The 56284-nt window shown below is 63.8% G+C and carries 50 protein-coding genes, 1 tRNA gene and 1 other RNA gene (2 of these 52 cut by a window edge); 24 read left to right on the forward strand and 28 right to left on the reverse strand.

Annotated features, from left to right (window positions below; all coding sequences use genetic code 11):
• Positions 1–1973, forward strand: the 3' portion of a protein-coding gene (locus tag HUI96_RS04235; protein WP_188253402.1) for an AAA family ATPase. Its footprint begins 652 nt before the window's first position; the window shows 1973 of its 2625 coding nt (coding positions 653–2625); its start codon lies beyond the left edge, outside the window; its stop codon occupies positions 1971–1973.
• A 248-nt stretch (positions 1974–2221) separates the two neighbouring features.
• Here the strand turns inward: HUI96_RS04235 and HUI96_RS04240 are convergent.
• A tRNA-Arg gene (locus tag HUI96_RS04240) sits at positions 2222–2298 on the reverse strand.
• Positions 2299–2500: 202 nt separating this feature from the next.
• Positions 2501–3991: a sensor histidine kinase gene (locus HUI96_RS04245; RefSeq protein WP_188253403.1), complete on the reverse strand. Its 1491-nt coding sequence runs from the start codon at positions 3989–3991 to the stop codon at positions 2501–2503.
• Between the two features lie 304 nt (positions 3992–4295).
• Here HUI96_RS04245 and rpmH point away from each other — a divergent pair, with 304 nt between their 5' ends.
• From rpmH to yihA, 5 genes are all read left to right on the forward strand, one after another.
• Positions 4296–4430, forward strand: coding sequence for a 50S ribosomal protein L34 (rpmH, locus tag HUI96_RS04250; protein ID WP_011579721.1), 135 nt, complete (start codon positions 4296–4298; stop codon positions 4428–4430).
• 13 nt (positions 4431–4443) lie between these two features.
• The gene (gene rnpA, locus HUI96_RS04255) at positions 4444–4821 is read left to right on the forward strand and encodes a ribonuclease P protein component (RefSeq protein ID WP_188253726.1); all 378 of its coding nucleotides are present in this window, start codon (positions 4444–4446) and stop codon (positions 4819–4821) included.
• A complete protein-coding gene (yidC, locus tag HUI96_RS04260) occupies positions 4811–6616 on the forward strand; it encodes a membrane protein insertase YidC (RefSeq protein ID WP_188253404.1) in 1806 nt (601 codons plus the stop codon). The genes rnpA and yidC overlap by 11 nt, the downstream gene beginning before the upstream one ends.
• Before the next feature lie 168 nt (positions 6617–6784).
• A complete protein-coding gene (locus HUI96_RS04265; RefSeq protein ID WP_188253405.1) occupies positions 6785–7423 on the forward strand; it encodes a CatB-related O-acetyltransferase in 639 nt (212 codons plus the stop codon).
• Entirely contained in the window at positions 7420–8076 is a 657-nt protein-coding gene (gene yihA / locus HUI96_RS04270; protein WP_188253406.1) for a ribosome biogenesis GTP-binding protein YihA/YsxC, read from the forward strand. Before HUI96_RS04265 ends, yihA begins: the two co-directional genes overlap by 4 nt.
• Before the next feature lie 73 nt (positions 8077–8149).
• On the opposite strand, the gene HUI96_RS04275 is transcribed toward yihA, so the two are convergent.
• From HUI96_RS04275 to HUI96_RS04285, 3 genes are all read right to left on the reverse strand, one after another.
• Entirely contained in the window at positions 8150–8665 is a 516-nt protein-coding gene (locus HUI96_RS04275) for a DUF1465 family protein (RefSeq protein WP_188253407.1), read from the reverse strand.
• Between the two features lie 303 nt (positions 8666–8968).
• On the reverse strand, positions 8969–9418 hold the full coding sequence (locus tag HUI96_RS04280) for a hypothetical protein (protein ID WP_237683949.1): 450 nt from the start codon (positions 9416–9418) through the stop codon (positions 8969–8971).
• A 204-nt stretch (positions 9419–9622) separates the two neighbouring features.
• Entirely contained in the window at positions 9623–10336 is a 714-nt protein-coding gene (locus HUI96_RS04285; protein ID WP_188253408.1) for a L,D-transpeptidase, read from the reverse strand.
• 536 nt (positions 10337–10872) lie between these two features.
• Here HUI96_RS04285 and HUI96_RS04290 point away from each other — a divergent pair.
• From HUI96_RS04290 to xylA, 3 genes are all read left to right on the forward strand, one after another.
• On the forward strand, positions 10873–11496 hold the full coding sequence (locus HUI96_RS04290) for a LysE family translocator (protein ID WP_188253409.1): 624 nt from the start codon (positions 10873–10875) through the stop codon (positions 11494–11496).
• Between the two features lie 206 nt (positions 11497–11702).
• Positions 11703–13154: a xylulokinase gene (gene xylB, locus HUI96_RS04295; protein ID WP_188253410.1), complete on the forward strand. Its 1452-nt coding sequence runs from the start codon at positions 11703–11705 to the stop codon at positions 13152–13154.
• Between the two features lie 63 nt (positions 13155–13217).
• Positions 13218–14528, forward strand: coding sequence for a xylose isomerase (xylA, locus tag HUI96_RS04300; protein ID WP_188253411.1), 1311 nt, complete (start codon positions 13218–13220; stop codon positions 14526–14528).
• 117 nt (positions 14529–14645) lie between these two features.
• Here the strand turns inward: xylA and HUI96_RS04305 are convergent, their stop codons facing one another.
• From HUI96_RS04305 to HUI96_RS04330, 6 genes are all read right to left on the reverse strand, one after another.
• Complete coding sequence (locus HUI96_RS04305) at positions 14646–14795, reverse strand: DUF3096 domain-containing protein (protein WP_188253412.1); 150 nt, start codon at positions 14793–14795, stop codon at positions 14646–14648.
• A gap of 180 nt (positions 14796–14975) precedes the next feature.
• Entirely contained in the window at positions 14976–15749 is a 774-nt protein-coding gene (locus HUI96_RS04310; RefSeq protein ID WP_237683950.1) for an N-acyl amino acid synthase FeeM domain-containing protein, read from the reverse strand.
• 185 nt (positions 15750–15934) lie between these two features.
• On the reverse strand, positions 15935–18250 hold the full coding sequence (locus HUI96_RS04315; RefSeq protein WP_188253413.1) for an EAL domain-containing protein: 2316 nt from the start codon (positions 18248–18250) through the stop codon (positions 15935–15937).
• Between the two features lie 132 nt (positions 18251–18382).
• Positions 18383–21853 carry an indolepyruvate ferredoxin oxidoreductase family protein gene (locus tag HUI96_RS04320; RefSeq protein WP_188253414.1) on the reverse strand — a complete coding sequence of 1157 codons (3471 nt, stop codon included), beginning with the start codon at positions 21851–21853 and terminating at the stop codon, positions 18383–18385.
• Between the two features lie 115 nt (positions 21854–21968).
• Positions 21969–22505, reverse strand: a complete 537-nt coding sequence (locus HUI96_RS04325) for a hypothetical protein (protein WP_188253415.1) — start codon at positions 22503–22505, stop codon at positions 21969–21971.
• Positions 22498–23100, reverse strand: coding sequence for a CGNR zinc finger domain-containing protein (locus HUI96_RS04330; protein WP_188253416.1), 603 nt, complete (start codon positions 23098–23100; stop codon positions 22498–22500). Before HUI96_RS04330 ends, HUI96_RS04325 begins: the two co-directional genes overlap by 8 nt.
• An 89-nt stretch (positions 23101–23189) precedes the next feature.
• On the opposite strand from HUI96_RS04330, the gene HUI96_RS04335 reads away from it, so the two are divergent.
• From HUI96_RS04335 to HUI96_RS04355, 5 genes are all read left to right on the forward strand, one after another.
• Positions 23190–24101: a branched-chain amino acid ABC transporter permease gene (locus tag HUI96_RS04335; protein WP_188253417.1), complete on the forward strand. Its 912-nt coding sequence runs from the start codon at positions 23190–23192 to the stop codon at positions 24099–24101.
• Positions 24102–24275: 174 nt separating this feature from the next.
• Positions 24276–24860: a TRAP transporter small permease subunit gene (locus HUI96_RS04340; RefSeq protein WP_188253418.1), complete on the forward strand. Its 585-nt coding sequence runs from the start codon at positions 24276–24278 to the stop codon at positions 24858–24860.
• Positions 24857–26707: a TRAP transporter large permease gene (locus HUI96_RS04345; RefSeq protein ID WP_188253419.1), complete on the forward strand. Its 1851-nt coding sequence runs from the start codon at positions 24857–24859 to the stop codon at positions 26705–26707. The genes HUI96_RS04340 and HUI96_RS04345 overlap by 4 nt, the downstream gene beginning before the upstream one ends.
• 13 nt (positions 26708–26720) lie before the next feature.
• Positions 26721–27740: a zinc-dependent alcohol dehydrogenase family protein gene (locus HUI96_RS04350; RefSeq protein ID WP_188253420.1), complete on the forward strand. Its 1020-nt coding sequence runs from the start codon at positions 26721–26723 to the stop codon at positions 27738–27740.
• A gap of 133 nt (positions 27741–27873) precedes the next feature.
• A complete protein-coding gene (locus HUI96_RS04355; protein WP_188253421.1) occupies positions 27874–29391 on the forward strand; it encodes an FAD-dependent monooxygenase in 1518 nt (505 codons plus the stop codon).
• Between the two features lie 78 nt (positions 29392–29469).
• On the opposite strand, the gene HUI96_RS04360 is transcribed toward HUI96_RS04355, so the two are convergent.
• The gene (locus tag HUI96_RS04360) at positions 29470–30579 is read right to left on the reverse strand and encodes a TRAP transporter substrate-binding protein (RefSeq protein ID WP_188253422.1); all 1110 of its coding nucleotides are present in this window, start codon (positions 30577–30579) and stop codon (positions 29470–29472) included.
• Between the two features lie 251 nt (positions 30580–30830).
• Here HUI96_RS04360 and HUI96_RS04365 point away from each other — a divergent pair, with 251 nt between their 5' ends.
• Entirely contained in the window at positions 30831–31604 is a 774-nt protein-coding gene (locus HUI96_RS04365) for a gamma-glutamyl-gamma-aminobutyrate hydrolase family protein (protein WP_188253423.1), read from the forward strand.
• Between the two features lie 256 nt (positions 31605–31860).
• Here HUI96_RS04365 and HUI96_RS04370 read toward each other — a convergent pair whose 3' ends face one another.
• The 5 genes from HUI96_RS04370 to ssrS form a co-directional block, all read right to left on the reverse strand.
• Positions 31861–32628: a TerC family protein gene (locus HUI96_RS04370; protein ID WP_188253424.1), complete on the reverse strand. Its 768-nt coding sequence runs from the start codon at positions 32626–32628 to the stop codon at positions 31861–31863.
• Positions 32629–32703: 75 nt separating this feature from the next.
• A complete protein-coding gene (locus HUI96_RS04375) occupies positions 32704–33534 on the reverse strand; it encodes a TIGR00282 family metallophosphoesterase (RefSeq protein ID WP_188253425.1) in 831 nt (276 codons plus the stop codon).
• Positions 33531–33872 carry a helix-turn-helix domain-containing protein gene (locus HUI96_RS04380; protein ID WP_188253426.1) on the reverse strand — a complete coding sequence of 114 codons (342 nt, stop codon included), beginning with the start codon at positions 33870–33872 and terminating at the stop codon, positions 33531–33533. Before HUI96_RS04380 ends, HUI96_RS04375 begins: the two co-directional genes overlap by 4 nt.
• A 96-nt stretch (positions 33873–33968) precedes the next feature.
• Positions 33969–34553: a 5-formyltetrahydrofolate cyclo-ligase gene (locus HUI96_RS04385; RefSeq protein ID WP_237683951.1), complete on the reverse strand. Its 585-nt coding sequence runs from the start codon at positions 34551–34553 to the stop codon at positions 33969–33971.
• Positions 34554–34621: 68 nt separating this feature from the next.
• Positions 34622–34778: non-coding RNA, 6S RNA (gene ssrS / locus HUI96_RS04390), on the reverse strand.
• A gap of 234 nt (positions 34779–35012) precedes the next feature.
• Here ssrS and HUI96_RS04395 point away from each other — a divergent pair.
• Positions 35013–35363 carry a GNAT family N-acetyltransferase gene (locus tag HUI96_RS04395; protein WP_188253428.1) on the forward strand — a complete coding sequence of 117 codons (351 nt, stop codon included), beginning with the start codon at positions 35013–35015 and terminating at the stop codon, positions 35361–35363.
• Positions 35364–35713: 350 nt separating this feature from the next.
• Positions 35714–36748: an aspartate-semialdehyde dehydrogenase gene (locus tag HUI96_RS04400; protein ID WP_188253429.1), complete on the forward strand. Its 1035-nt coding sequence runs from the start codon at positions 35714–35716 to the stop codon at positions 36746–36748.
• A gap of 180 nt (positions 36749–36928) precedes the next feature.
• Here HUI96_RS04400 and HUI96_RS04405 read toward each other — a convergent pair whose 3' ends face one another.
• Entirely contained in the window at positions 36929–37201 is a 273-nt protein-coding gene (locus tag HUI96_RS04405) for an usg protein (RefSeq protein WP_188253430.1), read from the reverse strand.
• 299 nt (positions 37202–37500) lie between these two features.
• Between HUI96_RS04405 and acs the strand changes: the two genes are divergently transcribed.
• From acs to HUI96_RS04425, 4 genes are all read left to right on the forward strand, one after another.
• Positions 37501–39456, forward strand: coding sequence for an acetate--CoA ligase (acs, locus tag HUI96_RS04410; RefSeq protein ID WP_188253431.1), 1956 nt, complete (start codon positions 37501–37503; stop codon positions 39454–39456).
• Positions 39457–39499: 43 nt separating this feature from the next.
• A complete protein-coding gene (locus tag HUI96_RS04415; protein ID WP_188253432.1) occupies positions 39500–40738 on the forward strand; it encodes a ubiquinone biosynthesis hydroxylase in 1239 nt (412 codons plus the stop codon).
• 308 nt (positions 40739–41046) lie between these two features.
• Entirely contained in the window at positions 41047–41529 is a 483-nt protein-coding gene (locus HUI96_RS04420; protein ID WP_188253433.1) for a YbaK/EbsC family protein, read from the forward strand.
• Positions 41530–41701: 172 nt separating this feature from the next.
• Positions 41702–42127: an OsmC family protein gene (locus HUI96_RS04425; RefSeq protein WP_188253434.1), complete on the forward strand. Its 426-nt coding sequence runs from the start codon at positions 41702–41704 to the stop codon at positions 42125–42127.
• Positions 42128–42151: 24 nt separating this feature from the next.
• Here HUI96_RS04425 and HUI96_RS04430 read toward each other — a convergent pair whose 3' ends face one another.
• The 6 genes from HUI96_RS04430 to sdhC form a co-directional block, all read right to left on the reverse strand.
• Positions 42152–42790: a YceH family protein gene (locus HUI96_RS04430; protein WP_188253435.1), complete on the reverse strand. Its 639-nt coding sequence runs from the start codon at positions 42788–42790 to the stop codon at positions 42152–42154.
• A gap of 258 nt (positions 42791–43048) precedes the next feature.
• The gene (locus HUI96_RS04435) at positions 43049–43828 is read right to left on the reverse strand and encodes a succinate dehydrogenase iron-sulfur subunit (protein ID WP_188253436.1); all 780 of its coding nucleotides are present in this window, start codon (positions 43826–43828) and stop codon (positions 43049–43051) included.
• A 171-nt stretch (positions 43829–43999) separates the two neighbouring features.
• The gene (locus HUI96_RS04440) at positions 44000–44746 is read right to left on the reverse strand and encodes a sulfotransferase family 2 domain-containing protein (RefSeq protein ID WP_188253437.1); all 747 of its coding nucleotides are present in this window, start codon (positions 44744–44746) and stop codon (positions 44000–44002) included.
• An 18-nt stretch (positions 44747–44764) separates the two neighbouring features.
• On the reverse strand, positions 44765–46597 hold the full coding sequence (gene sdhA / locus HUI96_RS04445; RefSeq protein WP_188253438.1) for a succinate dehydrogenase flavoprotein subunit: 1833 nt from the start codon (positions 46595–46597) through the stop codon (positions 44765–44767).
• Between the two features lie 2 nt (positions 46598–46599).
• Complete coding sequence (sdhD, locus tag HUI96_RS04450) at positions 46600–46983, reverse strand: succinate dehydrogenase, hydrophobic membrane anchor protein (RefSeq protein WP_188253439.1); 384 nt, start codon at positions 46981–46983, stop codon at positions 46600–46602.
• 5 nt (positions 46984–46988) lie between these two features.
• Entirely contained in the window at positions 46989–47399 is a 411-nt protein-coding gene (sdhC, locus tag HUI96_RS04455) for a succinate dehydrogenase, cytochrome b556 subunit (protein WP_188253440.1), read from the reverse strand.
• A 412-nt stretch (positions 47400–47811) separates the two neighbouring features.
• On the opposite strand from sdhC, the gene HUI96_RS04460 reads away from it, so the two are divergent.
• The 3 genes from HUI96_RS04460 to HUI96_RS04470 all read left to right on the forward strand — a co-directional run bounded on the left by HUI96_RS04460 (position 47812) and on the right by HUI96_RS04470 (position 50474).
• The gene (locus tag HUI96_RS04460) at positions 47812–48159 is read left to right on the forward strand and encodes a hypothetical protein (RefSeq protein ID WP_188253441.1); all 348 of its coding nucleotides are present in this window, start codon (positions 47812–47814) and stop codon (positions 48157–48159) included.
• 105 nt (positions 48160–48264) lie between these two features.
• Complete coding sequence (locus HUI96_RS04465) at positions 48265–49614, forward strand: hypothetical protein (protein WP_188253442.1); 1350 nt, start codon at positions 48265–48267, stop codon at positions 49612–49614.
• 65 nt (positions 49615–49679) lie between these two features.
• Positions 49680–50474, forward strand: a complete 795-nt coding sequence (locus HUI96_RS04470) for a hypothetical protein (RefSeq protein WP_337917942.1) — start codon at positions 49680–49682, stop codon at positions 50472–50474.
• On the opposite strand, the gene HUI96_RS04475 is transcribed toward HUI96_RS04470, so the two are convergent.
• From HUI96_RS04475 to purH, 4 genes are all read right to left on the reverse strand, one after another.
• Positions 50471–51676, reverse strand: a complete 1206-nt coding sequence (locus HUI96_RS04475) for a GGDEF domain-containing protein (RefSeq protein WP_188253444.1) — start codon at positions 51674–51676, stop codon at positions 50471–50473. The genes HUI96_RS04470 and HUI96_RS04475 overlap by 4 nt on opposite strands.
• A gap of 162 nt (positions 51677–51838) precedes the next feature.
• Positions 51839–53032: a GGDEF domain-containing protein gene (locus HUI96_RS04480; protein ID WP_188253445.1), complete on the reverse strand. Its 1194-nt coding sequence runs from the start codon at positions 53030–53032 to the stop codon at positions 51839–51841.
• 136 nt (positions 53033–53168) lie between these two features.
• A complete protein-coding gene (leuC, locus tag HUI96_RS04485) occupies positions 53169–54578 on the reverse strand; it encodes a 3-isopropylmalate dehydratase large subunit (protein ID WP_188253446.1) in 1410 nt (469 codons plus the stop codon).
• A 246-nt stretch (positions 54579–54824) separates the two neighbouring features.
• On the reverse strand, positions 54825–56284 hold the 3' portion of the coding sequence (gene purH, locus HUI96_RS04490; protein WP_188253447.1) for a bifunctional phosphoribosylaminoimidazolecarboxamide formyltransferase/IMP cyclohydrolase. It continues 157 nt past the right edge of the window; only the last 1460 of its 1617 coding nucleotides appear in the window; its start codon lies beyond the right edge, outside the window; it ends in the stop codon at positions 54825–54827.

The following is a 56284-nucleotide window of genomic DNA, read 5'->3' on the forward strand; positions in this document are numbered from 1 at the left end:
AGCGGCGGCTCGATAGCGAGGTCATGGCGCTGCGCGGAGCGCTGGACAAGCGAGCATCATCTGCCAAGCGGCTTGCCGAAATCGATCGCGCTGAGGACCGCGACGAGCGGAGAAAAGAGATCGAGGCCGCGCAGGCGGCCTTCGATGCTGCCAAGAGCCAGGCCGAGGCGTTGCGTGCCGCGGAAGCGGAACTCAGGCTTGCCCGCGAGCAGCGCGACAGCGCCGACCGCGATCTCAAATCGTTTCGGGATGCGCTCCAGAAGGCGGAAGTCCTCCGGGGCAGACTTGCCGAGGCCGAGCGCCTGAGCGCGCAGGCGCTCGCCCGACGCGACGCAGCAGCGACGGCGGCTGCAAAGGCATTCGCAGACAGCGAAGCCGCGGAAACGGAGGAACAGGAAGCACGGGCTCTCCTCGCCCGCCTCGACGCTGCACTGAAGGCGCGCGAAGCCGCCGAGCGGCTGGCGGAACTGCAGCAGAGGCTGGAAGCGGCCGAGGTTGCACGCAAGGAATTGGAGGAAGGACAGGCCTCGCTCGCCCTGCTGAGGCTTCCCGAAGGCGCCGTGGCAGAGCTGGAAGCGCTCGATGTCGACATCGCCAAGCTGCGGGCAGTCGCGGAAGCCGGCCGGCCTTCCGTCGCCATCGCCTACGAGCCGCAGGCTCCGGCCGTTCGCCTCGACGGTACCCCGCTGAAGGATGGCGAACCACGCGGCTACGATGGACACGCGCAACTTTCTATCCCAGGCATAGGTATCGTTACGCTGCGATCGAACCGCTCGGCCGGGAACGACGACCGGCTAAGGCAAGCCGAGGAGCGCCGCCGCATCCAGCTTGCCTCCATGGGTGTCGAGGATCTTGCCGCCGCGCGCAAGCGCGAGGTGGAGGCGCAGCGCAAGGAAAGCGATCTGCGAGAACTCAAGGCGCGCCTGTCGTTGCTCGCGCCCGACGGGCTGCCGAAGCTGCGGGAGGAAGCGGCCGCACGGCGCGAGGCAGCCGGAGATGTTCTGGAACTGAAGGAGGATCCGGCGCAGGTCCGTAAAGCGCACGAGCAGACGGAGGCACGGCGCCAGGCGGCGCGGCAGGCCACGCGCGAAGCCGAGCCGATCCAGGCGGGCGCCGCCGATGCGGTCGTGGCTGCGCAGATCGCACTTGCCAAGCTCGAGGCCGAGCGGACGCAGATGGAGGCCGTCCTCGGGCCGGAGAATACGCGGACCGAGCGAGAACGGCAGTTGGCGGACAGGCTGGCGGGGCTGGATACCCGGCTGGCGGAGCAGCAGGCTGCCGTCGAAGGCTTTCGGGGCGAGGCCGCCGATCTCGCCTCCGCCGAGGCTACGGTGCGGCGCGTCAAATCTGTCGCGGAAGCGGCGGAGAAGGAGATCGGCAGATTGCGGGAGGAGATCGCTGGATTGACAGCCGAAATTCGCGCCCGCTCAGAGGATGCGGTCGAGGAGAAGTGGCGCGAGACTGTCGACGCGCTCACAGCGGCGAAGGCGCGGGCGGCGGCTTATGAGAAGGAGGTCGCGGTGCTGCAGCGGCTCCGCACCGCGCTGGAAACGGCACGCAGCCATGCGCGCGAAATCTATCTCCTGCCCGTGATGACCGAGCTACGGCCGCTGCTCGGGCTCCTCTTCGAGGACGTGTCGATCACCTTCGACGAGAAGACGCTGCTGCCGCACAAGATCATGCGAAACGGCCAGGAGGAAGAGGTAGAGCGACTCAGCGGCGGCATGCGCGAGCAGTTGTCCGTCCTGACGCGGCTGGCGTTTGCGCGGCTGCTGGCAAAGGACGGGAGGCCGGCGCCGGTGATCCTCGATGATGCGCTGGTCTATTCCGACGACGACCGGATCGAGAAGATGTTCGACGCCCTGCATCGTCAGGCGCGCGAGCAGCAGATAATCGTGTTCTCCTGTCGGCAGCGGGCCTTCCAGAGGCTGGGGGGAAATGTACTTCAACTGGCAGAGTGGGTCCCAGGCTGAGCCGATTGCCATACTCGCCAACACTTTCAGCATAGGTGAAGATGGCCCCTGGGTCTGATCACGATGATAGTTTGCCCGCGATGTCATCCGGCAGGGCGAAGCGAAATTCGAAGCGATTGGCGCGGCGCTGAACGTGTTTCATACGGCCCATCAACTGTCGTCCTTGTAGCACGCGAGTGTAGCAAACGCGAACCCGAAGCCGCAGTTAACTCAAGGCCTTCAGCAGTTCCAAAGAGTTAGGCTGTAAGTGGCGCGCCCGAAAGGATTCGAACCTCTGACCCCCAGATTCGTAGTCTGGTGCTCTATCCAGCTGAGCTACGGGCGCGCAGTGGCCTCAGAGAGGCCTTCGATGCGCCGGTCGGCAAGACCGGCCGCAAGCGAGACAGTTCCCTAACGAGGGAGTTTGAGAATTGCAAGCGCCGCAATGCAAAGTTTTTGATGACCAACAGGCAGCGAGCGCAACTCACACTTAGCGGGAAAAACGAGAGAACCGGCCCTCGGGCTCGGCTGGATTCCCGGAACCCTACTCAAGCCCGCCGCTTCAGGCCGCTGCGTGCGTCGTCCAGCCGCACCGGCTGATCGGGAATGGTGATCGCAAAGACGGTTCGTCCGCCACGGCTCTCGACCAACTCGAGCGAACCACCATGCGCCCGCACGAGTTCGTAGGCGATTGCCAGCCCCAGCCCGGTGCCGCCGAGACGTGCCGAGCCGCGGAATGCGGCGAACAGGTTCTCGCGAGCCTTCTTCGGCAATCCGGGTCCGGTATCGGTGACCAGGATGCGGCTGACGCTGCCCTGCCGCTCGGCGCCGATGCTGAGGCGGTTGACCGCGGCGGGTTCGCTGTCGGCGGTCATCGCCTGCACCGCGTTGCGCGCCAAATTGGAGAGGATGCGGAACAGTTGCTCAGGGTCGGCGTCGATCTCGAAGGTTGGGTCGACGGCATTGACGAACTCGACCCCAGTCTCCGGTTCGATGCCGAGCAGGCTCTGCACCTCCTCGACAACTTGCCAAAGCCGCAGCCGACGCCGTGCGGGCGGCGGTTCCTGGGTGCGGCCGTAGGCGAGCACGCCTTCGGAATAGGAGACGGCGCGGTCGAGCGCACGCACGAGCCGTGGCGCCATCGCCTGCACGGTGGGATCCTTCACTGTCCTCAGCCTGTCCGACACAAGCTGGGCAGAGGCGAGTATGTTGCGCATGTCGTGGTTGATCTTGGAGACCGCTAGGCCGAGATCGGCGAGGTGCTTCTGTTCGCCGATGGTGCGCTGCAGGCGCGTCTGCATCTCGGCCAACTCGCGCTCGGCTACGCCGATCTCGTCGCTGCGGTATTCGGGCGTGATCACCTTGCCGGGGTCGTCGGGATGTCCCGAAAAATCCAGCATGGAGCGGGTCATCGCCCGGATCGGGCGGATCATGATGCGGTCGATGGTATAGAAGACGAGGGTCGCGGTGATGAGCGAGATCAGCAGCGACAGCAGCGCGACGGTGCCGGAATAGTCCAGCATCGCCGTTCGCAGCCGTCTGTCCGGAATGATGATCTCGAATTCCTTGGTGCTGTCGCCGACCTGGCCGTAGACGCGCAGCATGCGATCGCCGCCGTGGATCAGCGTGTCCAGCGCGTCCGCCATCGCGGAGAGACGCCCTGTATTGCGAACGTCGATGTGCTCGTCCACCTGAGGCGGCATCTCGGAAGCGATGAGCAACCGCGAAACGCCCTCGTCGCGGACGGCTATGGCCTTGGCGCCGATCGCCATCAGCACCTCGTCCTGCACCTGACGCGGCAGCATCGAGGCATCCTCGGCGACCAGCACGATCGACAGCGTCGCCGCCGTGTCCAGCCGCTCGCGCAGCCAGTTCAGCCGGAAGTTTGCGATCGAGGGGAGGAAGATGAGGATCTCGGCGAGAAGCACGAAGCACACGGTGAGCACGAGCAGCTTCGCCGACAGGCCGCGGGTGAGCGGGACGGTCCTGGTGGGAAGGGCCGTTGCCTCACCGATCTCACTGCCTGCCCGGTCGCTCATGCGGCCGTCGCTCCTTGCCTGCACGCGCAGGCGGTCCGACACGCATTCCCGCGTGCACCGCAGCATGATATTCGACCGCAGCCGGTTTGCCAATTTGGCCGGAAGGACAGTGTCGGCAAGCGGGGCGGACAGAGGATGCATCGTTCCTGCCCGCCGTTGACTCGCGCTTTCCCTCAACCTATAAGCCCGCGCACGCTCGGGCCTGTCGTCCGGCGCACGGTTTTGTGCGTCCCGTTTGCCCGGCCAACGCTCCTGTTACTCGTAACAGAATGAAGAAGGGCCGCACGCCGCGGTATCAAAATAAATGAAGCGCACCTATCAACCCTCCAAGCTCGTCCGCAAGCGCCGCCATGGTTTTCGCGCACGCATGGCCACCAAGGGTGGCCGCGGTGTCATCGCCGCGCGTCGCAATCGTGGCCGCAAGCGTCTGTCCGCCTAAGCGGACGCCCGCCTTGCGGGTTGCGGGCGCCTCGCGCAGCACAGCGCCCGCTCGACTCCTCAAGCGGGAAGACTATCTTGCCGTCCGGCGCGGTGAAAAGCGCCGCGGGCGGCTTTTCCTCGTTGAGGTGCTCGATCGTGGCGACCGGGCGCCTCCGCGCGTCGGCTATACGGTGACGCGCAAAGTCGGCAATGCCGTCGTTCGCAATCGTGTGAGGCGGCGCCTTAAAGAAGCGGTGCGCGTCCATGCCGCTACTGACATGGCGGCAGGCCACGACTATGTCATCGTCGGGCGCGAGGACGTTCTGACCGCCCCTTTCGCACAGCTGGCCGAAGAATTGGGCCGCCGCATCCGCGTAAAGCGCCGAGATCCAGGTTCCGATGCAAAATAACCGCAACTTCCTTATCACCATCGCCCTGTCGGTGGTGATCCTGACGCTCTGGCAGGTGTTCTACATGAACCCCCGCATCGAGGCGCAGCGCGAGGCCACCCAGATCGAGGCGCAACGTGCCGAGGCCGAGCGCCAGGCGGCACATCCGCAGGGCGGGCAGCAGTCCGGCGCGCCGCAGGGCGCCGTCCCTGGGGTGCCCGGCACCGATGGTGCAACGGAAGCCAATCGCGAGCGGGCGCTCGCCGCCACCCAGCGCGTGACAATCGAATCGCCGCGTCTTTCCGGCTCGATCAATCTCACCGGCGCGCGCCTGGACGACCTTCGGCTCAACAACTATCACCTGACCGTCGATCCGAACTCGCCGACGATCGAGCTTCTCAATCCGCAGTCACTGCCCAACGGCTATTTCGCCGAGATCGGTTTCGTCGGCGGCGCGGATGCCGGCGCGCTGCCGAAATCCGATACGGTCTGGACGGTCGAGGGCGGGAATGTGCTCACCCCTGCGACGCCGGTGACGCTCGCCTGGACCAACGAGAAAGGGCTGACCTTCAGGCGCACCTTCAGCGTCGACGCCGACTACATGTTCACGATCTCGGATACGGTCAGCAATGGCGGCCAGGCACCGATCAGCCTGTCCAATTATGGCCTGGTCCGGCGCTTCGACAAGCCGTCGACCGCCAGCGTCTACGTGCTGCATGAAGGCCTGATCGGCGTGACTGGGGAGGAAGGTCTTCAGGAGATCAAGTACTCCAAGATCGAGGACGAGAAGCAGGTCACGCCGGGCAAGTCCACCGACGGCTGGCTCGGCATCACGGACAAGTACTGGGCGGTGACGCTGGTGCCGCCGGGCAAGCAGCCGTTCCAGCCGCGCTTCGCCTTCTTTGACGACGGCCGCCATCGCTACCAGGCCGACTTCCTGAGCGACGCCTTCACGGTCGCTCCCGGGCAGTCCGTCACCACCGAGACCATGGTGTTCGCCGGCGCCAAGGAAGTGGCCGTCGTGGACGCCTATGAGAAGGACCGCAACATCAGGCAGTTCGAACTCCTGATCGACTGGGGCTGGTTCTACTTCATCACCAAGCCGATGTTCTGGTTGATAGACAACCTGTACAAGTTGCTCGGCAATTTCGGTCTCGCCATCCTCGCCACCACCGTGCTGGTCAAGGCGGTCTTCTTCCCGCTCGCCAACAAGTCCTACAAGTCGATGGCGAACATGAAGAAGGTGCAGCCGAAGCTGCTCGAGATCCGCGAAAAATATGCGGACGACAAGCTGAAGCAGCAGCAGGCGATGATGGAGCTCTACAAAACGGAGAAGATCAATCCGATCGCCGGCTGCTGGCCGGTGCTGATCCAGATCCCGGTGTTCTTCGCGCTCTACAAGGTGCTCTACATCACCATCGAGATGCGGCATGCGCCGTTCTTCGGCTGGATCAGGGACCTTGCGGCGCCTGATCCGACGTCGCTCTTCAACCTCTTCGGCCTGCTGCCGTTCGTGGTTCCGGAGTTCCTGCATATCGGCATCTGGCCGATCATCATGGGCATCACGATGTTCCTGCAGATGCGGATGAACCCGACGCCGCCGGACCCGACCCAGCAGATGATCTTCAACTGGATGCCGCTGATCTTCACCTTCATGCTGGCCTCGTTCCCGGCCGGGCTGGTGATCTACTGGGCGTGGAACAACACGCTGTCGATTATCCAGCAGGGCGTCATCATGAAGCGGCAGGGCGCCAAGATCGAGCTGTGGGACAATCTGGCCGGCATGTTCAAACGAAAACCAACGCCCGCCGAATAGCGGTTGTCTGCGGAAGGGGAGCGATGCTCCCCTTCATCGCTTCTGGGGGACGAGATACCCGGAAGCGATCTCTCTGAAGGCCAGGCGGACCCTGGGGCGGTCTCGGGCGCAAGGAACATGCGAGCGGCCTGCCCATTGTGCGGGTATGCTCTGGAGGAGGAAGCGGGGATGAGCGGGCCCAATCCGAACATAAAGCACCCGATGCCGATGCATCCGCGCGTCGGTTTCTTGAAGCCGCTGGTCGAGGCCGAGAACGTCGAGATCGGCGAGTTCACCTATTACGACGACCCGAACGGTCCGGAGCATTTCGTCGAGAAATGCGTGCTCTACCACTATCCGTTCATAGGGGACCGGCTGGTGATCGGCCGCTTCTGCGCGCTGGGGCAGGGTGTGCAGTTCATAATGAACGGCGCCAACCACGCAATGTCCGGCTTTTCGACCTACCCGTTCAACATTTTCGGCCATGGCTGGGAAGAGGGCTTCGATCCGCAGACCTGGGCACGCGAGGTCCGTGGCGACACGATCGTAGGCCATGATGTCTGGATGGGCATGGAGACCCTTGTCATGCCGGGCGTGCGGATCGGCAGTGGCGCGATCACCGCTGCCCGCTCGGTGGTGACGCAGAACGTCCCGCCCTACGCCGTGGTGGCCGGCAATCCGGCTCGCGTGGTCAAGACGCGCGTCGATAGCGACACGGTAGCGCGATTGCTATCGATCGCCTGGTGGGATTGGCCGGCGGACAGGATCACGCGAAATCTCGATGCGATCAGGGGCGCCGATATATCCGCGCTGGAAAGGGCAGCATGATCACCGCCGACTTGGAAGCAAACGGAAAGGAACTGTTCGCTCGCCCCTGGATATTCATCCGCAGCGTACCTTCCATGGAACTGCTGCCGCCCCAGGGGCCGGTCGAGATCGCTTTTGCCGGCCGCTCCAATGTGGGCAAGTCGTCCCTGATCAATGGGCTGGTCGGCAAGAAGGGGCTCGCCCGCACCTCGAACACGCCGGGGCGAACGCAGGAACTCAACTACTTCGTGCCCGAGGGCTATTCGGGAGAGGGCGGGGACCTGCCACCGCTCGCTTTGGTCGATATGCCTGGCTACGGCTACGCCAAGGCGCCGAAGACCGAGGTTGAGCGCTGGACCAAGCTGGTGATGGACTATCTGCGCGGGCGGGTCACGCTGAAGCGCGTCTATGTGCTGATCGATGCCCGCCACGGCATCAAGAAGGTGGATGAAGAGGTGCTGACCCTGCTCGACAAGGCAGCGGTGTCCTACCAGATCGTGCTGACCAAGATCGACAAGATCAAGCCCGCGGGCGTCCCGCGGCTGATCGCAGAGACGCTGGAGAAGACGAAGAAGCGTCCCGCAGCCTTCCCGGAGATCATCGCCACGTCATCGGAAAAGGCGCTCGGGATCGACGATCTGCGCGATGCGATTGCGCTGGTCGCTTCGGAGTAGCCGCCGGAGGCGTCCGGGGCTCGGGACGAGGGTCCCGTCGGCGATGCCGCTAAGACGCCACTTAGCCTGGATTTCAGCCCCGCGCGAAAGCCGTGTTCAGGAGGCTGATCTGGTCGTTAACCGGGTTGCTGCGGTGGGAAGCGATGGCCGTGTGGATGCTGCCGGCACCGTAGATCTCCTCGTCCATCCGCCGGACGAGCTTCTGCAGGCTGAGCGAGCGATGGACGAGGGAGAGGAACGCCTCCGGGAGTTCGTCCCAGCCGGCGACACTCTCGGGGGCGGAGGCTGTGTCTAGCCGCACCTTCGCCTTCTCCACCGCCACCTGGTCACGGGTCATCTCGCCCGAATTGGCGGCGCGCTGCAGGAGCAGCCACGAGGCGATCTGCATGAGCCGGGTCGTCAGCCGCATCGACTCAGCCGCATAAAGCGTTGCCGCCATGCGCGACAGGCCGCGCGCATCTGCCCGGCCGGGACCGTCGAGATATTCCGCCGCCTGTTCGACCAGCCTCATCCCCTCATTGTAGAGAGGCTTGAAGGAATCGGAGAAAATCCGGCGTTCGGCCAGTTTGATTGTCTTGCTGCGTTCCATAGAGCGTGCCTGTCATCCCCCCGGCGAGAGAATCCCACAAGTGCGATCGCCCCCCTCCGGCACGCCGCCTTGTCGCCGATTCCTTTCCGGCTGGGAAGAAGATGCGTCGCCGCAGTTCCCGTTGCAAGCGTATGTTTAATGAAGGGTTAATAGTCGACCGAAGCAGTGGATAAAAAAAGAGCCGCTGGAAAGCGGCTCTCGAGAGTCTAACAGGGAGGCGTCAAACGAAGTGGCTCCAACCACTCAGTAAGAATCCAGATGTCTGGATGCCCCCAATTAACACCCGTAAGGCTTAATGCAGGGTTAACGGGCCGGCATATTTTTTAGCGTCGAGGCCACAGGTGTGCCATCCGGATACAGTCCGGCGCTCGAACCGGCCGGTTTGCGAATTGCCGGGATTGCGATGAAGGCGAACATCAACATGCCCGCATAGAAGCCGAGCGATCCGATGGCGACGACGGGCTCCACCGCCTCGTTTCCGCCGAGCAGGAAAAAGAGCCCGACCAGGAGCAGGATTCCGCTGACCGTCGTAAGCCAGAAATGAATCGGAGCCAGCCGCGAAGCCCGAGCGGCGGGAACCAGGTGGTAGAAGAACGCGAACACGGCCGACATCAGCCAGCCCGCAACCATCGTGTGTGCGTGGGTCGGCATCTGACCATGATCATGGGTGATCGACATATGGAGCCCGATCGCCATGCCGCAGAGGGAGTAGACGATGGCAAGGATGAAGAAATTGCGTGCAACGCCTTGCATTGCGAAGTCCCCTTCATGTTTCGATGGCCAGACACGCCGCACCGGACCGTCCGCGCGGCCTCAACCATGAGGCGGCTTTAGCCGAGGCAGCGTTTCGGGCGCATGTCGCCGGGCGCGTAACAGGAAACGGACGGTTACAGGCCAGAGCCTACCCGTTGTCGTCTCCGGGAAACTTGGCCACTGGGACGCAAGCCGGGCGCCATCTCACGCAACCACCACGATCGGCGTCTTGCCCTTGCCCGAGACGCGGTCGTAGAGGTCGATCACATCCTGGTTGATCATGCGCACGCAGCCGGAAGAGGCGGCCCTGCCGATGGAGCGCCATTCCGGCGTGCCGTGGATGCGGTAGAGCGTGTCCACCCCGTCCTTGTAGATGTAGAGCGCCCGCGCCCCCAGCGGGTTGTCCAGCCCACCGGGCTGGCCGGTGCGATACTTGGCGAGTTCAGGCCTGCGCTCGATCATTTCGGCAGGCGGCGTCCACGTCGGCCACTTCCTTGCATACTGGACCACTGCGCGGCCGGACCAGGCGAAGCCTTCCTTGCCGATGCTGACACCGTAGCGGATGGCATCGCCGTTCTCCTGGACGAGATAGAGGTGCCGCTCCTTGAGGTGGACGACGATGGTGCCTGGTTTTTCGCCAGTCGGATCGACCACGAGCCGGCGCAGATGCTTCTGCTTCAGTTCCTTCGCGGGAATGGCCGGCAGGGCGACGCCATTGTCGCTCAATGAGGCATACATGAGTTCCGGCCGGCCGAGATAGCCATAGCTCTCGGCCTCCGACCTCAGATCCGATGTGGCGGGCCGTGCGGGAGGGGAGGTGCTTGGCACTCCAGTGGCGGGCGGGCCACTTGCAACGGTGCGGCTGCACCCGCCAAGCGCCAAGGCGCCCAGGCCAACCAGCATGGAGCGCCGGGACATCGTTTGCCCGCCCAGGGTCGGAGCGGAGTTGTTCAGGGGGATAAGGGAAGCGTCTGACACGGGCGGGAAGCTACACCAGGAAAGTTTCTGGCGAGACCTCGTTCACGCCCGCTTTTCCAATCTTCATCAATCGTGGTTTATGAAAAGTGAATGGATTAACCCTTTGTTATAGATCGATTTTCGTGAAAATAGCTGATCCAAAGCGGGTGGTCGTCTTGCTGCCCGTCCGTCAACCACAGCTTTGCCTCCCGTTGGTCACAATCTCGTCCGGAGCCGCTCCTAGCTCTCCCGTGCCTTGAGCTAGGGATTCGGCCATGAAGGTTATTAGAAGAGAGCTTGGATTTTTCGGAACTGTCCTGTTCGCCATCGCCCCACTGCTGGCGGCGAGCCTCGCCCTCGGCCTTCTCGTCACCTGAGGAGGCGGATATGGACCGTCGTGAACGACCGAGCGGCACGGCTGCTTCGCAGACATCTGGCCCCTTTACATCGCCCCGCTGGCAGGGATTTATCCTTTCCTTTGAGGAAAGGAGACATCCATGTCGTTCGAAGCCTGGGCGGCCTTTGCCGCGGCATCAGCGGTTCTTCTGATCATTCCGGGGCCGACCATTTTGTTGGTCGTCTCCTACGCACTGGGCCAGGGCTGGCGCACGGCCCTGCCCATGGCCATCGGGGTGGCGCTGGGCGACTTCACGGCTATGACGCTCTCGATGCTGGGCATCGGTGCGCTGCTCGCCGCCTCGGCCAGCGTCTTCACCATCCTCAAGTGGATCGGCGCGGCCTATCTGGTCTATCTCGGCATAATGCTCTTCCGGGCCGGCGGGACGCTGACAGCCGAGCCGCGTAGCGATCCCGTATCAGGCGCAAAGATGTTGGCGCATGCCTGGCTGGTCACCGCGCTCAATCCCAAGAGCATCACCTTCTTCGTGGCCTTCCTGCCGCAGTTCCTCAGCCGCGATGTGGATTTCGTGACCCAGATGGTGGTCTTCGAATCGACCTTCCTCATCCTCGCCTTCGCCAATGCCTTCGGATACGCGCTGATCGCGGCGCGCGCCCGCGATCTCTTCCGCAGCCCCAGGGCGATTCGCGCATTCAACCGCACCGGCGGCACTCTTCTGGTCGGCGCCGGCATCGCTACCGTCGCGGTCCGCTCCGGCAACTGAGGCGAGGAGATAATGGCTTCGCGTCCTCCACGGTCGCGTCGCTAGCCCTCGATATTTATAGCGGGATTCGGAAGAACTATGGGAGGGGGCGTCCCGGCGGTTTCCATGCCGCCGTTTTTTGCTAGAATCTCCGGCCAGGAAGGACCACGGTCCGGAAGATCATAGACCGCCGGCTTGGAACCGCGCAGCGCTTGGGAGGACCGGCGATGTATCTCGGAATCGATCTCGGCACGTCCGGCGTCAAGGCGCTGCTGATCGACGACCGGCAGGAGGTCGTCGGTTCGGCGAGCGGCCACCTGGATGTCTCGCGGCCCCAGCCCGGTTGGTCGGAACAGAAGCCCTCCGACTGGATACGCGCGACCGAAGAGGCCATCGCCGGCCTGAAAGCAAAGCACGGCTCGCAGTTCGCGGCCATCAAGGGCATCGGCCTGTCGGGCCAGATGCATGGCGCCACTTTGCTGGACGGCAGCGACGAGGTGCTTCGGCCCTGCATCCTCTGGAATGACACCCGCAGCCATGCCGAAGCGGCGAAGCTCGATGCGGACCCGCGCTTTCGCGAGATCAGCGGCAACATCGTCTTCCCCGGCTTCACGGCGCCCAAGATCGACTGGGTGCGCAACAACGAGCCAGAGATTTTCGAGCGGCTGCGCAAGGTGCTCCTGCCCAAGGACTATCTGCGGCTTTGGCTGACCGGCGAGCACATTTCGGAAATGTCCGACTCCGCCGGCACGTCCTGGCTCGACGTCGGCGCGCGCAAATGGTCGGCGGAGCTTCTTGAAGCGACGCATCTCGATGAATCCCAGATGCCGTCCCTCGTCGAGGGCACTGAGCCCGCGGGCACGTTGCGCGCCGATCTGGCCGCTCGCTGGGGGCTTTCGGGCAAGGTAGTGGTGGCGGGTGGTGCCGGCGACAATGCCGCGTCGGCCTGCGGCATGGGCACCGTGCGGTCGGGCCAGGCCTTCGTGTCGCTCGGCACGTCCGGCGTGCTGTTTGCCGCCAACGCTGCCTATCGGCCCAATCCGCAGAGCGCGGTGCATACCTTCTGCCATGCCCTGCCGAGAGCCTGGCACCAGATGGGCGTCATCCTTTCGGCGACCGATTCGCTCAACTGGCTGTCCTCGATCACCGGGAAGAGCGCCGCCGACCTCACGATCCACTTGGGAGAGGGCCTGCGCAAGCCGACGGGCGTAATCTTCCTCCCGTATCTCTCGGGCGAGCGCACGCCGCATAACGACGCGGTGATCCGCGGCTCGTTCACGGGGCTCGGACACGAATCGGATGCTGCGGCGCTTACTCAGGCCGTGCTGGAGGGCGTGGCCTTCGCCTTCCGCGACAGCCTCAATGCGCTGACCGCCGCCGGCACGATGCTGACGCGCGTGACGGCGGTCGGAGGCGGCTCGCGCTCTCGCTATTGGCTGAAGGCGATCGCGACCGCCTTGGGCCTGCCGGTCGACATCCCGGAAGACGGCGATTTCGGCGCCGCATTCGGTGCCGCGCGGCTAGGTCTCATCGCTGCCGAAGGGGCCGATCCGCACAAGGCGCTTACCCAGCCGACCACAGCGGAGACGATCGAACCGGTCGCCGATTTGACTGCCGCCTACGAGGATGCCTACCGCCGCTACCGCGCGCTTTACCCGGCGATCCGGAGGACGATGTAAACCTGGAGGGGCGGGTTCCTCGATGCGCGGGATGCTTCAGTCACCTATGGGAGGAGTTTCACCGTGAGCACTGGATTCTTCGGCGACATCAAGCCCGTAAAGTATGAGGGACCGGATTCCGACAATCCGCCTGCCTATCGCTTCTACAATCCCGACGAGGTGGTGATGGGCAAGCGGATGGAAGACCATCTGCGCTTCTCCGTCGCCTATTGGCATTCCTTCGCCTGGCCGGGAGGCGATCCGTTTGGCGGGCAGACCTTTGAGCGCCCCTGGTTTGGCGACTCGATGGAGCATGCGCGGCTGAAGGCTGATGTCGCCTTCGAGATGTTCACGCTGCTCGGCGTGCCGTTCTACTGCTTCCATGATGCGGACGTGCGCCCGGAAGACGCGACGTTCGCCGAGAGCGCGGCGCGGCTCGACGAGATTGCCGAGGTCTTCGCCGCCAAGCAGCGCGAGACCGGCGTGAAGCTTCTTTGGGGCACGGCCAACCTGTTCTCGCATCGCCGCTTCATGGCCGGCGCCGCGACCAATCCCGATCCGGATGTCTTCGCCTATGCCGCCGCCACGGTGAAGAAGTGCATCGACGTCACCAAGACGCTGGGCGGGCAGAACTACGTGCTGTGGGGTGGCCGCGAGGGCTACGAAACGCTCCTCAATACCGATCTTAAGCACGAGCAGGAGCAGGCCGGCCGCTTCTTGTCGATGGTGGTGGACTACAAGCACCGGATCGGCTTTGACGGCACGATCCTGATCGAGCCGAAGCCGCAGGAGCCGACCAAGCACCAATACGACTACGACGTCGCGACCGTGTACGGGTTCCTGAAGAAGTTCGGTCTGGAGAAGGAGGTCAAGGTCAACATCGAGCAAGGCCACGCGATCCTGGCCGGCCACTCCTTCGAACACGAACTGGCGCTCGCCGCCGCACTCGACATTTTTGGCTCCATCGACATGAACCGCAACGACTACCAGTCCGGCTGGGACACCGACCAGTTCCCCAACAATGTTCCGGAAATGGCGCTCGCCTACTACCAGGTCCTGCAGGCGGGCGGCTTCACAACGGGCGGCACCAATTTCGACGCCAAGCTCCGCCGGCAGTCGCTCGATCCGCAGGACCTGCTGATCGCCCATGTCGGCGGCATGGATTGCTGCGCCAGAGGGCTGAAGGCGGCGGCAAAGATGATCGAGGACAAGGCGCTGTCTGGTCCGCTCGAGGAACGCTATGCCGGCTGGAACTCAGCCGAAGCGCAGGCGATGCTGAAGAGTGAGCGCACGCTGGAGCAGATCGCCGAACGCGTGGTGAAGGAGGGTATCGAGCCGAAGCCGCGCTCGGGCCGTCAGGAGTATCTGGAGAATATCGTCAACCGGTATGTTTGAGGCAGAGCTTCGGCTCGCGTACCTTCCCCGAGGCGCTCGTGCACAAGCCCTCTCACCCGGCCTCGCTTCGCTTGGCCGGGTGAGAGGGGGGCGGACCTAGCTCGGACTGTTCACGCTTTACGCAGCTATGTTCGGAAACAGCCCCAGCAGTCCGACGATGATGAGATAGATCGCCACGATGAAATTGAGCAGCCGCGGCACGATGAGGATCAGGATGCCGGCGATCAGCGAAACGAGCGGCGTGAGGGCGATGTTGGTGAGGTCCATGCGTTTTCCTCTCAGCGGGTCAGACCGAGATAGAAGTAGATCGCGGCCGGCTTGTTCCTGACGATGGAATCGTCATTCTAGATTCGTCATCGCGGACGAACGTCCACCAGGCGAATTCGCCACCCGTAAGGCCACAGGCGCGTTCCGGAAAAGAATTCCGGCACGCCCTCCCTTGGCAGATCACGCCGCGTCGCTGATGTAGCGCGCCGTCGGAAGTACCGTCAGGGGCGGCAGTTCGCCACGGGCAGGGCGGGCGAACAGCATCCGCTGCTCCATCTTGGTTGACTGGAAGAATGGGTAGCGCTTGAACGACCGTTCCTTGATGGCGTTGACCGAAGCGCGGTAGAGCACGACCGGATAGTTCAGCCCTGGATAGCTGCGCAGTTCGCCAACCTGCTGGGAGTGGTAGATGCGCTTGTAGAAGCCGACGTGTTCTTCCTTGACCATCGACAGGCAGTAGGGCGCATTGAAGTAGATGCAGGCCATACCGGCGAGGCGCAGCGTGAGATAGGGGATCTGAGGATAGATCTTCGACCATTCCGGATCTGCTGCGAAACGGCTGGGATCGATAAACGAATCACCGGCCTCGATCATCGGCCTCAGCACGTCGCCGTACACCATCACTGAAGGCGAGATGGGCGTGGTAGAGGTCACGTGATGGAGGCGAAGCGTGCTGACTAGCTTACCGTCGATGTAGATTCCGAACTTGTAGCAGTTGGGAACCTCGTCGAAATGGTCATGGATCGCCATTTCGGGAATGTCGGAGACCATGTCCGACAGCCGGTAGGACTTGTAGCGCAGGCGGTAAATGTCCTCGAGGTCCTCGCCCTTGTCGCAGCGCCGGTATTCCGTCCTGTCCAGCAACTCGGTGATGCCCTTGGCAAACTGAGACATTTCGGGCGCAAACGTTCTCGTCTCGCCAGCAGTACTGCTGGCAGCAGTCCTATCCGTCATGGTGTGGCCTCGTGGTTCCGCAATTTGAGGGTGAACCGCACTCGCTGCTCTGTAAAGCGCAAAACTCAATGCGTCAGGTTTACCTTTCGTTAAGGTTAAAATGCGGACGCGAGATTTGTTCCACCCAGGCGGGCTGTGCCACTGAATCGCTTCGATGAAAATAAGGTGTGCTGCGGCGCTTACGCTCAGGCCTGCGAGCGGCGCTTTGGCTCGCTCTGATCGCTGACGAATGGCCAAACAGTCGTCGACATGGTCTCGATCCCGGCGGCCGAGAGGGCGGAGCCGAACAGGAAACCCTGCAGCAGGTCAGGCTTCACTTCGCTGGCAAGGATCTTCAACTGATCGAAGGTCTCGACGCCTTCGACCGTGACCTGCAAGCCGAGTGGCCGCGAGAGATTGACGATGCCCTTGAGCAACTCGAGCGAGCGGGGGCTGCGGGTCACGTCCAGCAGGAAGCTGCGGTCAATCTTGATCTTGTCCAGCGGCAGCGTGTGAAGGTAGCTCAGGCTAGAATAGCCGGTTCCGAAGTCGTCGAGCGCAATGCGAACGCCGATCTGGCGCATCTCCTCGATGAAGTTGCGCGTCAGCGCCTTGTCGTCGAGCAGGGCGGTTTCGGTGACTTCGATCTCCAGGCGATTCGGAGCGAGCTTCGAAGTGGCCAGAGCTTCACGCACGCGCTCGACGATGTCGCGGCTGCGGAAGTCGCGCGCCGAGAGGTTTACGGAGACACCGATCGGCTCAGGCCACTTCGCGCACTCGTGGCAGGCGGAATCCAGCATGAATGCGCTGATTTCCGAAATGATCCCCATCTCCTCCGCCAAGGGAATAAAGATGCCGGGCGAGATCGGGCCGAGGTCGGGGTGGTCCCAGCGGCAGAGCGCCTCGCAGTTGGCGATCTGCATCGTGCTCATGGAGATGATCGGTTGGTAGACGACGCGCAGCGACCGCGCCTCGATCGCGGCCCTGAGGTCCGCTTTCATAAGCTGACGGTTGCGGAAGGCCGCGTCCATGGCCGTCTCGAACAGCCGCCAGTCGTTCCTGCCGAGTTCCTTTGCCTTGTAGAGCGCGAGATCGGCCTTGACGATCATCGCGTCGACATCCGCGTCCTTGATCCTGCAGAGAACGGCGCCGCCGCTCAGCTGGACGCGCAGGGCGTGGCCGGCCACGTCCACTTCACCTTGAAGCCCGGCGAAGACGCGATCCATCTGGGCCGTCAGGTGGCTTTCGTCCTCGATGTGATCGAAGAGGATCATGAACTCGTCGCCGCCAAAGCGGCTGATCTTTACCGTCTCGCTAGCGAATACCGAGAGCTTCTCCGCCACGGCATAGATCAGTCCGTCGCCGATGGGATGGCCCAGCGTGTCGTTCACGCTCTTGAAGTCATCGAGGTCGAGCACTGCGATAGCGCAGAGCCGGTCCTTGTCGCCGCCGGCTAACGCCTCGTTCGCGAGTTCCTGAAAATAGGCGCGGTTCGGCAGGCCGGTAAGGCTGTCATAACGCGCCATCGAGCGGATCTTCTCCTCGGCCTCTACACGCGCGGTGACGTCCTCGAAGGTGATCACGCCGAGTTCCTGGCTGCCCTCGCGGGCCGAGAACTCATAGTGCTGGCCGTTCGTGAAGGAAACGAGCACCTTACGGCTACGGCCCTCTCTGAGGGCACGGGTAAGTTGCGCCTCGATGAAATGGAAATCCTTGGCGTCCAGCATGCCGCCCGCCACGCCTCGCATGAGCAGCGAGCGGATGGAACGGCCGAGGAGATCCTGCGGCGACTTCATGGACATCAGGTGGGCCGCTTCGGCATTGGCTACGACCACCTTGCCATCGGGACCCAGCATCACCAGCCCGTGCGACATTGTGTTCAGCGCCCGGTTGAAGCGCTGGGCCAGTCTGTTGGCCTTCTTTTCCTCCGAAAGCGCCGTGAACAGCACGTCGCGCACGAGGTCGGCGAAACGCTTGATCGCAAAGAGGAACGGGATCGAGAGCAGCCCGAGCAGGAAGTGGTAGATGTCGCCGCGCAGCATGAGGCCGAGGGAAATCGGCCAGGTCAGCGTCAGGATGAAGATCATCACCATGCGCGGCGAGCCGTAATTGCGCCCGGAAATGGAGGTCGCGGAGGCGAGCGTCACGCAGATCGAAGCAATCTCCGCGAAAGGATCATGGGCAAGATAGAGCCCGACGAAACAGAAAAGGCCCAGCGTGAAACCATGCAGGGAGCCGTAGAAGATGTAGTCATTCTCGCGCTGCCGCGCCTCCGCCCAATCTTTCGGACGCGGCGCATTGCGGTATTTGGCCACATTGGTCAGCCGCAGGACCGCGACGATCAAGAGTCCGAGTGCGACGTAGAGGTAGAGCGGGTCGGCGGTCTTCCAGTAGCTGAGGAGGACCAGAAAGATCTGGGCCGCGAAGCCAATGCTCAGCGTCAAGCCGTCGCGGAAAAGGGTTTCCACGAAGGGGATGTAGACATCGACCGAAGTGGTCTCGTTCTTTCGCCTGCCTGGCACGCCGTTATCCCGGCCTTGTTTCAGCGCACTCTCTGACACATCCGGCTTAAAAAAAGCTTAGACGGTTTCATGTGAGTGATGCGATTTTAATGGCCCTGCCATGCGCGTAGCTTGAGGCTGCGCGCACACGGCTCATTCCGCGGCCGGCACAAGCCTCTCGGTTTCGGGCTGATGAAGCCGCTGCAAGAGGCGCTGGCGCTCCGCATCGGCCCTGGCGATGCTCGCCTGTTTGATATGGCCGTAGCCGCGGATCAGTTGCGGAAGCGAAGCCAGCGCGACCGCCGCCTCCAGCCGGCGAGGCTCCAGCAGACTGAGCACGAGATCAAGGTCTTCCTCGTAGCGCCGCAGCAGCGCCTGTTCGGCGCGCCGTTCGGCCAAGTAGGAGAAGGGGTCTACGAAGGAGTTGCGCAGGCCCTTCATCGCCGCCAGCACTCTGAAGCCGGTCATCATCCAGCCGCCGAACCGCGATTTTCGCGGCTCGCCATCGGCGCTGCGCTGCCCGAGGATCGGCGGGGCGAGGTGGAACTCGAGCCGGTCATAGCCGTCGAATTCCTTGGCAAGTTGCCGCTTGAAGGAGCCGTCGGTGTAGAGCCGGGCGACCTCGTACTCGTCCTTCACCGCCATCAGCTTGAACAGCCCGCGGGCGACGGCCTCCGTGAGTTCCGTCGACCCCGGCCCGACCTTGTTCTCGGCTTGGCGGACGGCCGCGACCCGATCTGCATACCGCTCGGCATAGGCCACGTTCTGGTAGCCAGTCAGAAATGCGACACGTCGGGCGATCACATCGTCGAGTGATTGCGCCTCGATTGAAGCGGGAGCGTTGCCGGCCGCCTGTACCAGGCGTCGGACATGGTCCGGCTGGTGGGCCGCCCGGCGCCCCCAGTGGAACGCCGCGATGTTCATCGCGACCGCCTCGCCGTTCAGCGTGATCGCGCGTTCGATCGCTTCGGCCGAGAGCGGCAGGGCGCCGCGCTGATAGCTCACGCCAAGCAGGAACATGTTGGCGCCGATCGAATTGCCGAACAGCGCGGCCGCGGTGCCGGTGGCATCGAAGAAATGCACCCGCTCCGGCCCGGCTGCACTTCGGATCGCCCGCTTCAGTCGCTCTGTCGGAAGTGAGAAATCGGCCGACCGCGTGAACTCGCCCGGCATCACTTCGGCGGTATTGGCGATAAAGGTCGTGTGGCCTTCCCGCACGGCGGCAAGGACTTTTCGCGATCCCGAAACGACCAGATCGCAGCCGAGCACGAGGTCCGCCTTGCCGGCCGCGACGCGGATGGCATGGATCTGCTCTGGCGTCTCGGCGATCCGGACATGGGTGAACACCGCGCCGCCCTTCTGTGCGAGGCCCGCCATGTCGATGATGCCGCAGCCCTTGCCTTCGAGATGGGCGGCCATGCCGAGGATGGCCCCGATCGTGACGACGCCCGTTCCGCCCACGCCGTCGACGATGGCCGACCAGCCGCCCTGGTCAAGCCGGAAAGGGGCGGGCTCGGGGACGTCGGCAAGCGGATTTTCCGAACCGGCGAGCCCTTTGGCCCGCTTCAGCTTTGCGCCATGAACCGTCACGAAGGATGGACAGAAGCCGTTGACGCAGGAAAAGTCCTTGTTGCAGCTCGACTGGTCGATGCGGCGCTTGCGGCCGAATTCGGTCTCGACCGGCTGGACGGACACGCAGTTCGACTTCACGCCGCAGTCGCCGCAGCCCTCGCACACCAGTTCGTTGATGATGACGCGCCGGTCCGGATCGGGATATGCGCCGCGCTTTCGCCGGCGCCGCTTCTCGGATGCGCAGGTCTGGTCATAGATCAGCACCGATACGCCCTTCACCTCGCGTAGCTCGCGCTGGACGAGATCGAGATCGTCGCGGTGGTGGATCGTGGTGCCGGCGGGGAAGGGGGATGCGTACTTCTCGGGCTCGTCGCTGACGACCGCGATCCGTTCGATCCCCTCGGCTCGGACCTGCTCGGCGATCGCATGCACCGACAGGCCGCCTTCAACCGGTTGGCCGCCGGTCATGGCGACGGCGTCGTTGTAGAGGATCTTGAAGGTGATGTTGGCGCCCGATCCCCTGGCGAAGCGCAGCGCCAGGCTGCCGGAGTGATTGTAGGTGCCGTCGCCGAGGTTCTGGAAGATATGGTCGCGCGTGACGAACGGGGCCTGGCCGACCCACTGAGCGCCTTCGCCGCCCATCTGGGTGAAGCTGTCCGTAGCCCGGTCCATCCAGAGCACCATGAAGTGGCAGCCGATGCCGGCCCCCGCGATGGAGCCCTCCGGCACCTTGGTGGAGGTGTTGTGCGGGCAGCCCGAGCAGAAATAGGGCGTGCGCTGGCCGATGTCCTTGGTGTCGGCAAGCATAGCCTGGAATTGCCTGATCCGGCTCAGCCGAGAAGCAATCTCCTCCGACGCGCCGATCGTGCGCAGGATGCGCTCGCCGAGCGCTATGGCGATGTCGTTCGGATCGAGGGCTCCACCAGCGGAAAACAGCGAGCCACCGCGCTCGTCGGTCTTGCCGACGATCAGCGGCCGGTGCGCGGTATTGTAGAGCGCCTCCTTGAGTTGGACCTCGATCAGCGAGCGCTTCTCCTCGACGACGACGACCGTCTCCAGCCCCCTCACGAAATCCGCGACATGCTGGAGATCTAGGGGCCAGGGTGCTCCGACCTTGAAGAGGCGTATCCCCAGGCGGGCGGCCTCGGCCTCGCCGATCCCGAGTTCATCGAGTGCCTGCCGCACGTCGAGATAGCTCTTGCCGACCGTGATGATTCCCAGTCGCGGACTTTGGCCGCCCGAATAGACGATGCGGTTGATGCCATTGGCCCGGATGAAGTCGGAGACTGCGGCGCGCTTGTAGACATGCATGCGCGCTTCCTGGCCGAGCTGGTCCAACTCGCTGCGGATGTTGAGCCCGCCCTGCGGCATATCGAACGGAGGAAGGGTGAGGCGCACGCGGTCGAGGGAAGCATCGACCGAGGCTGTCGATTCGATGTTGTCCTTCACGCATTTCAGCGCCGCCCAGGTGCCGGCAAAGCGCGACAGCGCATAGCCGTAGAGGCCGTAGTCGATCAGTTCCTGGACGCCGGCCGGATGCAGGACCGGGATCATGAAATCGAGGAAGGCAAACTCGGTGGCATGGGCGGTGGTCGAGGATTCGGCCATGTGGTCGTCGCCCATCAGCGCGAGCACGCCGCCATGTCTTGAACTGCCCGCCAGATTGGCGTGTCGGAACACGTCGCCGGAACGGTCGACGCCCGGTCCCTTGCCGTACCACAGCGAAAACACGCCGTCGTAGCGGCCATCGCCGCCGAACTCGGTCTGCTGGCTGCCCCAGCAGGCGGTGGCGGCCAGTTCCTCGTTCAGGCCCGGCTCGAAGACGATGTTGGCCGCGCCGAGCTTCTCGCGCGCCTTCCAGAGCTGGATGTCGAGGCCGCCAAGCGGGGAACCGCGATAGCCGGAGACGAAGCCGGCGGTGTTAAGCCCCGCTCGTAAGTCGCGCTCCTGCTGCATCAGGAGCATGCGCACGATGGCTTGGGCGCCGGTGAGGAAAACCCGCTCCTTCGACAGGTCGAACTTGTCGCCGAGCGCGACGTCGTGGAGGGTCATCTCGTCTAGTGCCTGCTCGCTTGCCGCCCGACTCGGGGGCTCCTCGCGTCCTACGTGTATCGGACTCTTTCGCCCTGAGAGGGTTGCGTCAAACGAAATCGAATCGCAAGCCCGTCTATGCCTTGGGAATGTCTGGGCACGGTGCGCCGCCCTGATCCGGCAGGTGACCGCCCGGACGTCCGGCCAGTTCCGGGTTCGGCGTATAAAGGGGGCCGACGACCAGCGGCTTGTCGGGCAGGATCGACTGGTTCTCTGAGGAGGTCATGGTGGTCTCGATCGTCTGGAGCACCGCGCCATCGGCATTTTCGATGCGGATCGAAACGGCGTAGGGCCGGTCCTTCACGACACAGCGAAGGGGAGGGCTCTCGATCGTCGTTTTCTCGAGCTTGGGCCAGATCTTTTCCCTCACCACAATGGGCTCCCCGCCGGCAGGATCCTCGAAGGTGGCGACCGCCGTTTGGCCGTCCCCAAGCGGTTCGACCGGCACAAGATTTACAAGATAGGTCGCCGTCGCCACGCGATAGTTGAAGACGAAGAGCTTGCCGTCGATGCGGAAATGCTCGCCGGCGGCACCCGAGTCCCGGCAGGATACGAGCGCTAGACAAGCTCCAGCAACCGCCAGCAGAAGCAGGGCCGGTTTTCTCTCAGACATCGTCATCCTCCCCCTTCCGTCGGTGATAATACCTGTGCGCCTTGCGCCGGTTGCCGCACACCGCCATGTCGCACCAGATGCGGCTGCGGTTCCGGCTCTCGTCGAGGAACAGCCATCGGCAGTTGGCGCAGATCCTGATCCGATCCATCCTCGAGCTCTGAAGCAGCGAAAGCGCGGAGAGAGCGACGGCTGCCTCAAACGGGATCGGCGCCTGCGACCCCTGGAACGGGTTTGATGTCTCCGGGAGCCGTAGGGCGCTACCCCTCAGGGCGGAAGCGCAGGCTGTGAGGAATGGCGGCAGATCGCCCGCCTCCATTTCCCCATCCGAAACGCGCCGGCGGAACAGCCGATCAGTGGTTTCGCGGACCGTCAGCACGCTCTGCGATATTGCGGCCGGCCGCGGAGCAGCAAGAGCGCGCCCGGCAAGCTCCTTGGCCCTGTGGCGGGTGGCCGCATCGGCGAAGCGGGCGATCTCCGCCGGGTCGTCGAAGCGATCAAAGGAGCGCTCAGGATCTCCCCGCAGCACGACCGTGTTGGTGACGTCGAGCGCGAGTGCGCCTCCGGAAAAGCGGTGCGGGGTCCATTCGACGGCCATGGCGATACTCTAACCGCCAAAACGAGTTTGACAAGTTAGACGTGCCGGACCACCATCGGCATGCCATCCTGGGCGGGGCTGGACCGCGCATGCTGTATTTCGTCCAACAGTTTCTCAACGGGCTGCACATCGGTGCCATCTACGCGCTGCTTGCGTTTGGCTACGCCCTGATCAATGGAGTGTTGAAGCGGACTAACCTTGCACACGGCGCGATCTTCGCTTTTGCGGGGCAGGTCATGATCCTCACCGCCGTCTTCGGCTGGCAGGCTTTGTGGCTGACGCTTTCGGCCACGCTCGTGCTCGGCATCGGTGCAGCCCTGGCCTATGGCGCGCTCGTCTCGGCGATACTTGCGCGCGGCGTGTTTCAGCCGTTGGCGAGCCGCTCTCCCAATTCGATCGTCGTTGCGACCCTCGGCGTTTCCCTCGCGCTGATGGAACTCGGGCGCATCGCCGCGGAGACCCGCGATTTCTGGCTGCCACCGCTTCTCCAGGCTCCGGTCGTGTTCGCATCGGAAGGCACGTTCCAGGTCACGCTCACGACGCTGCAGGTGGCGAACTGCATGCTCGTCGCTGCTGTGCTCTTCGCCTCGTCCCGGGCGATGACCCGCACACGTTTTGGCCGCGAATGGCAGGCTGTAAGCGACGATCCGGGCGCAGCGGCGTTCTGCGGGGTCGACACTCGCCGTGTCTTCAATCGAACGGTGGTGCTTGGCGGGCTGGCCGCGTCGCTCGCCGGCATATTGGCGGGGCTCTATTACGGCAACATCAGCTTCGGCACGGGCCTGGTGTTCGGCCTGAAGATCCTGTTCGTCACGGCTGTCGGAGGCTATCTAGCGCCATCGCGGGCCGCGGTGGGCGGCTTTGCCTTCGGCATCGCCGAGTCGCTCTGGTCCGGCTATTTTCCGATCGAATGGCGCGACGGCTGGATGCTGGGGCTGCTGGTTGCGCTGCTTGTGCTGAGGCGCGAAGCCGTCGATGCAGGCGAGGCCGAGCGGGCGTAGCCGATTGTGCCGGGATGGGCACCAAGAGCGTTCGGCTACCCTTACGTCATTGGCATAACCTTCGCTGAAAACTGCACCAGCCGATTGACGCCTGCCCGCGGTTCATCATACCGATGCCGGAGCCGGCGCCGAAGAATACGAGGAACGCGGCCCGCGCCAAATGGGAGGAAGTGCATGGGAGGGCTGCTCGCTCTTGCCCGAGGAATAGATCGTCTCAACGAGTTCATCGGCAAGTGGGTGGGCTGGCTGATCCTGGTATCGATCCTGGTCAGCGCGGGCAATGCGGTTATCCGCAAGGCACTGAACACTTCCTCCAATGCCTGGCTCGAACTGCAGTGGTACCTGTTCGGCGCCGCATTCCTGCTCGCCGCGGCTTACACGCTGAAGCAGAACGAGCACATCCGCATCGACATCGTCTACGGCATGTTCTCGCGACGCCTGCAGCACTGGATCGACCTGCTCGGGCACGTCTTCTTCCTCATGCCCTTCGTGCTTTTGATGCTCTACTACTTCGTGCCGTATGTCCTGAGATCCTGGCACAGTGGCGAGGTCTCCTCGAGCGCGGGCGGGCTGATCATCTGGCCGGCCAAGCTGATGCTGCTCATCGGCTTCGCCCTGCTCGCAATCCAGGGCGTATCGGAGATCATCAAGAAGATCGCGGTAATGACGGGGGCGATGGAGGACCCTAACCCGTTCGTTTCGGTACATGACGCCGCAAAACTCGAAGCCCAGGCTCGGGTCGAGGAGCTCAAGCAATGATCGAGTTCATCGCGGTGAACATGGCGCCGATCATGTTCGTCTCCCTCATCGTCTTTCTTCTCCTCGGCTACCCCGTCGCCTTCTCCCTCGCAGCCAACGGCCTGCTCTTCTTCTTCATCGGGGTCGAACTGGCGCCGCTGTCCAACGGCACGATCAATCTCGCCTGGCCTCTGCTCTACGCGCTTCCGGAGCGCTTCTACGGCGGCGTCATGGCAAACGAGACGCTGCTCGCGATTCCCTTCTTCACTTTCATGGGCATCGTGCTCGAGCGGTCGGGCATGGCCGAGGACCTGCTCGACACGATCGGCCAGTTGTTCGGCCCGATCCGTGGCGGTCTTGCCTATGCGGTGATCCTGGTCGGCGCGCTGCTGGCGGCCACCACCGGCGTCGTGGCCGCGTCGGTGATCGCCATGGGGCTGATCTCGCTGCCGATCATGCTGCGCTACGGCTACGACCGGCGCATCGCCGCCGGCACGATCGCAGCCTCGGGGACGCTCGCGCAGATCATCCCCCCGTCGCTGGTGCTGATCGTGCTGGCCGACCAGCTCGGCCGCTCGGTCGGCGACATGTACAAGGGCGCGCTGATCCCCGGCCTCGTGCTGACCGGGCTCTACATGGCCTACATCCTGGTCATGTCGATCCTGCGCCCGAACTCGATGCCGGCGCTGCCCCCGGAAGCCCGCAAGCTCGGCCACGGCGTTACGTCGCTGCTGGTGGCGTTGGCCGCGGTCTTCGTCATCGGCTACGTCGCGCACGTGCTGCTTTCGCCCTCGCAGGGGGCTAATGCGGATATCCTCGGCGCGACGGTCGGCGTGATCGTGATCTATGTCGCGGCCATCCTCGACAAGTCGATGAAGCTCAACGTCATGTCGCGGCTAGCCCAGCAGGTGATCATCGTCTTGATCCCGCCGCTGGCGCTCGTGTTCCTCGTCCTCGGCACCATCTTCCTCGGCATCGCCACGCCTACGGAGGGCGGCGCAATGGGTGCCGTGGGCGCGCTGGTCCTCGCCGCGGCCAAAAGCCGGCTCACGCTGGATGTGGTGAAGCAGGCACTCGCCTCGACCACGCGGCTGTCAGCCTTCGTGATGTTCATCCTGATCGGCGCCCGCGTGTTCTCGCTGACCTTCTACGGGGTCAATGGGCATCTCTGGGTCGAGCATCTCCTGACCTCGCTGCCGGGCGGCGAGCTCGGCTTCCTGATCGCGGTCAACATCCTCGTCTTCGTGCTCGCCTTTTTCCTCGACTTCTTCGAGCTGGCGTTTATCATCGTGCCGCTGTTGGCGCCGGCCGCGGAGAAGCTTGGCATCGACCTCATCTGGTTTGGCGTGCTGCTCGGCGTGAACATGCAGACAAGCTTCATGCATCCGCCATTCGGTTTCGCGCTGTTCTATCTGCGGTCGGTGGCGGCTCGGGTACCCTATCTCGACCGCATCACCGGCAAGACCATCCAGCCGGTCACGACAGGCCAGATCTACTGGGGTGCCGTCCCCTACGTCTGCATCCAGATCCTCATGGTAGGGCTGGTGATCGCCTTCCCGCAGATGGTGATGCACTACAAGGGTCCGGCAGTGAATCCGGCCGACGTGAAGATCGAGCTGCCGCCCCTTGGCGGTCAGCCAGGGCTTCCCGGACTTGGCCTGCCGCCGGTTCAAACGTCCCCTGGGGGTGGAACTTCGGCGCCCGGGGTGGACCTGTCGAAGCCACCCAGCTTCGGCACGGCGCCCGCGGCACAGCCTGCTCCCGCTCCGGCGATCGATCTATCGAAACCGCCCAGCTTCGGCGAGACGCCGCCGGCCCAGCAGCCGGCTCCGGCCACGGATCTGTCGAAGCCGCCAAGCTTCAACTGAGCAGGAGGCAAAGATGCGCGCGGTCCGCTTCGAAGGAGTCGGGCGCATCGCCGTCCAGGAGTTGGAGAAACCGGCGCCAGGCTCGGGCGATCTGGTGGTGCGGGTGGAGGCAAGCGGCATCTGCGGCACTGATCGGCACATCCTGCGCGGGGAATTCTCCTCGCGGCCGCCGGTCACGCTCGGCCATGAATTCAGCGGCATTGTCGAGGCGATCGGCCCCGGCGTGACACGCTTCAAGGTCGGCCACCGCGTCACCGGCGATCCAAACATCGCCTGTGGCCTCTGTCCGTCCTGCCGCGCCGGGCATGTGAACCTCTGCGAAAGCCTGGAGGCCATCGGTGTGACCCGCGACGGCGGGCTCGCCGAATACGTGCTGGTTCCGGAGAAGCAGGCCCTTTCGCTGCCCGCCGACCTGCCGCCTTTGTATGGCGCATTTTGCGAGCCGCTCGCCTGCTCGATCCACGGGGTTGACATTGCGGGCCTTCGCCCCGGCATGTCGGCAATCGTCTTGGGCGGAGGCGTGATCGGTATGCTGGTGGTGCAACTCGCACGGCTCGCCGGAGCGACGCGGACGGTGATGATCACCCGCCAGGCGGCCAAGCGGCAGCTTGCGGAACAACTCGGGGCGACCGCGAGCGCCGATCCGTCAGCGGGCGACGCGGTTTTCGATATCTGCGGGCCGGGCGGCCTGCTTTCGGGCGGAGCGGACGTGGTCTTCGAATGCGCCGGCGTTCCCGACACGGTCGCGCTGGCGCCAAAACTTGCCCGGCGCGGCGGTGCGGCCGTCATCCTCGGCGTGTTGAGGCCACAGGACAGGGTCGAGATCGCGCCGCTAGAACTTCTCTTGCGCGAGGTGAGGCTGCTGACCTCCTTCCTCAATCCGTTTACGCATGCCCGCGCGGCCGACCTGATCGCCACCGGCGCCATCGACGTCGCGCCGCTGGTGACGCGGCAGATCGGGCTCGAGGAAGCGCCGGGAGTCATCTCGGAACCTCCGCCGGCCGGCGAGATCCGGGCTATCGTCGTTCCGTAGTGACCTGCCTGGAGGGGCAGCCTCGGCAGGTCGGACAGGATGGTATAGGCTGCACTCGCCGCTGGACGGGCGCAGGGCCAGAGATTGCCGCCTTCAGCGGTTCGCCTAGTCGATACTGCAGGGGAGGCCTGGAATGTCGAAGCCTGACGTGCTTATCGTCGGCGCTGGCCCGACGGGACTGGTTCTGGCGCTCTGGCTGACGGCTCAGGGGATTCCCGTTCGCATCATCGACAAGAAGAGCGAACCCGGCTCGACCTCGCGTGCCCTCGCGGTCCAGGCGCGCACGCTAGAACTCTACAGGCAACTCGACCTCGCCGACGCGGTCGTCGCGGCGGGCACACGCAATCCAGCCGTCAATCTCTGGATCGGCGGCAAGCGCCGGGTGCATGTGACGTTCGGCCAGATAGGCGGCGAACTGACGCCCTATCCCTATGTGCTGATCTATCCGCAGGACATGCACGAGCGGCTCCTTGCCGAGAGGCTCGCAACCATGGGCGTGAGCGTCGAGCGCGAGACGGAACTGACCAGCTTCACGCAGGAAGGCGACCACATCATCGCGCAACTCAGGCGCGCCAATGGTGACGAGAAGACCTGCGAGGCTTGCTTCCTGGCGGGGTGCGACGGTGCCGGCTCGCTTGTGCGCCACCTGCTGGGCACCGGGTTCGAGGGCGGCACATACGACCAGACCTTCTATGTCGCGGATGTCGCGGCGCACGGCCGGGCGGTGAACGGCGAGGTCCATGTCGCGTTCGAAAGGTCTGACTTCGTCGCGCTGTTCTCCTATGGCGAAGGCGGGCGGGCACGGCTTGTCGGGGCGATCCGGGACGAGCGCGAGAGCGCAGAGACTCTGACCTTCGAGGATATCGGGCATCGTGCGATCGAAAGCCTGGGCCTCACCATCGACAAGGTGAACTGGTTTTCCACCTACCGCGTCCACCACCGTGTCGCGAGCCACTATCGAACAGGACGCGCTTTCCTCGTCGGCGACGCAGCGCACGTGCACAGCCCGGTCGGCGGGCAGGGCATGAACACCGGCATCGGCGATGCGATAAACCTCGCCTGGAAACTTGCGGCAGTCCTGAAACGGAAGGCGCCGGAAAGCCTGCTGGACAGCTACGAAGCCGAGCGTCTACCTTTTGCGCGGAGACTGGTCGCCACGACAGACCGGGTCTTCTCCTTCGTTACTACGGAGGGGCCGATCGCCGATTTCATCCGCATGAACATCGTGCCCGCGATTGCCGGGTTGGGTTCCGAGGTCGGTGGAGTGCGGCGTTTCCTGTTCCGGACCGTGTCACAACTCGGCATCAGCTACCCGCATAGCCCGCTGAGTGCAGGCAGAGCGGGCGATATCAAGGGCGGCGACCGCATGCCATGGGTGCGATGGGCTGGCGGCGACAATTTCGCCGCGCTCGGCGCAATTGCATGGCAGGTTCACGTCTACGGGGAGGCGCGCGGCGAGTTGTCGGATTGGTGCAGGAAATCCAAAGTGCCGCTGAACGACTACCCCTGGCGTCCGGAGCATGCGGACGCGGGTCTTGAACGCGATGCCGCCTATCTCGTTCGGCCGGACGGCTATGTCGGGCTGGCGGACTCCGGAGGACGGGCCAGTTCGATTTCAGGCTATTTCGCCGAACGGGGACTTTCGGCCTGATCATGCAACTCACCAGCGGTGCAAAAGAAAAGGGTCCCGTGCTTGCGCATGGGACCCTCTCGCCGAAGGCTGGGATGATCAGAGCTTGTTCTCGCGCTGCTGGATCATCATGAACGTGTCGTAGTTGTATTCGGCAACCTGGATGTTCAGGTAGTAGTCCTTGCGGAACTCCTTGATCGAGTCCCAGATCTTCTTGAACCCGGGGTTCGACGCCTCGATCTCCGCATAGGTCTGGTTGGCTGCATCGAAGGACGCCGCGAGGATCTCCTGGCTGAACGGCCGCAACTGCGCGCCCGCCGCAACGAGCCGCTTCAGGGCCGCAGTATTCAGCCAGTCATAGGCGCTGAGCATCTGCGAATCCGTTGCCTGGGCGGCTACCCTGAGCACTGACTGGTAATGCTTCGGCAGTTCGTCGAACTTGGCCTTGTTGAACAGGCTGTGCACCGTCGGGCCGCCTTCCCACCAGCCGGGATAGTAGTAGTAGGGCGCGACCTTGACGAAGCCGAGCTTCTCGTCGTCATACGGTCCGACGAACTCGGCCGCGTCGAGCGTGCCCTTCTCGAGTGCGGGATAGATGTCGCCGCCGGCCAGTTGCTGCGGCACGACACCCAGACGTTCCAGAACCTTGCCGGCAAAGCCGCCGACGCGGAATTTCAGCCCCTGGAGGTCCGCAACCGAGTTGATTTCCTTGCGGAACCAACCGCCCATCTGGACGCCGGTATTGCCGCTGGGAAAGCCGATGATCCCCTGCGTGCCGAGGAACTCGTTGAACAGATCGATGCCGCCGCCGTGATAGTGCCAGGCATTCATGCCGCGTGCATTGAGCGAGAAGGGAACGGCGGAACCCAGCGCCCAGGTAGGATCCTTGCCCCAGAAATAATAGCAGACGGTGTGCCCCGCCTCGACCGTCCCGGCGGTCACGGCATCCGCGACCTGCAGGGCGGGAACGATCTCGCCGGCTGCGAACACCTGGATGTTGAAGTTCCCGTCCGTGGCTTCTGAAACGTATTTCGAAAGCGTAGTGGCGCCGCCAAAAATGGTTTCGGCAAGGCTCTTCGGGAAGGACGAGGCGAGACGCCAGGTAACCTTTGGGTTCGACTGGGCGATCGCGGGAGCCGCGAGCGTCGTGGCAGCCGTCGCGCCGACGGCGGCCGTCCCCGCTTTCCTAAAAAATGAGCGGCGATCCATGAAAAGCATTCCTCCCTATCCAAATGGAGCCACGATGACGCCGAGGAACCATAGAATTCCCCAAACACCGTTGTGCAATTTGCATGGCGCTTCGCGCAAGTCCAGCATTTACAATACTTTCGGAGGGGGCTTTCGCGCAGGTCCGTCTGCGAGGAAGGTGGGGCCGTAGGCCGGACCGGCGCACAGCCCATTGGCAATGGAAGCTGATCTCGCCTATTTACAACTGAAGGGTGATTTCACGAAGTATGGACATGTTTCAGCCGCTCGTTGCCGTTTCCACGGACGTCCGCCAGTTCGACAACTACACCTGGCACGCCGTGCCAAAACAGTATCTCGAGGCCGCAATCGCGGGTGCCGGCGTGCTTCCGGTGCTGGTGCCGTCCTTCGGCGAACGGCTCGACCTCGACAGCCTGCTCGCCTCGGTCGACGGCGTGATGCTCACCGGCTCCAAGTCGAACGTGCATCCATCGCTTTATGGCGAGGAGGCGACGGAGGCCAACGGCCCCTATGACGAGGCGCGCGACGCTACGACCCTGCCGCTCATCCGCAAGGCAATCGAACGGGGCGTGCCGCTGCTCGCCATCTGCCGCGGCATCCAGGAACTCAACGTCGCGCTGGGCGGCACGCTGGCCAGCGAGATCCAGGAGCGGGAAGGCGCGCTAGACCATCGCGCGCCCGTCAGCGACAAGCAGGACGAGCGCTTCGCCATCAGGCAGAAGGTCTCGATCAAGCCGGGCAGTTGCCTCGCCGGTGTCTTCGGCGCGGGCGAGATCATGGTGAATTCCGTGCACCGGCAAGCGATCGATCGCCCGGCCCGCCGGCTGGTGATCGAAGCGGTGGCGGAGGACGGGACGGTCGAGGCGGTTTCGGTCGAAGGGGCGCCGGCCTTCGCGGTCGGCGTGCAGTGGCATCCCGAATATTGGGTGCATGCGGATTCGAACTCGGCGAAGATTTTTGGGGCCTTTGGGGACGCTGTGCGCGCGCATGCCGAAACGAGGCTGGGACTAAGGCCAGCGGCGGAGTAGGGCGTCTTCGTCTCGGCGTTATAGGGCGCGTGGCTGGACATCGGGTCATTCCGGCCGACCAGGGCAAAGCGGAGGAAGACCCGGAATCCATTCCGTGACGCCTCCAATTGACAGCGGCGCGGCAAGTCGCAGAGGCTCCGGAATGGATCCCGGGTCTTCGCAGTCGCTACGCTCCTGCTTCGCCCGGGACGACGATTAGTACGGCCTCCGCCGTTGCGGCTCGGAACGCGGGCATTTACCGGCGCGCATCGCAGCCTCAGTGAACGGTGTCGCCGCCCTTGGCCTTCTCCCTTCGCCGCCGCGCCAGCATGTTGAGGCCCTCGACCAATGCCGAGAAGCCCATGGCTGCATAGATATAGCCCTTGGGAACGTGAAAACCCATGCCGTCGGCAATCAGCGTCGTGCCGATCATCAGCAGGAAGCCGAGCGCCAGCATCACGATCGTCGGGTTCTTCTCGATGAAGTTGGCGAGCGGCGTGGCGGCGAGCATCATCACCGAAACCGCCACGATAACAGCGATGTACATGATCGCGATCTCGTCGGTCATGCCGACCGCCGTGATGATTGAATCTATCGAGAACACCAGATCGAGCAGCAGGATCTGGAAGATCGCGCCGCCGAGGGAAAGCTGCAGCGTGCGCCCGAGCATTTCGTCCTTATGATCGCCGGGGTCGACGCTGTGGTGGATCTCCTTTGTCGCCTTCCACACCAGGAAGAAGCCGCCGGCGATCAGGATCAGGTCGCGCCATGAGAAGCCGTGGCCGAACAGGCTGAAGACCGGCTGCGTAAGCTGGACGATGATCGATATGGTCGCGAGCAGCAGCAACCGCATGATCAGCGCTGCGCCGATCCCGAGCCTGCGCGCCGGCTTTCGCTGAGCTTCGGGGAGCTTGTTGGTGAGGATCGAGATGAAGATCAGATTGTCGATGCCGAGGACGACCTCAAGGACGATCAGCGTCAGCAGCGCCACCCAGGCAGTTGGGTCGGCTATCCATTCGGTGTGCGCCGCAAGGAAATCTGGCATCGGCTTCTCGCAGATGGAAGGTTGGCAGGAACGTATGTAAAGTAGCGGCAGAGGTAGGTAGGCCTCCTGCGCGCGTCAACGCCCCTGCCAGAAAGAGGGCACCGTTTCTTCCAGTCGCGGCCCAAGTCGCAGCGGTGCAATGCGTTCCGCAAGGCCGGTCCGGTCGGAGATGTCCACGCCCACGCCGCAGATCGTCGCTGGTCCGCCGGCCGCCTCGAAGCGGCCCTTCGGCACCTTTGAGAGGAAGCGGTTAAGCGGTTCCTCCTTGTCCATTCCGAGCGAGGAATCGTAATCGCCGCACATGCCGGCATCCGTGAGATAAGCGGTGCCGCCGTTGAGGATCTGGTGATCGGCCGTCGGCTGGTGCGTGTGAGTGCCGACCACAAGGCTGGCGCGCCCGTCGACGAAATGTGCGAAGCACATCTTCTCGGAAGTCGCCTCGGCGTGGAAATCGATCACGACGGCGTCCGCCTGCTCGCCGAGCGGACAGGCGGCGAGTTCCCGCTCGACGGCCTGGAAGGGGTCGTCGAGATCGGGATTCATGAATACTCGGCCCATGATGTTGGAGACGAGCACGCGTGCGCCGTTGCGGGCGAGATAGACGCCGGAGCCGCGCCCGGGCGTGCCGCGCGGGAAATTGGCGGGCCGTAGGAAGCGCTCTTCCCTCATCGAGAATTCGAGGGCTTCGCGCTGATCCCAGACGTGATTGCCGGTCGTGACGACGTCCGCTCCTGCCGCCAGCGTCAGCTTGAAGATCTCTTCAGTGATGCCGAAGCCGCCGGCGGCGTTCTCGCCGTTGACGATGACGAAATCCAGCCGGAAATCGGAAATCAGGCCCGGGAGCCGCTCCCATACCGCGGTGCGCCCCGAGCGTCCCACCATATCGCCGAGAAAGAGGAGTCTCATGCGGCGCTACGCGTCCCCAGGGCGCGCGCGACGGTCTCCGGCTCCTGCGCAATGACATGAAGATAGGCCTGCGCCGCCTGATCCGGCTCCGTCCTGCCCTGTTCCCAGTCGCGCAAAGTTCCAAGCGGGATCATGTAGCGGCTCGCAAATTCTTCTTGGGTAAGATGTAGTACGCGGCGAATGATTTTCACTCTGGGACTGCGGCGGGCCGTCGCCAGGAACTCCTTGCTCAATGGCAATGCATCGGGATCGGTAAGCGCATTGGCAACGACGGTTTCGTCGTCCAATTTGCGCACTTCTTCGAGCTTGTGCTGCCTATTCTGGCCGTTCTCGATCATGATGTGCTTTTCAAGGCTGCTCGCAGCCCTTTGTCATACTATCCAAACTCCACTGCCCCTCTACGGAGCTTCCGTAGTGTGATGCGGAGGACCTGGTCAGTCAAGCTGTCGAAATCCACGCAATCCGCTCTCGGTGAGGATGGCCGAAAGAACCACGTCGTGCGGCTCGTCGGGCACCTGCGGCACCTCCTGGCAGTCGAACGCAATACCGATCAGCCGCGGCGACATGCCCTTTTCGTGCAGACGCTCGATGGAGCGGTCGTAATAGCCGGCCCCGTAGCCGATGCGATGCCCGCGCGGGTCAAACGCCGCAAGCGGCACAAGCATGATGTTCGGATCGAGCACTTCGGCTTCCGGCCCGGGTCCGAAGGTGCCGAAGCCCATGTCGACCAGATCCGCGCCCCGCACCAGTTCCCGGAAGATCATCGTCGACTTGTCGAGGATCGCAGGCAGGCAAATGCGCGCGCCCTTCTCGCGCATGGCGGCCATCAGGGGGCGGGTGTCCACCTCGGACCGCATCGTCCAGAAGGCCGAGACCACGTCACCCGGTCCCGCGTCGATTTCACGCCCCGCGACCTCGGCGATCCCAAGCGAGGCTTCTATGCGCCATTGCGGATCGAGCGCATCGCGGCGGGCGAGCGCCTCCTGCCTCAGTCGCTTTTTGAGTTCTCGGTAAGACATGTCCATCGGTCCGAAATGTCACGGACCGGCGCTTCAGGCAATGTCGAGCTTACGATTGAATGGAGAAGCGACGATCCAGGCAGCCGGTGAAGAAGTCGATCCCGGGAACCTACAAAGTAGGTGGGCGCCGTGTGACCAGACCCACGGGTCCAGTCAGGGACAACTCCCTTCGAGATCGATAAGGCCCCGGGGAAATGTCTCTCCTGCCGAGATGCCCAGACCGTCGAGGGCGAATATAAGCCGAGCGCAAGCCTGCTGCCAGTGGGCGCTTGGTGAAACGATGATATCAATCACAGTCGTTTCTCGGTCGGTCCCACAAAAACATGAACTCTGATCAGCCAAGGCATGACTGGGAAAAATCAGGGGGCCGGATCCGGCCCTCCACCAAAGCGGATCATGACGCGATTGCAGAGGTCTGGCACAGCAGTGCAAGCCTGCCCCGGGGTCGGGCCCCCCGTCATGCCAACCCTCCAGGAACTCCGGCAAAAGGTTGACCTGGAACTCGCCGGGGGTTGGAGGGTGACGGTCGCGGTCCGCGAGAACGATGTTGTTGGTTTTGTCGCAATGAAGCCGAACGAGGCGGTTCTCAATGAATTGTTCGTTCGGCCCGAGGCGATAGGGAGTGGCGTGGGCCAAGCGCTCCTGGCGCATGCAAAGGCGGTCATGCCAGCCGGTTTCACGCTGTTCACACGTTCAGCGAATGCGAGGGCACGGCGCTTCTATGAGAATGCCGGTCTGATCGTCCTTCGTCAGGCTGCGCATCCACGAACCGGCGAACCCGTAACCTACTATCGCTGGAATGCTCCTTAAGCGACTACTGCCGTGCCGGCGGGGGCCTTCATTGACTATTCATGCGAAGCGCGTAAAGAGACGCGCGGGCGAATTGCCGGCGGACTCCGCTCATGGGAGCCGCGAAGGAAGACGGATCATGCGCGGCCACTCGATGGCGCTCTTTTCATTGGAAGCCCCTGGCCAAGTAGCCGGGCGACCGTGCGCGTGCGCCGACTTCACCAAAACCAAGGCCAAAAAAGCGACCACTACGGTCTGATTTCCCTTGGCCTGCTCACCCTCTCCCGGGTCTGGCCCGGGGGTGAAGAGCCCGCAACGGCCGGCGGGCTTTCTCCAAGAAGCGAGCGGAGAGGGACAGGAGTAAGCTGAAGATGGGTTTCAAGGTTGCGATCGCTGGCGCCACGGGCAATGTGGGCCGGGAAATGCTCAATATCCTCGAAGAGCGCGGCTTTCCGGCCGATGAGGTGGTGCCGCTGGCCTCGCGCAGGAGCCAGGGCACGGAAGTGTCCTATGGCGACAAGACGCTGAAGGTGAAGGCGCTCGACACCTACGACTTCTCCGACACCGACATCTGCCTGATGTCGGCCGGCGGCAACGTCTCCAAGGAATGGTCGCCCAAGATCGGCAAGCAGGGCTGCGTCGTCATCGACAACTCGTCGGCTTGGCGCTACGACGCCGACGTGCCGCTGATCGTCCCGGAAGTGAACCCGGACGCGATCGACGGCTTTTCCAAGCGCAACATCATCGCCAATCCGAACTGCTCGACGGCGCAGCTACTGGTCGCGCTGAAGCCGCTCCATGACGCCGCCACCATCAAGCGCGTCGTCGTCGCGACCTACCAGTCAGTCTCGGGCGCCGGCAAGGAAGGCATGGACGAGCTCTTCCAGCAGACGCGCGCCGTTTTCGTCGCCGATCCGGTCGAAGCGAAGAAGTTCACCAAGCGCATCGCCTTCAACATCATCCCGCACATCGACGTCTTCATGGAGGACGGCTACACCAAGGAAGAGTGGAAGATGGTGGCCGAGACCAAGAAGATGCTCGACCCCAAGATCAAGCTGACGGCCACTGCCGTGCGCGTGCCGGTCTTCATCGGCCATTCCGAGGCGGTCAACATCGAGTTCGAAAAGCCGATCACGGCCGACGAGGCACGCGAGATCCTGCGCGACGCGCCGGGCTGTCTCGTCGTCGACAAGCGGGAGAACGGCGGCTACATCACGCCGATCGAGTCGGCCGGCGAGGATGCCACCTACATCTCCCGCATCCGCGAGGATTCGACCGTTGAGAACGGGCTTTCGATGTGGGTCGTTTCGGACAACCTGCGGAAGGGCGCGGCGCTGAACACTGTGCAGATTGCCGAACTGCTGCTCGCCAGGGGCCTGATCGAGCCTAAGAAGAAGGCGGTCTAGCGCCGGCTTCCCTCCCCCTTGAGGGGAGGTGGTCAGCCGTAGGCGAGCCGGGAGGGGTCGCCTCTGAGGGCGCGCTAGCCTGATGTCCTTTATGAGGCCGGCGCACTGCCGCTTACACCCCTCCCGGCCGCATCGCGGCCACCCTCCCTCAAGGGGGAGGGAGGGCAGCGCCCCTTATCCTCAATTCAGCAGAAGCTCGCCATCGACCTTGCGCCACTCGCGCGCCGCGATCAGGCGGCGGTGCGTGTATGCGACAGAGTGAAGCGGTCCTTCCAGCGTCTTCTTCCAGAAGTCGAGGAACTTGAAGAGGACCGGGAAGTCCGGGGCGAGGTCGAAATCCTGCCAGACATAGGTCTGCAGAAGGTGCGGATGATCGGGAAGGTGATAGAGGATCTTGGCCGTGGTCAGCCCGTAGCCCTTCAGCATCAGTTCCATTTCCGAAGTGGTTGTCATCAACGGCCCCCTTCGATTCGCGCCGAACCGTCCTCCCGGAAGAACAGTCTGGCGCTCCGGTTACTTCTGCACTAACAACTTTCCTCCGCTGGCAGGGTTCCGTCAACAAAAACAGCATGTTGGCAGCATATCGACGCGGCTGCTATCAGATCGGCAGCGTTGATGCTATGCCGCCACGCGCACCGTTGGTCTAGCTTTGCGCTTTCAGCCGATCTGATAATAATGCGATCACCAGCGGGCCGGCTATGGCTGCAAGCGTCCGCGCGCACTGTTGCGTGAGCAGGTTTCGGGAGGAGTGGATGTCCGAGGTTCAGACACACAGGGTTCAGCCGGCGTGGAAGAAGCGCGCCCTGATCGACGACAAGACCTACCAGCAGTGGTACGCCGAGAGCGTCGAGAGCCCCGAGGCCTTCTGGGGCGAGCACGGCAAGCGCATCGACTGGTTCCGGCCCTACACCAAGGTGAAGAACACGACATTCTCCGGCGACGTCTCGATCAAGTGGTTCGAGGACGGGCTCACCAACGTCTCCTACAACTGCGTCGACCGGCATCTCGAAAAGCGGGGCGACCAGGTCGCCATCATCTGGGAAGGCGACAATCCGTACGACGACAAAAAGATCACCTATCGCGAGCTTCACGACCATGTCTGCCGGTTCGCCAACGTGCTGAAGAAGCATGGCGTCAAGAAAGGTGACCGCGTCACCATCTACATGCCGATGATCCCCGAAGCCGCCTATGCGATGCTCGCCTGCACGCGCATCGGGGCAGTCCACTCCATCGTCTTCGGCGGCTTTTCGCCGGACTCGCTGGCCGGCCGCATCGTCGATGCGGAGTCGACCTTCGTGATCACCGCCGACGAGGGCCTGCGCGGCGGCAGGACGATCCCGCTCAAGGAGAACACCGACAGGGCGATCGACATTGCCGCGAAGAACTTCGTTATGGTGAAGAACGTGCTGGTGGTGCGCCGCACGGGCGGCAAGGTCGGCTGGGCGAATGGCCGCGACCTCTGGTATCACGACGAAGTCGCCTCGGTTCCGGCCGAATGCGCTCCTGAGCAAATGAACGCGGAGGATCCGCTGTTCATCCTCTACACCTCCGGCTCGACCGGCAAGCCGAAGGGCGTCCTTCACACGACGGGCGGCTATCTCGTCTTCGCCTCGATGACCCACCAGTACGTCTTCGACTATCATGACGGGGACATCTACTGGTGCACCGCCGATGTGGGCTGGGTCACCGGGCACAGCTATATCGTTTACGGACCTCTCTCCAACGGCGCGACCACCCTGATGTTCGAGGGCGTGCCGAACTACCCGTCGCCGTCCCGCTTCTGGGAGGTGATCGACAAGCATCAGGTGAACATCTTCTACACGGCGCCGACGGCAATCCGCGCCCTGATGGGCGCCGGCGATCAGCATGTGAAGAAGTCCTCGCGCCAGTCGCTGCGCACGCTGGGCACGGTTGGCGAGCCGATCAATCCGGAAGCCTGGAACTGGTACTTCAACGTAGTGGGCGAGGGCCGCTGCCCGGTCGTCGACACCTGGTGGCAGACCGAGACGGGCGGCATCATGATCTCGCCGCTTCCCGGAGCGATGGACCTGAAGCCCGGTTCCGCGACGCGTCCCTTCTTCGGTGTGCAGCCACAGTTGGTCGACAATGAAGGCAATGTGCTAGAAGGCGCGGCCGACGGCAATCTCTGCATCGTCGATTCCTGGCCCGGTCAGATGCGTACCGTCTATGGCGACCACGAGCGCTTCATCCAGACCTACTTCTCCACCTACACGGGCAAGTACTTCACCGGCGATGGCTGCCGGCGCGACGAGGACGGCTACTACTGGATCACTGGCCGCGTCGACGACGTCATCAACGTCTCCGGCCATCGCATGGGAACGGCCGAGGTCGAATCGGCGCTGGTCAGCCATCCGACCGTGTCCGAGGCGGCGGTTGTGGGCTATCCACACGACATCAAGGGGCAAGGCATCTACTGCTACGTCAGTCTGATGGCTGGCGAGGTGCCGTCGGAGGACTTGCGCAAGGAACTGGTCGCCCATGTTCGCCGGGAGATCGGCGCGATCGCCTCGCCCGACAAGATCCAGTTCTCGCCCAGCCTGCCGAAGACGCGTTCGGGCAAGATCATGCGCCGCATTTTGCGCAAGATCGCAGAGGACGATTTCGGAACGCTGGGCGATACCTCGACCTTGGCCGATCCGGCGGTGGTGGACGACCTGATCTCCAACCGTCAAAACAAAAAGGGCTGATCTGGCCTGGACGGGCCCGGTTGTTCAAATCAAGGAGGCGCTGATGCCGACGGAAACGGCCGAGCCCTATTCTTCGCTGGACGTTCTGATCGCTGGGGCCGGCTATGTCGGCCTGGCGGTTGCTGTCGCTATCAAGCAGGCACGGCCAAGCCTCTCGGTCGCGATCGTGGACGCCGCACCGGAAGGCGCCTGGCAGCGCGACACGCGCGCTTCTGCCGTCGCCACGGCGGCATCCCGAATGCTGCGCCATCTCGGCTGCTGGGCCGAGATCGAGCCGGAGGCGCAGCCGATCAACGAAATGATCATCACCGATTCGCGCTCCAGCGACCCGGTTCGCCCGGTCTTCCTGACCTTCGGCGGCGACGTGGGGGCAGGCGAGCCGTTTGCGCACATGGTTGCGAACGTCGTGCTGAACGGAAGCCTGCGCCGGCGAGCGCGGGAACTCGGCATCGACCTCATTGAGGGTGTGGCGGTCGCGAGCTTCCAGACCGGTTCGGGCAGATCCGTCGTGCATCTCGCCGATGGCGTTATCATACGGACATCGCTGCTCGTCGCCGCGGACGGCGTGAGATCGCGCCTGCGCGAGATGGCCGGCATCAGAACAGTGCATTGGGAGTACGGCCAGTCCGGCATCGTCTGCACGGTGGCGCATGAGCGGCCGCATCACGGCCGGGCCGAGGAGCATTTCCTGCCCGCCGGCCCGTTCGCCATCCTGCCGCTCAAGGGCAACCGCTCGTCCATCGTCTGGACGGAGAGCACGGCGGATGCCGAACGGCTGGTTGCCGACGAACTGGTCTTCGAGGTGGAGTTGGAGCAGCGCTTCGGCTTGAAGCTCGGTGAGATCCACGTCGAGGGCACGCCCCGCGCCTGGCCGCTCGGCCTGACCCTGGCGCGCGACTTCGTCAAACCACGCTTCGCGCTTGCCGGCGACGCCGCCCACGGCATCCATCCGATCGCCGGGCAGGGGCTCAATCTCGGCTTCAAGGACGCGGCCGCGCTTGCCGAGACCATCGTGGAGGCCGACCGGCTCGGCCGCGACATCGGTGCGCTCGACGTTTTGCAGCGCTACGAGCGCTGGCGCCGCTTCGACACGCTGCAGATGGGCATCACCACCGATGTCCTGAACCGACTGTTCTCAAACGATTTTGCCCCGCTGCGCACGATTCGGGACATCGGACTGGGCATGGTCGACCGCATGCCGCGGCTCAAGGATTATTTCATCCGCCAGGCAGCGGGAATGGCCAGTGGCACACCGCGATTGCTGAGGGGGGAGGGGATCTAGGTCGGTATTTGGTGTGTCCTTCGAGGCTCGCCCGCCTAGGTCAGTGAATTCAGATCAACGCCGTGTGGGCTCGCACCTCAGGATGAGGAAGGTTGTGCGCCTTTAATCGCTCCCCCGCTCTCCCCCCTATTCACCCGGCGCGTCCGCGTTGCTCGCCTCGGCCACCTTGTGCCACGGCGGGGGGAAGTCCTGAGGTGCGAGCCCGCACGTCGCAGAAGGTGGATCTTCTTCGTACGCGGGCGAGCCTCGAAGGACGCACTACAATCCCTCCCCGTTGCTTCGTAGGGTTTGCCCGCCTACAAGACCTCATGTCCCTCGAATCCGTTCGCGCCTTTTTCGTCCAAAACGCCCCCGACATCGACGTCATCATCACCGAGAAAAGCTCGGCGACGGTGCCGCTTGCGGCCGAGGCGCATGGCGTCGAGCCGGCGCAGATCGCCAAGACGATTTGCCTGTGCGTCGGCGAACAGGTCATGCTGGTGGTCGCCGCCGGAACGGCGCGACTCGACAACAGGAAGTTCAAGGACATGTTTGGCGCCAAGCCGCGCATGCTAGGGGCGGAGGAAGTGGTGGAGTTGACCAGCCATCCGGTCGGCGGGGTCTGCCCCTTCGGCCTTCCTGCACCCCTGCCGGTCTTTTGCGATGCCTCATTGAGGCAGTTCGACGAGGTGGTGCCGGCGGCCGGCGCCATCAACGCCGCCGTTCGTTTGAGCCCAGAGCGGCTCGCCGAACTGACGGACGCCAAGTGGGTCGACGTCTGCCAGGCGGCGCCTGCCGAAGCGATGGGGTGAGCTAGGACGGGCAGCCGCGGGCATGCAGGTTTCTGCTCGCCTCTCCGTTCTTCTCTCGCGCCGGCAAAGCGAGCGCCGTGGCTTTCATCTTCGAGAGTGGCCCTGGCGTTTCTCCGCGCTATAGTTGACGGGCTCGCACCGGGCGGCAGCCATTCAACCAGGGAGTTCGATCATGGACCGTAACGCTACCGCAGTCTGGAAAGGCAATCTGAAGGATGGCACCGGAACGTTGGACACCCAGAGCGGCGCGCTCAAGGGCCTTGCCTATTCGTTCAAGTCGCGCTTCGAAGACGCATCCGGCCAGTCCGGCACTAATCCTGAAGAACTGATCGCGGCCGCTCACGCCGGCTGCTTCGCCATGCAGCTCTCGCATTTCCTGGCCGAGAACGGTACGCCGGCCGACAAGCTCGACGCGAAGGCCGTGGTGACGCTGGTGCCCGGCACCGGCATCACGGGCAGCGCGATCACGTTGGTCGGCACTGTGCCGGGCATCGATGACGCGAAGTTCAGGGAACTGGCCGAAAAGGCCAAGGCCGAGTGCCCGGTCTCTCGCGCACTGGGCGCGATCAAGGTCTCGCTCGACGCAAGGCTGGCATAAGGCCAGACGCTCGGAGCGAGCGCCCTAGCGGCTCTCGCCCGTAAGCTCTTCGAGGCGCGCCCGAAGCTCGGACACCTGTTCTTCGAGTGCTCTGACGCGCGCCTCCAATTCGGGCGACCCATCGAAGGCGGCCGGCCGCGGAGTTGCGGCAGGGACAACCTGCACCTCCCCCGCAAGCAGATGCGCATAGCGGTCCTCGCGCTGCCCCGGGCCGCGCTCGATGTGCTTGATCAGCGCGGGCCGGCGGCCGCTCAGGAGATCGAGATTATCCCTCAACTCCTCGATTGAGGCCATGCGAGCCATGCGCTCGCTGCGCGAGAAGAGCTCGTAGGCTGTCTGCGGGCCACGCAGCAGCAGCAGGCCTATGATGGCGACCTGCTGCTGGGTTAGCGAGAACCGCTGCGCAATCTGGTGCTCGTAGCGGTCGACGCGGGAGGCGAAGCTCTGACGAACAAGCCCCTTCTCGGCCAGCGACTTTAGCGCGCGGTGGATCTCCGCCGGCTCCAGCGACATGACCGGATCGCGCGAGGTCTTCTGGTTGGCCGCCGACTGCAGCGCATTCAGCGTCATCGGATAGATGTCGGGCGTCAGTTCCTTCTTCTCGATCAGGCAGCCGAGTACGCGCGCTTCGGCGGGGGAGAGGAGGGGGAGGTCGTCTGCCATGTTCTAGTACCGTCGTTGAGATGTGGTTGCGTCCTTCGAGGCTCGCTTCGCGAGCACCTCAGGATGAGGCTTGTCGGCACCGCCTCTCAACCCGCCGGGACCGTCCTCCCGGTCAATGGGACAAGGGGCCCCCCACGATGGTGCCGATCGCCCTCTCTCCGCGTGCGGGGAGGGAAAAAGGTGAGGGGTGGCGAAAGGGTCCCCCAGCCTCAGGTGCGAGCGCAGCGAGTGTCGAAGGACGCACCCGAATAAGAAACCTCAGACCCTTCTCTCCACCATCATCTTCTTGATCTCGGCGATCGCCTTGGCAGGGTTGAGCCCCTTCGGGCAGGTCTGCGTGCAGTTCATGATGGTGTGGCAGCGGTAGAGCCGGAACGGATCCTCGAGATTGTCTAGCCGTTCGCCGGTCGCTTCATCGCGAGAGTCGATCAGCCAGCGGTAGGCCTGCAGCAGCACGGCCGGGCCAAGATAGCGCTCGCCATTCCACCAGTAGCTCGGGCACGAGGTCTGGCAGCAGAAGCACAGGATGCACTCGTAGAGCCCGTCCAGCTTCTGGCGATCCTCATGGCTCTGCAGCCATTCCTTCGCCGGCTCGGGCGAGACGGTCTTGAGATAGGGGTCGATCGAGGCGAGCTGCGCGTATGGCACCGTTAGGTCGGGCACGAGGTCCTTGACCACCGGCATATGCGGCAACGGGTAGACCTTTACGGCGCCTTCGATCGAGTCCATGCCCTTGGTGCAGGCGAGCGTGTTGCCGCCGTCGATGTTCATGGCGCAGGAGCCGCAGATGCCCTCGCGGCAGGAGCGGCGTAGCGTCAGCGTCGGGTCGATCTTGTTCTTGATCCACAGCAGCGCGTCGAGAACCATCGGCCCGCAGTCATCGAGATCGACATAGTAGGTGTCGACGCGCGGGTTCTCGCCGTCGTCCGGCGACCAGCGGTAGATGCGGTACTCGCGCAGCCGCGTCGCACCCCCGGGCTTCGGCCACACCTTTCCGGGGCGGATCTGCGAGTGTTTCGGAAGGGTTAGTTCAACCATGCGAGATCCCTGAATTAAACCGGCACATAAAGCGCGTTTCAATCTGGCCACGGCCGGCGGCGGGTTCCGAGTAACGTCCGCTACCATATCGGCCGGCCATCTCAAGCCGGGGCGCGGGAGCTTCGAGACAAATGATCGCGCTCGCGATGAGCGTGGAGTGGCCGCTGTTCGTCATGGCGGATATCCCAGGGCCTCGAAATCAGGCCTGTAGAGCTGTGCTACCTTCGGCCGCTCGGTGAGAGAATAAACGTCCGGTCCGGAACGGCGTCCCGAATTTAGCTTCCGCATTGTGCGAGCGCAGTCGACGACCTGCTGGGGCATGCCGCGCGTCTCCAGGAAATCTACGAGGGAGTCCCGGAGGTTCTCGAGCCTGAGGACGGCGTCGTACTGCACTTTGCCCTGCTGCACAAAGCTGATCTGAAGACGATAGTGCGGATCCCAGTCGATGCCATGCTTCATCAGCGATTCCAAGAACTCTGAAAAGGCGACGTGAGACTGGTAGAAATCATCGACCGAATTGCTGTCCTTCCAGGCCTTCGGCCCGCGGACGAATTGAACCAGCTTGGCCCGGACATAGATGGGACGCCGGAAACGCCGGCAGAACCGGTTGAGCTTGTCTGCGTAGTTCGAGACGATGCGTTCGTGTGGGTCGCGGACAACTGTGAACCACAGATAATCATTGAGCTCCTCTCGCAACCGCGGGAGATCCGAATTATCGAGGCGGATCACGACCGGTTCTTCGGCCCTCACCGGAGGTTGATAAGGAACGAAGTGCAGGTCGTGCCTGTCCTTTCCCTTCATTGGGCGCTCATGGATCCGCGCGAAAAGGTCGATCAACGTCGTCGTTGCGCATTTGGGCACAAGCACGCAGGCGAGCTTGTATTTTGGTGCCACGATGACCCCGGTCCTTAGCGCCATGTCAGGTGGCCTGCCTCCTCAATACACCCTCGCCTTTGGTGCGATCTTGGCCGGGTCGATGCCCCCCTCCGAGACCGGCAGCATCGTCTCTGTGTGCACCGGCCGGTAGCTGAGCGAAACCGTCCCGTCCGGCGCGAGCCGCGCCAGCGTGTGTTTGCGCCAGTTCACGTCGTCGCGCGCGGAGAAATCCTCGCGCGCGTGGGCGCCGCGGCTCTCCTTGCGCGCCTCGGCGCTGTAGACAGTGGTGATGGCGTTCGCCATCAGGTTCTCGAGTTCAAGCGTCTCCACCAGATCGGAGTTCCAGATCATCGAGCGGTCGAAGACCTTCAGGTCAGGCAATTCGCTCCAGATCTCGGAGACGCGCCGACAGCCTTTCTCCAGCGTCTCCTGGGTGCGGAACACGGCGGCGTCCTCCTGCATGGCGCGCTGCATCTTCTCGCGCAGGAAGGCGGTGGGGGTAGAGCCGTTGGCATGACGCAGCCGGTCGAAGCGGTCCATGATCTTCTCGACCGACTGCTCGTTGACGGAGGGCACCGGGGCGTTGCGGTCCACCACCTTGCCGGCGCGGATCGCGGCGGCGCGGCCGAATACCACGAGATCGATGAGCGAATTCGAGCCGAGCCGGTTGGCGCCGTGCACGGAGGCGCAGCCCGCTTCGCCGACCGCCATCAGGCCTGGTGTGACGCGATCGGGATTGTCGGCCGTCGGGTTGAGCGCCTCGCCCCAATAGTTCGTGGGGATGCCGCCCATGTTGTAGTGCACGGTCGGCAGCACCGGGATCGGCTCGCGGGTGACGTCGACGCCCGCGAAGATCTTGGCGCTCTCGGAGATCCCCGGCAGACGCTCATGCAGAACGGCCGGATCGAGATGGTCGAGGTGCAGGTAGATGTGGTCCTTGAACTTGCCCACACCGCGCCCCTCGCGGATCTCCATCGTCATGCAGCGCGAGACCACGTCGCGGCTGGCGAGATCCTTGGCGGAGGGCGCATAGCGCTCCATGAAGCGCTCGCCCTCGGAGTTGACGAGATAGCCGCCTTCGCCGCGAGCCCCTTCGGTGATCAGGCAACCGGCACCGTAGATGCCGGTCGGGTGGAACTGCACGAACTCCATATCCTGTAGCGGCAGGCCGGCGCGCGCCACCATGCCGCCGCCGTCGCCGGTGCAGGTGTGGGCCGACGTGGCGGAGAAATAGGCGCGGCCGTAGCCGCCCGTCGCCAGTACCACCATCTTGGCCGAGAAGCGGTGGATCGTGCCGTCGTCCAGATTCCAGGCAACCACGCCGGTGCAGGTGCCGCTCGGCTCCATGATCAGGTCGAGCGCGAAATATTCGACGAAGAACTGGGCACTGTGCCGCACCGCCTGGCCGTAGAGCGTGTGCAGGATTGCATGGCCGGTGCGGTCTGCCGCCGCGCAGGTGCGCTGCACCGGCGGGCCATCCCCAAAATTCATCATGTGGCCGCCGAAGGGACGCTGGTAGATCTTGCCTTCCTCGGTCCGGCTGAAGGGCACGCCGTAGTGCTCGAGTTCGTAGACCGCGGCCGGCGCCTCGCGCGCCAGATACTCCATCGCGTCGACGTCGCCGAGCCAGTCCGAACCCTTTACGGTGTCGTACATGTGCCACTGCCAACTGTCGGGGCCCATGTTCTGCAGCGAGGCGGCAATGCCGCCCTGCGCGGCGACTGTGTGCGAGCGGGTCGGGAAGACTTTTGTGATGCAGGCGGTCTTCAGGCCCTGCTCGGCCATGCCAAGGGTGGCCCGAAGCCCGGCCCCGCCGGCACCAACCACCACCACGTCGTATTTGTGGTCGACATAGGTATAGGCGCTGCCCGCCTTCTTGTGCGCGTCAGCCAAGCTCAGCCTCCGAATGCCAATTTGAGCAACGCGAAGATCGACACTACGCCGACCGCAACCGCGAAGAAGGTGTTCAGGATCAGGAGCACCAGCTTGCCGCCCTCGCCATGAACATAGTCCTCGATGATAACCTGCATGCCGAGCCGCATGTGGTCGAGGCTGATCACTATGAACAGTGCCGCCGCCAGGGCGATGAGCGGCTGCGAGAGCGAGGCGCGCACTTCCGCGTAGCCGGCGCCGCGCAGCGAGAGCATCCAGCCGACCATGAACAGCGCCAGCGGGATCAGCGCGATCGAGGTGATGCGTATGCGCCAGAAATGGTCGGTGCCTTCCTTGGCGGAGCCGAGGCCACGGACTCTTTTGAGAGGTGTCAGCATGTCGCTCATTGCAATCACCCGACCATGAAGAAGACGGCCCACACGACGATGGTGAGCAGCACCGCGCCAACGAGCGTTGCCCAGGCGAGCATGGAAGCGTTGTGCTTCTCGAGCCCGGTGCCCGTGTCCCAGATCAGATGCCGGACCCCGCCCAGCATGTGGACGAACAGCGCCAGGGTGAAGCCGAACAGTACGAGCAGGCCAAACCAAGAGCCGACGATGCGGTCGACGAAGGCGAAATACCGCTCCGAAGTCGCCGCCGCGATCAACCACCAGGCGACCAGCAGCGCGCCGACATAGAGCGTGCCCCCGGTGACGCGATGCAGGATCGACATCGTCATGGTGATGGGCCAGCGATAGACCGTCAGGTGCGGCGACAGAGGCCGTGGGTTGGGCGAAGGGCGGGTGGCTGGTGATTGGCTCATGGCTCCCCCGAGTTCGTCGCCGGCTCCCGTCACGGGATGCCAGAAGCTTCTAAGATCGCGACCGAGCAACGCGTACTTAGAGCGGTTTTTGCAGCGCGTCAAAGGCAAAAAGCGGCGATTTTGTGCGCCTTTTATCAAGAAGAATGAGCAACTTAGGTCGACGTCGCCGTTGAGCCGGGTGAACTCTGCGGTGCCCGATGGTTAGCGGCATTGGAAAGGGGCGCCCGACCACACAGCATCTGCCCCCGCCCGTTGGATGTATTTTGCCAAACCCAGCGCCGGATCCACACGGCTGCGCATTAACCATGATCATGGATTTTCGGCAGAGAAGAGAGTGACTCTGTTAACTTTGGTTAAGAAATGGTTAATTTCGCAATCGAGGCAGGATTCGGCCTCGAACGGAGGAGCGCAGATGCGTCTCGTGGAAACGGTTCTTTCGGCATCGTTCATCGGCGCGCTACTTGCGGCTGCAGCCCTGTCCCCTGCGTCGGCACAGAGCCGCGACTATGTCTATGCGGACACCTTCGGAAACCTGATCATCGAGAGTGCGGCGGGCTACAAGCGCATCCTCGTTGGCCGGGCAGAGGATGCCGAGCGTGCGTTCGGCCATATGCCAGACAGAGGAGCCGATCCCGCTCCTGGTGCATCGATGGCACCGCCTGCGGATTGCTTTCGCCCCGCTTTTCTCGTGAAGGGCCGCGGCTACATGTACGGTTTCGACCAGGGTGTAATTCCGCCTCTGGGCGCTCCCTGCCTCTAAGAAGCCCTCCCACTCGTACGCCATGATGGAGGCCGTCCGGCCCTCTTTCCGTCATCTTTGTCCGGCCATCTCGACAGGGTGGGCGAGAGGAGCGGTCAATCACGCATGAGTCACGCGGCCCAGTCACGCCGGCTGAAGGAACACCTCGCCGGCCTCGAGACCATGACGCGCTTCGTTCTGGCGACCCTGGCGCTGGCGAGCGGCGTCTATACCTATCTCGGCGTGCGCAGCCTGCTCGACGGCTCGGCGTCCATCGTGTTCTTCGCCGCGATCATCTATTCGGCGTCCGTTTCCGTCGCAATGTATGGCTTCTGGACCTACCTGATCCGGTTCCTTCCGGAGATGCGCGACGGCGGCTCCCGATTGGCGCTGGTCGGCATCATGGGTGTCGGCTGCGCGATGATCATCGCCATGTCGTCCTGGCTGAATGCGGCGGCGCTGGCCGGGTCGGCCGCGGTCGAGCAGCATCTGGCCATTACGCTGGAGGACTACACCGCCGATCTCGATCAGGCGCACGGTAACGCATTGGGCGCGCTCTCGCTGCTGCCCGACATCCAGCGGGCGGGCGAGCGCTTTGCAAGGCTCGCCGCTGACGAGCAGAAGTCCGGAGCGCTGACGGGAACGTCCGGTTCGGGCAGCGTCGTCCAACTCCTCAGCCAGATGTCGGCCCAGATGAAGGAACTGGAGGCGACCATCCAGGCTTCGCGCGAGCCGATCCAGAAGGCGTTCGAGGAAGGCCAGAAGCACCTTGCGACCATGCGCGGGCTCGTGTCCGCGCCGGGCGCGATCGAGCAGCGATCGGACCAGTTCGCAGCCGAGTCGGTGGCGCTGTCGGGGGTCATTGCTTCCCTCGAACAGACCTCGATCGCTGCATCCGTGAATCGCGCGGCGGCCGACCTCTCGCTGGGCTTCATCGCGCCGGTGGCCGATGCCGGCACGGCGGATCTGGCTGGCCGCCAGGATCAGGTGATGGCGACTATCCGCGGGTCGGTCGCGGCGCAATCCAAGGCTTTGGCCGACGCCGCCGCGGAGATCCTTGAACAGCCCAAGGTCGCCGAGCGTCGATACGTGCCCTTAACCTCCGCGGAAGCGGTGCTGCGCTATGCCGGCGACTTCATTCCAAGCTGGGCAGGCGCCATCTCGATCGACCTCCTTCCTGCCGTACTCGTCGGGATCATGGCGGTCGTCCATGCAGCCATGCGCCGGGGCGAGGACGAGATGGAGGAAGCCGACCGGATCACCGCGGGCGACATGCTGCGCTCCATGAAGTACAACGAACTGATCGCAGCGCGCCGGGCCGGCTTTGATGCGGCGCCCGCGCCGGCTGATGGTTTGGTTGAAGTGCCGGCGCCGCCGGTCCCGGCCTCGCCGGCGCGTCCGGAGGTCGCGAAGCCCGCCGGGGCGGAGAACGTGACGCCGCTTTCGCTTTCGGAGCGCAAACGGGCCGACCCATGACCCTGCCGGGCGAAGATCCCCGTGCCGGAGGGCAGCGAAGGTCCGCCGGAGTGGCCGGCGGGCTTGTGCGGTATCTATCAAGGTTCGACGACGGCCAGGTGATCCGCTGGGCGTTTCGCGGCCTGCTGATCGGCGCAATCGGCGTCGTCGCTCTCGATCTGCGCGATCTTATGCAGCACGATGACTGGGACCCTGCCGGAGTGATGTCGCCATCCGACCCGCAGCCGGTGCTCCCGCCCGCGGTGGAAATCAGTACTCCGACGCAATCGAGCAACGATCCCCGTCCCTATGTGACGACCGACGAGGGCGAGCTTGCAAGGCCCATGGTCTTCATGCTGCAGCCCGGCGGACGGCTTCAGGCCCAGGGCACGATCGTTCCGGGAACGGCTGAGCGGTTCGGCGCCGAACTCTCGCAGCGCGGCGAGTATGTCCGCGTCGTCTCGCTGAACTCGCCGGGCGGGTCTCTGGAAGACGCAATGGCCATGGCGCGCCTTGTCCGCGAACGCGGTCTTGGTACCGAGGTAGCCGACGGCGCGCTCTGCGCCTCCTCCTGTCCTCTGGTGATGGCCGGCGGCAAACAGCGAACGGCGGGGCCAAAGGCAGCCATCGGCGTCCATCAGTTCTATGCCGCCAGCCCGACCGAAACAGGTCCCGCACAGGTCATGGCGGACGCGCAGGCGACCACGGCTCGCATCTCCCGGCATCTCCAGGCAATGGGGGTGGATCCGGCTCTGTGGCTGCATGCGCTCGATACGCCGCCGCGGGCCCTCTACTACCTGTCCGCGGCGGAGCTCTCCGAATACCGCATGGTCACCGACGGGCATAAGTCGGCTTCCAAGAAGTCGGCCAAGGTCGATTAGGCGATGTCCTTGCCAAGGAACGGCACGGCTGCCACTTCGTCCGCTACATAGAGCTTAGCCATGCGCACGCAATCGCGGCCGGCTCTCTTGGCGGCATAAAGCGCCATATCGGCACGCGAGCTCAACGCCGCCAGATCCTCAGAGCCGATCAGTTCCGCAACGCCGAAGCTAGCCGTGAATCGGACGTTCTCGGGAAGACCTTTCACCGAGAGGGCCGAGAAGGCGCTTCGGAGACCCTCTGCATAAAGGCGGGCCGTGGCGAGGTTGGAGCCGGGGAGCAGGATGGCGAACTCCTCGCCCCCGAGCCGGGCCGCCACCTGGCTGCTGCTCGCCGTCTTTAGCAATCCTGCGAGTGCCTCGATGACCCGGTCGCCTACAGCATGGCCGTAGGTGTCGTTGACCGACTTGAAATGATCGAGATCGACTACGACGAGCGAACTCGGAAGGCCTCTCGCCAGGCATCTCTCCAGTGCCGCTGCGCCATGACGCTCAAAACCGCCACGATTCAGCAGACCAGAAAGCGTGTCCATTTCGGAACGCTTCGTCGCCTCCAGGACAATGTCGCGCACCAGCATCAGCAGCGTCAGCAGTGCGACCGCAAGGCCGAACACCGTTCCGAGCGTCTGGGAAATCAGGGCGTAATTTGTATCGAGGTAATCCCGGATCGTTGCGCCTGTCCCCCCGGCAAGGGTGAGGAAAAAGGCCTTGGAAAGGAAATGCAGGGCGCTCGCGGCAAGGACGGATTGAAGGATGATGTCCAGGCGCGTCTGATATCGGGCCCTTCCGATGATCACGACGCCGATGCCCTGCATAACGAAGTAGGGACTCTGATAGGCCAGCATGCGCCAGACTGAGGTGCGCGGCAGGTCCTGAATGGCTGCGCACAAGATCACAGAGGCAATGAACACCACACCCATCTGCGTCCAAGGGACATTGACGTGGTGTTTCAGCGCCAGTCCAACGTTGAAGGCCGCCAGGGCAGCGAGAAAGACGGAGAATGAGAACACCGCCATCGCCGGCCCGCCCACGAATGCGTAGATGACGAACTCGACGATGAAGTAGGCAACAGCGGTCAGGTAGGCGGTGGCGAACCAGCGCGGCGCCTCGTTCCTCGAATCGAAAACGGCAGCCGTGACGAAGGCAGAGGCGAGAAGGCCGGCCACTGCAATATTGATCGCAAGGATGAAGCCTGCTCCGCTCATTCGGTAATCTCAAATCATCCTGTGGATGAGCTTGGCTCATACCCGAGTAATACGCCGGAAGCGTAAATCAGGTTCGGTTTTCCACCACTCGCGCCGAGTATTAGGGCAACAGCGTAACCGAAGTCTTTAGACCGAGGCGAAGGAAGACCGCGAACTGGACAGCTATGCCGCGGCGTGCAGCAGCATGCCCGCAGCAGGCCGCAGGTAGGTAACGCGGACCCTGTCGCGGCCCGCACGCTTGGCCTGCATCAGCGCCTCGTCGGCACGCTCGATCAAGGCGTTGAGATCTTCGCCATTCACCCTTTCGGCCACGCCGAAACTGCAGGTCAGGGGAACTTGGTGATCAGCGAACGCCTCCGGGGCCACAGCCGAGAGGCCGGTACGGACACTTTCGGCAAACAGGCGCGCTCCTGCGAGGTCGCAGTTCGGCAGGAGCACAGCGAACTCTTCGCCGCCGATGCGGGCGACGAGCGATTCCTTGTCCGCTCCATGCTGCCTGAGAAGACGAGCAAAGGCCACGATCGCGGCATCGCCTGCCGCGTGGCCATAGGTATCGTTTATCCGTTTGAAATGATCGAGGTCGGCCAGCACGAGACCGATGGCCGACGGACTCCGCTTGGATGGTGAGAAAAAGGGTGGGGCCTTTTCGGCGAGGCCCCGGCGGTTGAGGAGCCCCGAAAGAGGATCGGTCCGGGAGTCGGCCTGCAGCGACCGAACCACATCGAGCGTAGCCGATCCGAACAGGCAGAATGCTAGAACGATGGCAACCAGCGCCTGGGACAGTAGCGCGCTGGTCCAATATACGGACTGATGGAAGCCGGAGTAGCTCACATCAGGACCGTCGATCCACAATGCGAGGAGGGTGCGGGCGAGGAAGTTGAGGCCGGATAGCAGCGCCAGCACGAAGACGATCGTCTCGATTGTTCCGTTGCGGCTCACCGGGCGCAGCTCTGCCGCCGCGACGAGACTGATCCCGCCCAGCGCAACATTGAGCGCATAGACGCGCCAGATGAGATTGGGCTCTATGAACATGAACCAGAAGAACGAGGCGATTCCTGCTGCAGACAAAAGGCCGAGAACGACGAAGGGAACCCTTCGCCCGTAGCCCGCTATGATCGCGCCGGATATGCAGCAGCAGCCGACCAGGAAAGCTGTGCATGAAAGCATCCGGCTCAGCGCGAAGCCGAACGGGCTGATGATCTGCATCAGGAAGCCAAGGGCGGTGCAGGCATAGCCGAGCGCCAGGAACGCCAGATAGCGGCGCTGACGCTGGTAGAGCCACAGCGCCAGGAATGCCGCCGACAAGGCGAGCGCAATCCCGTGATTGAGCAGCGCGATGAAATGCCCGGACTGCAAATCGTGTTCCGCTTTGGATTCCCCCTACGGGATATCGTTAGGCGGCAAGCACCAACAAGCGGTTAAAAGACAACCGTAAATTGAAAACAGGCCCGGCGGAGCCAGGCCTGTGCTCAGGACGATTGCTGACTGGAGGTTATTTCCAGTCGCGGATGTCGACGAAGTGACCGGCGATGGCCGCAGCCGCCGCCATGGCTGGCGACACCAGATGGGTGCGGCCCTTGTAACCTTGGCGGCCTTCGAAGTTGCGGTTCGAGGTGGAGGCGCAGCGCTCGTACGGGCTCAGCCTGTCATCATTCATCGCCAGACACATGGAGCAACCCGGCTCGCGCCACTCGAACCCGGCCTCGATGAAGATCTTGTCGAGACCTTCTGCCTCGGCCTGCTCCTTCACGAGGCCCGATCCGGGGACGACCATGGCGTTGACGGTCGAGGCCACCTTCTTGCCGTCGACGATCTTCGCGGCGGCGCGAAGGTCTTCGATACGGCCGTTGGTGCACGAGCCGATGAAGACCCGGTCGATCGCGATGTCGGTCATCTTGGTGCCGGAAGCCAGGCCCATATAGTCGAGCGCGCGCTTCTTGGAGTTGCGCTTGTTCTCGTCCTCGATCAGTTCGGGATCCGGCACCGTGCCGGTTACCGACGCCACGTCCTCGGGCGAAGAGCCCCAGGTGACGATCGGCGGCAGCTTGGCGGCGTCGAGCACGACGACCTTGTCGAAATGCGCGCCCTCGTCGGTGTGGAGCGTCTTCCAGTAGTCCATCGCCATGTCCCAGGCCTTGCCGGTGGGCGCCTTCGGGCGGCCCCTGATATAGGCGAAGGTGGTCTCGTCAGGCGCGATCAAGCCGGCGCGCGCGCCGCCCTCGATCGACATGTTGCAGATGGTCATGCGACCTTCCATCGAGAGCGAGCGGATCGCCTCGCCGGCATATTCGATGACGTAGCCGGTGCCGCCCGCGGTGCCGATCTCGCCGATGATGGCCAGGATGATGTCTTTCGCCGTCACGCCTTCCGGCAACTGGCCGTCGACGCGGACCAGCATGTTCTTGGCCTTCTTCTGGATCAGCGTCTGGGTGGCGAGCACATGCTCGACCTCCGAGGTGCCGATGCCGTGCGCCAGCGCGCCGAAGGCGCCATGGGTCGAGGTGTGGCTGTCACCGCAGACGATGGTCATGCCCGGCAGCGTGAAGCCCTGTTCGGGGCCGATGATGTGGACGATACCCTGGCGGCGGTCGTTCTCGGAATAATACTCGACGCCGAAGTCGGCGGCGTTCTTCGCCAGCGCCTCGACCTGGATGCGGCTTTCCTCGTTCTTGATGCCGAGCCTGCGGTCAGGCGAGGTCGGCACGTTGTGGTCGACCACGGCCAGCGTCTTCTCGGGATGCCGAACGGCGCGGCCGGCCATGCGCAGGCCCTCGAAGGCCTGCGGGCTGGTGACCTCATGCACGAGGTGGCGGTCGATATAGAGTAGGCAGGTGCCATCTTCCTGGCGGTCGACGACGTGGTCGTCGAAGATCTTGTCGTAAAGAGTGCGCGGTGCGCTCATGGGTCCGGTCCGTGGAAATCGAGGAAAAGAAGAAATGCGCGGCTAAGCCGGGGGTCGCCGGCTCAGGAAAGTCGCGTGAGCAGCGCGCCCGAGATGCGGGCATAAAAACGCGCAGGCAGGCGTTTCTTGTCCTGCAGCACGAAGCCCTTGTAGCTCGGATCTCCGAACAGCTCTTCCATGGGCAAGCACATAACAATCTTTGCCGTTTTCGGCAATGAGCGAGGGGTTGCCGAAGGCCGCAGTAGTTCAGTGCCGAAAATGCCGCACCCCGGTGAACACCATGGCAATGCCGTGTTCATCAGCGGCGGCGATCACCTCGTCGTCGCGCATGGATCCGCCCGGCTGGATGACGGCGGTGGCGCCTGCCTCCACGGCGGCCATAAGGCCGTCGGCGAAGGGGAAGAAGGCATCCGAGGCGACGACGCTGCCTTTGGTCAGCGGCTCGGGGAAGCCGGCCGCTTGCGCCGCATCGCGCGCCTTGCTGGCGGCGATGCGGGAGGAATCCACCCGGCTCATCTGCCCGGCACCGATGCCCACCGTGGCGCCATCCCTGGCATAGACGATGGCGTTCGACTTCACGTGTTTGGCGACCCGGAAGGCGAAACGCAGATCCGATAGCTCCTTCTCGGTCGGAGCCCGCCTGGTGACGACCTGCAAGTCCATCGCGTCGACGACGGCATTGTCGCGCGACTGGACGAGCAATCCGCCCGAGACCGATTTGACGGTCGTGCCCGGTGCGCTCGGATCGGGCAGGCCGCCGGCAAGAAGCAATCTCAGGTTCTTCTTCGAGGCGATGATCTCCGCTGCTTCCGGGCTGGCGTCCGGGGCAATGATCACCTCGGTGAAAATCTTGACGATCTCCTCTGCCGCCTCGGCGTCGATCGGCCGGTTAAGGGCGACGATGCCTCCAAAGGCGGAAACCGGATCGCAGGCCAGCGCCTTCAGATAGGCCTCGCGGAGCGACGCTGCTTGCGCCACGCCGCATGGATTGGCGTGCTTGATGATGGCGACTGCGGCCGAACGGGACGGGTCGAACTCGCCGACGAGTTCATAGGCCGCGTCGGTATCGTTGATGTTGTTGTAGGAGAGCGCCTTGCCTTGGACCTGATGTGCGGTCGCGACGCCCGGGCGCGGGTCGCCTGTGAGATAGAAGCCTGCCGACTGATGCGGGTTCTCGCCATAGCGCATGACGCTCTGCAGCCTGCCGCCGAAGGCGCGCCAGGTCGGATGCTCGATCTCGAGGGCGGCGGCGAACCAGTTGGAGATCGCCGCGTCGTAAGCCGCCGTGCGGGAAAATGCCTTGGCCGCAAGCTTCTTGCGGAATTCCAGTGTCAGGCTGCCGGTATTGAGCTCCAGCGCGTTGAGCACGGCGGCATAGTCGTCCGGCTCGGTGACGATCGCCACATAGGCGTGGTTCTTCGCCGCCGCTCGCACCATCGCCGGTCCGCCGATGTCGATGTTCTCCACGATCGCCGCGTAGTCGGCGCCGGATCGCGCCACCTCCTCGAACGGGTATAGGTTGACCACGACCAGATCGATCGGCTCGATGCCGTTTGCACGCATCGCCTCGGCATGCTCCGGGTCGTCCCGAACACCGAGCAGCCCGCCATGCACGGCGGGGTGCAGGGTCTTCACCCTCCCGTCCATGATCTCCGGAAAGCCGGTCAGGTCCGAGACGTCGCGCACCGCGATGCCGGCCTCGGCGA

The organism is Pseudaminobacter soli (ex Zhang et al. 2022) (assembly GCF_014595955.1).
GTDB lineage: Bacteria > Pseudomonadota > Alphaproteobacteria > Rhizobiales > Rhizobiaceae > Kumtagia > Kumtagia pseudosoli.

Bases quoted from the DNA above. Each gene is read 5' to 3' on its own strand.
- HUI96_RS04245 (WP_188253403.1), bottom strand. From the start codon at position 3,991: ATGAGCGACCGGGCAGGCAGTGAGATCGGTGAGGCAACGGCCCTTCCC.
- rpmH (WP_011579721.1), top strand. From the start codon at position 4,296: ATGAAGCGCACCTATCAACCCTCCAAGCTCGTCCGCAAGCGCCGCCAT.
- yidC (WP_188253404.1), top strand. From the start codon at position 4,811: ATGCAAAATAACCGCAACTTCCTTATCACCATCGCCCTGTCGGTGGTG.
- HUI96_RS04265 (WP_188253405.1), top strand. From the start codon at position 6,785: ATGAGCGGGCCCAATCCGAACATAAAGCACCCGATGCCGATGCATCCG.
- yihA (WP_188253406.1), top strand. From the start codon at position 7,420: ATGATCACCGCCGACTTGGAAGCAAACGGAAAGGAACTGTTCGCTCGC.
- HUI96_RS04275 (WP_188253407.1), bottom strand. From the start codon at position 8,665: ATGGAACGCAGCAAGACAATCAAACTGGCCGAACGCCGGATTTTCTCC.
- HUI96_RS04280 (WP_237683949.1), bottom strand. From the start codon at position 9,418: ATGCAAGGCGTTGCACGCAATTTCTTCATCCTTGCCATCGTCTACTCC.
- HUI96_RS04285 (WP_188253408.1), bottom strand. From the start codon at position 10,336: ATGTCCCGGCGCTCCATGCTGGTTGGCCTGGGCGCCTTGGCGCTTGGC.
- HUI96_RS04290 (WP_188253409.1), top strand. From the start codon at position 10,873: ATGTCGTTCGAAGCCTGGGCGGCCTTTGCCGCGGCATCAGCGGTTCTT.
- xylB (WP_188253410.1), top strand. From the start codon at position 11,703: ATGTATCTCGGAATCGATCTCGGCACGTCCGGCGTCAAGGCGCTGCTG.
- HUI96_RS04305 (WP_188253412.1), bottom strand. From the start codon at position 14,795: ATGGACCTCACCAACATCGCCCTCACGCCGCTCGTTTCGCTGATCGCC.
- HUI96_RS04310 (WP_237683950.1), bottom strand. From the start codon at position 15,749: ATGACGGATAGGACTGCTGCCAGCAGTACTGCTGGCGAGACGAGAACG.
- HUI96_RS04320 (WP_188253414.1), bottom strand. From the start codon at position 21,853: ATGACCCTCCACGACGTCGCGCTCGGCGACAAGTTCGACCTGTCGAAG.
- HUI96_RS04325 (WP_188253415.1), bottom strand. From the start codon at position 22,505: ATGTCTGAGAGAAAACCGGCCCTGCTTCTGCTGGCGGTTGCTGGAGCT.
- HUI96_RS04330 (WP_188253416.1), bottom strand. From the start codon at position 23,100: ATGGCCGTCGAATGGACCCCGCACCGCTTTTCCGGAGGCGCACTCGCG.
- HUI96_RS04335 (WP_188253417.1), top strand. From the start codon at position 23,190: ATGCTGTATTTCGTCCAACAGTTTCTCAACGGGCTGCACATCGGTGCC.
- HUI96_RS04340 (WP_188253418.1), top strand. From the start codon at position 24,276: ATGGGAGGGCTGCTCGCTCTTGCCCGAGGAATAGATCGTCTCAACGAG.
- HUI96_RS04345 (WP_188253419.1), top strand. From the start codon at position 24,857: ATGATCGAGTTCATCGCGGTGAACATGGCGCCGATCATGTTCGTCTCC.
- HUI96_RS04350 (WP_188253420.1), top strand. From the start codon at position 26,721: ATGCGCGCGGTCCGCTTCGAAGGAGTCGGGCGCATCGCCGTCCAGGAG.
- HUI96_RS04355 (WP_188253421.1), top strand. From the start codon at position 27,874: ATGTCGAAGCCTGACGTGCTTATCGTCGGCGCTGGCCCGACGGGACTG.
- HUI96_RS04360 (WP_188253422.1), bottom strand. From the start codon at position 30,579: ATGGATCGCCGCTCATTTTTTAGGAAAGCGGGGACGGCCGCCGTCGGC.
- HUI96_RS04365 (WP_188253423.1), top strand. From the start codon at position 30,831: ATGTTTCAGCCGCTCGTTGCCGTTTCCACGGACGTCCGCCAGTTCGAC.
- HUI96_RS04370 (WP_188253424.1), bottom strand. From the start codon at position 32,628: ATGCCAGATTTCCTTGCGGCGCACACCGAATGGATAGCCGACCCAACT.
- HUI96_RS04375 (WP_188253425.1), bottom strand. From the start codon at position 33,534: ATGAGACTCCTCTTTCTCGGCGATATGGTGGGACGCTCGGGGCGCACC.
- HUI96_RS04380 (WP_188253426.1), bottom strand. From the start codon at position 33,872: ATGATCGAGAACGGCCAGAATAGGCAGCACAAGCTCGAAGAAGTGCGC.
- HUI96_RS04385 (WP_237683951.1), bottom strand. From the start codon at position 34,553: ATGTCTTACCGAGAACTCAAAAAGCGACTGAGGCAGGAGGCGCTCGCC.
- HUI96_RS04395 (WP_188253428.1), top strand. From the start codon at position 35,013: ATGCCAACCCTCCAGGAACTCCGGCAAAAGGTTGACCTGGAACTCGCC.
- HUI96_RS04400 (WP_188253429.1), top strand. From the start codon at position 35,714: ATGGGTTTCAAGGTTGCGATCGCTGGCGCCACGGGCAATGTGGGCCGG.
- HUI96_RS04405 (WP_188253430.1), bottom strand. From the start codon at position 37,201: ATGACAACCACTTCGGAAATGGAACTGATGCTGAAGGGCTACGGGCTG.
- acs (WP_188253431.1), top strand. From the start codon at position 37,501: ATGTCCGAGGTTCAGACACACAGGGTTCAGCCGGCGTGGAAGAAGCGC.
- HUI96_RS04415 (WP_188253432.1), top strand. From the start codon at position 39,500: ATGCCGACGGAAACGGCCGAGCCCTATTCTTCGCTGGACGTTCTGATC.
- HUI96_RS04420 (WP_188253433.1), top strand. From the start codon at position 41,047: ATGTCCCTCGAATCCGTTCGCGCCTTTTTCGTCCAAAACGCCCCCGAC.
- HUI96_RS04425 (WP_188253434.1), top strand. From the start codon at position 41,702: ATGGACCGTAACGCTACCGCAGTCTGGAAAGGCAATCTGAAGGATGGC.
- HUI96_RS04430 (WP_188253435.1), bottom strand. From the start codon at position 42,790: ATGGCAGACGACCTCCCCCTCCTCTCCCCCGCCGAAGCGCGCGTACTC.
- HUI96_RS04435 (WP_188253436.1), bottom strand. From the start codon at position 43,828: ATGGTTGAACTAACCCTTCCGAAACACTCGCAGATCCGCCCCGGAAAG.
- HUI96_RS04440 (WP_188253437.1), bottom strand. From the start codon at position 44,746: ATGGCGCTAAGGACCGGGGTCATCGTGGCACCAAAATACAAGCTCGCC.
- sdhD (WP_188253439.1), bottom strand. From the start codon at position 46,983: ATGAGCGACATGCTGACACCTCTCAAAAGAGTCCGTGGCCTCGGCTCC.
- sdhC (WP_188253440.1), bottom strand. From the start codon at position 47,399: ATGAGCCAATCACCAGCCACCCGCCCTTCGCCCAACCCACGGCCTCTG.
- HUI96_RS04460 (WP_188253441.1), top strand. From the start codon at position 47,812: ATGCGTCTCGTGGAAACGGTTCTTTCGGCATCGTTCATCGGCGCGCTA.
- HUI96_RS04465 (WP_188253442.1), top strand. From the start codon at position 48,265: ATGAGTCACGCGGCCCAGTCACGCCGGCTGAAGGAACACCTCGCCGGC.
- HUI96_RS04475 (WP_188253444.1), bottom strand. From the start codon at position 51,676: ATGAGCGGAGCAGGCTTCATCCTTGCGATCAATATTGCAGTGGCCGGC.
- leuC (WP_188253446.1), bottom strand. From the start codon at position 54,578: ATGAGCGCACCGCGCACTCTTTACGACAAGATCTTCGACGACCACGTC.